Here is a 57671-nt window from a genome sequence, read left to right on the forward strand (position 1 = left end):
AAGGCCGCCGCGCTGCCGCCGGCGGCCACTGGATCGCGCCGCTGATCGATGCGCGGCGCGGCCAGGCCTATTCGGCGCTGTTCGCTGCACCAGCGCCGGGCGGCCTGCCGGAGCGTCTCGAACCCGACGCGATCCGGCTGATGGACGGGTGGGCCGACGAGCTGAAGCGGCAGCTGGAGCAGCTGCCCGCAGAGGAACGGCCGGCCCGCCTCTGGTTCGTGGGCGAGACCGAGAAGCATGAGGCGGCGATCGCGCCGCTGATCGCCGCCTTCGGCGAGCTCGTCCAGCTCGTGCCTTACGAGCTGGAGGGCGCATGGGTTGGCATCGCCGGCGTGGCGCGCACCGCGCTGCCGGCGGACGATGTCCATGCGCTGGAGCCAAACTATACGCAGCTGGCCGAAGCCGAAGCCAAACGGCTGCGGAACGCTTAAGGCGAGGGGGCGGCGAAGCTGGAACAAGATCTGGAACAAGATATCGTATTCCGCAACATGACGCTCGCAGATTTGCCGGACGTCATGGTGATCGAACATGAATCGTTTACGCTTCCGTGGAGTGAGGAAGCGTTTCGTAACGAGTTAACGCATAACCATTTTGCACGGTATCAAATCATGGAATATCGCGGCGAACCGATTGGATATGCCGGGATGTGGACGATCCTCGATGAGGCCCATATCACGAACATTGCTGTTCGTACCGCTTATCGCGGGCATCATCTCGGGGAGAAGCTGCTGCGTCGGATGATGGACTGGGCCATAGAGCTGGGGATGGTCCGGATGACGCTGGAGGTGCGGGTATCCAATGTTGTTGCCCGCTCACTTTATCAGAAAATGGGCTTTACCCCGGCAGGCGTGCGGAAAGGGTATTATTCCGATAATCATGAAGATGCAATCATAATGTGGTGCGAGCTGCCAAGGTCGCAGTCGGAAACCGGGGAAGGAAGCGAAGGTTTGTGGTGAAGCAAGAGCAAGATGTGTATATTTTGGCGGTGGAGACGAGCTGTGACGAAACCTCAGCCGCCGTGGTGAAGAACGGAACGGAGGTGCTGAGCAACCTGATCGCCAGTCAGATTGAAACGCACCGGGCGTTTGGCGGCGTGGTGCCGGAGGTCGCTTCGCGCAAGCATGTCGAGAGCATTACGCGAATGCTGGAGGAAGCGGTACAGGAGGCGGGGATTGCGCCGGAATCGTTGTCGGCGATCGCCGTGACGGAAGGGCCGGGTTTGGTCGGCGCTCTGCTCGTTGGCATCATGGCAGCCAAGAGCCTCGCGTTCGCCTGGGATAAGCCCCTGATTGGCGTTCATCATATTGCTGGTCACATCTACGCCAATCGGTTGAAGGCAGAGATGGTGTATCCGTCCATGGCGCTCGTAGTATCGGGCGGTCATACCGAGCTGGTGCTGATGGAGCGGGAAGGAAGCTTCCGTCTGCTTGGACGGACGCGCGATGATGCCGTCGGTGAAGCTTACGACAAGGTGGCTCGGGCGCTGGGCTTCCCGTATCCCGGCGGTCCCTTCGTGGACAAGCTGGCTGCGGAAGCGGAGGAAGCCGAAGAGCTGCCGCGGGCTTGGCTGGAGCCGGATTCTTACGATTTCAGCTTAAGCGGACTCAAATCGGCCGTACTGAACGCGGTGAATCAGCACAAAATGCGCGGGGAGGACGGCTACCAAGCAGCGATTGCTCGCGGATTCCAAGAGTCGGTCATCGAAGTGCTGGTGGAAAAAGCGATCCGCGCGGTCAAGGCAACCGGCTCCCGCCAACTGCTGCTCTGCGGGGGCGTCGCTGCGAATCGCGGGCTGCGTGCGGCACTGACCGAGCGCTGTGAGCGCGAAGGCATCGCTTTGTTGATCCCACCGCTGAAGTATTGTACCGACAACGCCGCGATGATTGGCGCTGCCGCCTATTTGAAATGGCGCAGCGCTGAATTTTCCGATCTGGAGCTGAAAGCGGAGCCTTCCCTTTCGCTGGAGGGCTGGTCTGTCAGCCAGGGGTAGGTTCAACCGAGCCATCGCAAAACAAAAGGCCGGACAGTTTGTCCAGCCTTTTTCTTATTTGATTCCTGGGATCACCAGGTTTTATAAACGTTGTCGTTTTCCTGTTTGGTGTTATTTTTGGCAGAAGGGGTTGTTTCGGGATTCGCCGTCGCCGTTGTTGCCGCAGTTTCTTTCAATGCGGCGTTGTCGACCTTGTCCGCTCCGCCCATTTTGCTGGTTCCTTCAAACACGCTGCCTTCTTCAATGGAGAGGGAGGAGGCGACCATGTTCCCGAACAGCTTGCCTTTCGATGTGATGGACAGCTTGTTCTTCGCATGGACGTTGCCGTTGACGGTACCGGCGATGATGATATTGCGGGCTAAAATATTGGAATGGACCACGCCCTTCTCCCCAACCGTCACATCTCCTTCGCACTCGATATCGCCGGTGATTTGTCCTTCGATGCGCACGCCGGCATCCGAGCGGATTTTTCCTTCAAAAATACTGCCTTCCCCGATCAGCGTATCTGTCGTGTTTGGGTCCAGCTTCACGGATTTGGTATTATTCCTTAACTTCATGAATTAATCTTCCTCTCCGGGTTTTCTAAGGTAATCGGCCGGGTCGACCGTACTGCCGTTCTTAACGACCTCAATATGCAGATGGGGGCCGGTGCTGCGGCCAGTGGAGCCCAGCTCCGCAATGATGTCGCCTTGTTTGACGGTGTCGCCCACTTTGGTCAATATTTTGCTCAAATGCATATAGTTGGTTTTTAAGCCCGAGGGATGCGAAATCGTAATATAGTTGCCGCGAGCACTGGTGCGTCCGGTTTCAATGACTTTGCCGTTGGCTGCAGCATAAATGGGATCGCCGATACTTCCCCCGATGTCCATACCGGCATGCTTCGTTAACCTCCCGGTAAACGGATCTTCCCGTTCCCCATATTCGGAGGTAATTCGAGTGGATACCGTAGGCCAATAGGTTGGCAAGATCGCCATCAGCGCCTTGTATTCCTCGACGGCTACCTTGGTCTGCTCCAGCCGCTGCTGTAAGCCGGGCATCTCATTTAAGGAGGTCATAATGCTCTCCTTCGTCTCCTGAACGAGATTCGCGATGTCCTGATCGGTCAGCGGAATTGATTCTCCGCCAACTCCGCCTTCGGCAGTGAGAGAGGTCTTCGCTGGAGCGTTGGCAGCGGCTGCGGTTTTGTCCTTCTTTTTGCCGGTGCCGCCGTTCGTAAGCGATTGAAGCTCGGCTTCCAATTGCTCAAGCTCGCTCATCTTCGACTCGATCGATTTCGATTTTTCCGACAGCTCCATCAGTTCGTTTAACAGCCGGTCAATCTCCTGTTCCTTGTTCACGACGGTGTTCCTGAACTGGTTCGACGAATCTGACAACTGGGCTTCTAGCGTCCCGATCCGGTTCGTATGGGTGCGGTTCATCGCATAGAGAACCAGTACCGAAGTGAGCAGCACCGCTGTGGCGGCCAAAACGGCCAGTAAGTAGAACAAGCGAAATTTGAAACGGAACACGGGGCTGGTACCTTCCGGTACAACGAGCAGCGTGTAACGCCGGTTCACGTTCTTTTTGAATCGAAACTTCATTTCTTCCTCCTGATCTTCTTGAGTTGAGCCTGTTATGATGTAGGACCAAGATCATACCTAATTAATGCCAATACAACTATTTCGGCAAATTGTGGCAAATCCCTTTTTCATTTTAAAAAAAATTGTAACTATTTTCACGGGGGAAGCAGGATTTTGTCGAAGGGAAGCGAAAAGAGAAATGATTGGAAATGACTTGTTTCCTATAGGTGAGGAGGTAATTATGATCAGAATTGCCGGAATCGACGTTGGCAATGACAGCGTTAAGGTAGTAGTTGACGGTTCGCAACAACCGATCATTATTCCGAGTATCGTTTCTCCCGGATATGATAGACATGTGCTGCAAGAAGAGGACTCTCCGCTGAAAGCGCTGGATGTTCGAGTCTATAGCCCTAAATTAAAGCGAAACAACCAGCGGTATTTTGTAGGCCTGTTGGCGATGGAGGACCAGGACAACTCGGAGCTGGAGGAAACGGACAACAAGGCGACCAGCGACCAGTCTCTGGTCGTAGCGCTGACCGCGCTAGCCTATGCGGCCCTTGCCGGGCAGACCTATCCGACTACGGGCGCCGGAATCGAAGAGGTGGAATACATCCTGGGCACGGGATTGCCGGTCCGCACGTATGTAGCCTTCCATCAAGCGTTCGAAGAGCGGTTAACCGGGGAGCATGAAGTGACGTTCTTGTCCACGCCGGAGCTGCGGGGGCGCACGGTACGTATTAACATCCGTCGTACGATCGTTTCGGTCGAAGGTGCGGCCGCTTTGTTCCATTTGGCTACCAATGATACGCTTCAAATGCGGAATGAAGAGCTGCAAAACGGCTGCATCGGGATTTGTGAAATCGGCGCTTTGACCACGGACTTCCCGGTGGTGAAGCGGATGAATATCGATAATCAGTTCAGTACTGGCGAACAGTTTGGCCTCGCTACCTATCTGGATTCGATTATTCGCGATGTGGAGGACCAGTTCGGTTATCGCTTCCCGAGCCGTACGAAGCTGATCGGGCGCATTCGCAACCGTGAGTTCGTCATTCAAAGAGTAGGGGAAGGACAAGCGGATATTCGTCCGATCGTGGATATGTATTTCAGCCGGGCGGCGCAGAAGTTGGTGGATCTGATCCGCAAGCGGTGGAAGAAATACCCGGATATCGAGTGCTTCTACGTCCTGGGCGGCGGCGCAGCAGCGTTGAAATCGTACCTGATCGAAGCGGCTGGCCCGATGCGTCTGCGGTTTGAAGAGAACAGTGAGATTCTGAACGTAATGGGTTACTTGAAGCTGGCTAAGAACAAGGCTGGCCAACAACCTAACCCGGCGTAAGCAACGGAGTTTTGTTCCGGCGGTGAAAGGACCGCCGGATTTTTTATGCGAAAAATCGAGCACAATAGGGCGGAGTAGAGGGCATATTCTTTAAATTTCATCCTTCAGGTATAATAAGGAAAAACCGAAGGAGGCTGGGAGCTTTGAGCTACAAAAATGCCTTTATTCGCGTATCAGCCGATTGTCCCGTCGACCGCGGGATTGTCCCGGTGTCGACAAGAGCTGCAAAACCAGCCCATCTGATTCAATATGAGCTGCTCTCCCAAGCTCCGTACCGGTACAATCATGAGGAACTGCTGTTCGAGGTCCATATCCGTCACAAGCAGATTCCGGAGACGATCGTTCGGGAACGCCGAGAAGAGATCTGGGAGGAGCTGTTCAGCAAGTCTCACCCCTGCCTGCGGGCTTCGATGCTCCCTAAGAAATATGGCTGGGGTGTTCATTACGATGAGCAAGGGAAGATTGCGATCTATGGCATGGAATCGCCGGAGTACCAACGGTTTGCTGCCTCAACCGAGCTTCAGCAGCTGAATGCAATGAGGTCGAGCCGGAAGTAAACTAGCTATAGTCGGCAAACATTAGAGCCGTTGTGGAGGGATTGGAATGGGGAAAATGTTTGATTCGCTGCTGCCGGAACATGAAGCTTTTATTCACCGGCAGCATCTCTTTTTTGTGGGCTCCGCACCGCTAAGTGCCGAGGGGCATGTGAACCTGTCGCCCAAAGGGTATGATGCGTTGCGGATTCTTTCGCCTAACGAGGTTGCTTATTTGGATTTGACGGGCAGTGGGAACGAGACGGCAGCCCATCTGATGGAGAATGGCCGGATAACGATCATGTTTGCCGCCTTTGAAGGCCAACCGCTGATTTTGCGTTTATATGGTAAAGGCCGGGTGTCTCTACCGGGATCGGAGGAGTGGGATCGGCTTGAGGGACTTTTTCCTAAATTGAATGGAGCACGTCAAATCATTCTGGTGTCCGTCTACGGCGTTCAAACCTCCTGCGGCTTTGGCGTTCCGCTGTTCAGCTATGAAGGGGATCGCGAAACCTTAATCAAATGGGCAGATAACAAAGGCGACACCGGGCTAGCGGATTACCGCCGCCAGAAGAACGCGGTCAGCTTGGACGGCTTGCCGTCGTCTTTTGCGGAATAAAGTATATAGGAGAGATAAAACATGGTGGAGGAAATTCAAGGGGAATTGTACACAGTGGAGACGCTGCGGGCGGATTTGAAGGCGCTGGGCGTAAAGGAAGGCACCACGTTGCTTGTTCATTCCTCGTTTAAATCGTTAGGAAAATGGGTGTGCGGTGGTCCGACGGCGGTTGTGCTCGCTTTGGAGGCAGCGCTTGGGGAGCAAGGCACCTTGGTGATGCCTACCCATTCCAACGACCTTGGCGATCCGTCCCGCTGGCAGAATCCGCCGGTACCTCAGGCATGGTGGGATACGATCCGTGAGCAGATGCCGGCATACGATCCCGATCTGACTCCGCTGTGGTACATGGGCGTCATTCCGGACACCTTTCGTCGGCAGCAAGGTACAATACGCAGCGGTCATCCGCAGGTGTCGTTTGCGGCAAGAGGCCGCGAGGCGCTGAAGATCACCGCCGATCACGGTTTGGAGTATGGGCTCGGTGAGCGCTCGCCGCTGGCGCGAATTTACGAGCTGGGTGGAGAAGTTTTGCTGCTTGGTGTAGGGCACGAAAACAATACGTCGATCCATTTGGCGGAATGTCGGGCGAACTATCCAGGCAAACAGATCTACACGGCTAAGGCCCCGATGCGGGTTCATGGGGAAAGACGCTGGGTAGAGTTTACCGAGCTGGAGTACAATTCGGATGATTTTGAGCGGTTGGGCGCCGACTTTGCGCGGGACACCGGGTTGGTGAAGCAGGGACAAGTTGCCGGGGCTACTGCGCTCCTGATGCCTCAACGGGAGCTGGTGGATTATGCAGTAGGATGGCTGGAGCGCCATCGGACTTCATAAATTACGGGTTATTCCGTGGTGAAGTAGAAAAAGAACAACGGATACTGCTCCAATACGATCGAATTGTGTTCCAGTTCCCGTTTTATTGGTACAGCTGTCCGCCTCTGCTGAAGAAGTGGTTTGACGATGTCCTGACTTTCGGCTGGGCTTATGGCCCTGGGGGAGAGAACCTGCTTGGCAAAGAGTTTATGCTCGCCATTATGACTGGCGGAACGGAAGTCAGCTACAGGTCAGGCGGCGATAACTCGTCTACGATCAGCGAGTTCTTGCGACCGATCGAAAAAACGTTAGCCCGATGCAACGGAACCCTGCTTCCGGCATTCGTGGCTTATGGTGTCAAGCGTGCGAGTGCGGCGGAGTTGGCCGAAACGGCCGCAAAGTACATGGAATTCATCCGGTCCCCCCGAGCCGTGCTCGTCCATTGATTTTAAAAAAGGGACCGTCCTGAAGAGGTCAGAAGCGCTCTTCGGGACGGTCCCTCTAATTTAGCTTGAGGATCATGTTCTGCTGGGTATAACGATAATTAATGTGATGAATCCTCGTCGATTCCGTATTCGACCTCAAGGTCCCAACCCAGCATCCCGCCTAGAAAATTGTGAACCCGTTCAAAGCCCTGCGCCTGCAAGAAACTGGCAACTTCATAGCTGCGTGAACCGCTGCGGCACACAAACACATATTCCTGCTTCGGATCGAGCTCATCCATCCGCTCCGGAATGTCCCCCATCGGGATCAGGGGAATCCCGGGAATATGGCCGGCTTCATACTCGAATGGTTCACGCACATCGATTACGATCGTCTCGTTGGCGGGATCCTGAAGCAAGGCGTGCAATTCGTCCTTATCGATATGGGAGATGCCTCCGATCATTTGGGGCATGGTATCAGTCCTCTTTTCCATGAGTAGGATAGTTTCTTCTTTCGTTTAACCTCCGGCACCTGTCGGCTCGTCAAATATCCCCATGCTCAAGTATCTCTCTCCGGTATCCGGTGCGATGCATAATACGCGTTTGCCTGGGCCTAAACGTCTGGCCAATTGGATCCCCGCCCAGACCGATGCCCCGGACGACGGTCCAACTAGGATGCCTTCGCGAGCGGCCAAGCGCCGGGTCGTTTCCAGGGCATCCTCATCGCTGACTTGGACGATCTCGTCATAGATGGCGGTATTCAGCACCGGCGGGATAAACCCGGGGCTGGTTCCCACCAGCTTGTGCGGGCCCGGTTCTCCGCCGGAGAGCACTGGAGATCCTTGCGGCTCAACGACGGTGATATGAAGGTTTGGGATCTTACTCCGCAAATATTCCCCGGTTCCGGTAATCGTGCCGCCTGTCCCAGCCGTGGCGACAAACCCGTCGAGCCGGCCTTCCATTTGCTGCACGATCTCCGGCCCGGTTGTCAGCCGGTGGATGTCTGGATTTGCCGGGTTCTGGAACTGCTGCGGCATAAAGCTGCCGGGGATCTGGGCCAGCAGCTCTTTGGCTCTGGCAATCGCCCCGGGCATCCGCTGGGCTGCAGGCGTGAGCACGACCTCAGCTCCGTATGCCTCCAGCAAGCGAATCCGTTCCTTTGTCATGTTGTCCGGCATGACCAGAATGATCCGGTACCCCTTGGCTGCGGCGTTCATCGCCAGCCCAATCCCCGTATTCCCGCTGGTCGGCTCAATAATCGTAGCGCCGGGGGCGAGCCGGCCTGCTTGTTCAGCCGTCCGCAGCATATGGGCAGCCGCCCGGTCTTTGACGCTTCCGCTCGGATTGGCAAACTCCAGCTTGACGTAGACGTCTGCTTCCTGCGGTGAGACGAGCCGGTTTAATTTGACGACCGGAGTCTCGCCGATCAGCTCGGTGACGTTTTGGACTGTTTTACGAGTCATGGCGGTTTGGCCCCTATCTCTAAAATTTAAAGTTATTTTATTATTCTACCCGGGAACCTCCTATGGTTTCAAGCAAGCGCCTTTTAAGAGCAGAATAAAGCCGGGTAACCCAACGTATGGGGCCCGGCAGATTCGGATTGAGTTAGATTGAAGTGTTCGCTTTACCAAGTGGATAAAGCGGTCCGTTTCCAAGTGTCTTTGGCCACGCAGATGTATATATAGTTCTCATCCCAAGCGATATCTCCAGGATTCCCCGGAGCCTTGGAGGAAGCCGGAGTGTGGGATTCGCGAATACGGATGCGATCCCCTTGGATATCCAAGGCGCTTTGTGGGTCGTCTGTGCCGATGCCAACTTGGCCGTTCTCCCGTTTGACCGTAAGCACGCTGTCGATCGCTTCTCCTTCGTCTGAATAACGGATCAGGTTAAAATCCGCTCCAGCGTTATTGCCGCTAAGCTCAGCGCTGTTGGCGCGCAGGCTCCAAAGCGGAGTCGTGGCATTATCCTTACCGGTGACGGCGAATTGCACGTCCCGATTGCCTTCGCCAGCTACCCGCAAAATGCCGTCCATGACGTTGAAGTTGGACGAATGGGTACGAATCTCCGCAACGTCGGTATCATAAGGAATCTCCAGGCGGGTAAACAGCTGATCTTTATATTCCCCAGTCGGCGACATCGTGGTTTCAATCGAAATATGCTTATGATCATGTTGTTCCGGATTGTTCGCTTTATCATGCGAGATAATCGCGGTTTTGTCTTTGCCTTGCTCATCGGCCCAGGCGATAGCCGGTTTGGCGCGGTCTCCTGTCCATTGAAGACGAATCAGGTCGGACAGATGACCTTCACTTTCGATCCATTGCTTATTCGTTGACAGATGAAGCCGTTCATTTTCCGGAAGGGCCAGCCCTCCGCCAGGCAGCTTGGATTCCGTAAAAGGGGAAGTCGTGGAAGAAGCGCCTTTGGATGTGCCAAGCATTTGGCATCCTCCCACAAAGATGAGGCTGACGCCTAGTGCGGCGATTGAAGCGCATTTGACAAATTTCATTCCATTCTCTCCTTTTCGGTGAATATTTGACGGCGTATGTGTTTTTTCGGCCGCAACTCTATTAGAGATCATAAAGATTTTAAAATGGGCAGGGCAATAGGCATTTCGAATGGTTTCAAAGGGCGTGAAGCCGAGATGATAGCGAAATGGAAGAAAAATGGGAGGGAAGCATCAGAAGCTTGGGATGGTTGGGAAGCAAAGCATGAGCTTGGAGAAAGTTGAGGAGATAGACCTAAGACGAAAGTTTTGTCAAGTTGTGGACAAGGTTATCCACAGCTTGTTAGCTTTCTTTGCGAAAATTGGATGAAAGCGCGGTGTGTCGGTCGATGAATCTGGTTTCAGAAAACGATAAGTTATATTTTCAGAAAACTGTGGATAATGTGAATAATTTAGTGGATAAAACTAGCATGCGACAAAAAACGACGATATCCCTGCAAAAAAACGGCCCAGCGGGCCGTTTTGAAGTATCAACGATTCTGCATAATGGGGATAAAGTTGTGAATAACTTGAACGAGAAAAAATGAACATTTGCTAAAAATTTGTGAGCCTACCCCTCGGCCAGCGCTTCCCATTCCTCATATGCGGAGGAAAGCTGCTCTTTCCGACGGTCAATCTCGTCTTGTCGCTCTTGAACTGCGGTATAGTCCTGATACACCTCAGGAAGGGCCAGTTCGCTTTCGAGTTGGGCGATTTCATCCTCCAACTTGGAGATCAACGCCTCCAGCTGCTCGATGCGGCGTTGGCGGTTTCGTTCCTCCCGTTTGGCCTGCTTATCGGCTTCATAGGAAGCAGCACCGGACTTGGCGGCAGGTGCCTCCGGCTCGGCCTGCTTCTGAGCGGAATTTACGGACACCTTCGCAGTTCCATTTATCGCCTGATCGGCGGCGAGTTCAGCCAGCTCCTGTTTTTTCGCCAAATAATCATCATAATTACCCAGGAAATGTTCTGCCCCGTTCGGATGCAATTCGACAATCCGCTCGGCCATCTTGTTCAGGAAGTAACGGTCATGGGAGATGAACAGGAGCGTTCCATCGTATTCCATTAATGCGGACTCCAGCACTTCCTTGCTGAATAGGTCTAAATGGTTGGTCGGTTCGTCCAGAATCAGGACGTTGGCTTTTAGCAGCATCAGCTTGGCCAGCGCCACCCGAGCTTTCTCACCGCCGCTTAACGCCGCTACTTTCTTAAGCACGTCGTCACCGCTGAACAGGAAATTGCCCAGTACGCTGCGAATTCGGGCTTCTTCGATATGTGGAAATGCGCTCCACACTTCCTCCAATACGGTGTTGGCCGGGTTCAGATGCGTTTGCTCCTGGTCGTAATAGCCAATCTTGACCTTAGCTCCCCAGGTAATGGTCCCATCGGTTGGCTTCAGCTCACCAGTCAGAATTTTTAATAAGGTAGATTTCCCGATCCCGTTTGGTCCGATCAAAGCAACGGTTTCGCCGCGGTACAGGTCGAAGTTGACGTCTTGGAACAGCGGTTTGGACTTGTCCGCAAACGCGTAGGACAGGCCGTTGACGTGCAGTACTTCTTTCCCCGTCATCACTTCGGCTTCGAAGGAGAAGCTTGCGCGTTTTGGGTCGCCGAGCGGACGATCGAGAACTTCCATCTTCTCTAACGCTTTACGTCGGCTTTGCGCCCGTTTCGTTGTGGAAGCTCGAACGATGTTCTTCTGAATAAATGCTTCCATCCGGGCGATTTCATCCTGTTGTTTCTCATATTGCTTCAGCTGGCTTTCGTACTCCGCCGCCTTCAACTCGATATACCGGCTGTAGTTGCCTGTGTAGCGGCGCGATTGATGGCGTTCAATCTCCACGATGGCTGTGACGAGCCGATCTAAGAAATACCGGTCATGCGAGACGACCAGCAGGGCGCCGGAATAATTGCGCAAGTAGTCTTCAAGCCAGGTTAACGTTGCGATATCAAGGTGGTTGGTTGGTTCGTCCAACATCAGCAGGTCAGGGGCCTGAAGCAGGATTCGGGCAAGGGCGAGCCGGGTTTTCTGTCCGCCGCTTAATGTTGCGATAGGTGTGTCCGGTGGAAAATCGCCAAATCCCATGCCGTGCAGTACCATACGGATGCGAGTTTCCATTTCATAGCCGCCGTGGTCTTTGAACCAGTCGGATTTCAGCGCATAGCGGTCAAGCAATTCCTGATGCGCTTTCTCATCCCGGGCCAGTTCCGGATCAGCAATCTGTTCTTCCATTCGGCGCAGCTCACGTTCCGTTTCGATGAGCGGGGCGAACACCGCCAGCATCTCTTCCCAGATGGTGCGATCCGATTGCAATCCGCTGTTTTGCGCTAAGTATCCGATCGTCGTTTCTTTGGCTTTGAAAATTTGTCCCCCATCATAAGAGAGTTCGCCGGCTAAAATTTGCAGAAACGTCGATTTGCCCGCACCGTTGACGCCTACAAGACCGATCCGGTCCCGTTCAAGCACCTGAAGGTTTATGCCTTCCAGCACGGGGGTCACGCCGTATAATTTTGTAATGTTCGAAGCTTGAAGCAGCATAACGGTTTCGATCCTCCAAAAAAAGATTTGCAGTCCGTGCATGATAAATGTGATAGATTTGGTGAAACACGTACCTTCAGTGTACATGAAACCAACGCGAAATGCATCGCTGATTGCTTGAAAGTTCAGCTTTTGCAAAGCGGATGCATTAGTTTTCATTTTGATATAACAATGATACACTAAGGAAGAGATCAGCCGGGTTCGTCCAAGCCACTTGAACGAAGGCCGGCTAATGGAAGGCAGGAGCGGAAAGGGAGGTTTCATATGGAGCCAACGGATGCCAAAAAAGAGCTGCGCCAGCGGATGTTGGCGGTTCGCGCCGAAATCCCGGAAGCTTCCCGTACGGAACAATCCTTGGCCGCCAGCCGAATGGCGGAGCTGGAGGTACTAAGCCCCTTGCGGGCGCAGAGCGGCGGGAAATTAAACGTATTCTGCTACGTTTCTTTCCGGGATGAGCCGAATACGCTGGCCTTCATGGACAGCTGCCAGGCCCAAGGAGACCGGTTGCTTGTGCCGAAGATTGGTGCGCAGCGCAGCCTAACGTTGCATGAGGTGACCGGAATGGCTGACTTAGTGCCAGGTACCTGGGGGATTCTGGAGCCGGCTGCGCATACGGTCATCTGGCCTCCCGAGCTCTATCCCGAGATCGATGTGATTGTGGTTCCGGGGCTGGCTTTTGATCTGAAGGGAGGGCGCATCGGATTTGGCGGCGGGTATTACGATCGCCTGATCGACGAATTGGCTCGCCGCAGCGGCGGCTTAAACCAGGTTGTCCTCGGCGCCCTCGCCCTGGAAGAGCTGATCCTGCCGGAGGCGATCCCGATGGAATCGCATGACTTCCGCTTGGATCTGCTGTTTACGGCAAAAGGAACGATATATATGAAGGAAAGTAGTGATAAGCTTGGCAAACTCGGAATCAGGGCAAGGCATGACGCATTTTAATGAACAAGGACGCGCCCGGATGGTGGACATTTCCGGGAAATCAGCAACCGTTCGCGTCGCCGTGGCAGAGACGAAAATCACCATGCTCCCATCCACCCTCGAGGCGATTAAGGAAGGTCGGATTGGCAAAGGGGATGTGCTCGCCGTCGCCCAGGTCGCTGGGATTCAAGGGGCCAAACGGACGTCCGATTGGATTCCGATGTGTCACCCGCTGGCGCTCACCGGCGTCAACATTACGTTTGGCGACAATGGACGGGACGAGCTGTATATTGAAGCCACGGTGAAGACGGAAGGCAAGACCGGCGTGGAGATGGAGGCGCTCACCGCGGTGTCGGCTGCGGCGCTGACCGTGTATGACATGTGCAAAGCGCTGCAAAAGGACATGGTTATCGGTCCGACGCTGCTGCGTTCGAAATCCGGCGGCAAAAGCGGAGATTATGTGCGTTCGTAATATTTGCGGCGGCTGTTAGATTTTGATATAGATAAAGAAGATAAGCTTGCAGTTGAAAATCAGCATGAATCGACATGATCCGGCATTACGTTGGACTTCAAAGGGAGTTCCTATATGGATGAGGAGGGTGACTTCATGGTTTGGAAAACAGCGATCCTTACCGCCAGCGACAAAGGAGCAAGGGGAGAACGTGAAGATACGAGCGCCCAAGTAATCCGTGAGCTGGTGGAGGAAGAATTGGGCGGCGAGATCGTGGAATACCGGATTGTCCCCGATGAACCGGATGAAATTATCGCCGCATTGATTGAAATGACCGATTATTTTCACGCTGATTTGGTGCTGACAACAGGGGGGACGGAGCTGGCGATTCGGGACGTGACGCCGGAAGCCACCCGCCGGGTAATCGAACGTGAAGTGCCCGGGATGGCAGAGGCCATGCGGTACCGATTAATGCAGAAGAACCCTGCGGCGATGTTGTTCCGGGGAATCGTGGGCATTCGCGGACGGACGCTGATTGTGAACTTGCCGGGAACGCCTAAAGGAGTGCATGAAAATTTGGCAGCGATCATGGATCAACTGCCGGAAGCGCTGCTGATGGTAACGGGACAATTCCGTTTATAGTTCGATGTTCTGTTCGTTACACAATTACGGGACTTATTTTTCTACTACTTCGCGAAGTTGTTAAAGAAATAGACTGTAACTGTGATATTCGTTATGGTATGATGTGGGCGAGTGATTTTTATTGGAAGACCTTGTCGATTTCAATGCTGTAACGAAAGGAGATTTCCCATGGGCGCAGGCGGATTTTTGTTGATTGTGATCGCGGCGTTGCTGTTATTTGGTCCAAATAAATTACCTGATCTGGGGCGGGCGGTTGGACGCACGTTCCGTGAATTCAAGGAGGCTACCCGGGATATCGTTGATGATCAGCCGGAAGCCAGAAGAGCGGAGCCCGCACCGCAACCACAGGTAGAGGGTCCCAAACCGGACGACCGCCGTCTTCCCGAATAATCGGGAGCAGCCAATCAGTTGCATAGACGTAACCTTGATCCCTTCCTTAGCGGAGGGATTTTGCTTGAGATGGGAAGGGAAGCCCGGCGGGGAAAGGAGAACCTGAGATGTCGGAGAAAGACAAAGCGCAAAGTCTCGTAGATCATTTAACCGAATTGCGGCGGCGATTGGTAGCGGTTTGCATCGTGTTTGTCGTGGTGCTGGTGGCGGCTTTTTTCGTCGTTGATCCGATCTATCACTTCTTGACGAGAAACGCCCTATCCGGCGTGACCATCGAATTGAACGCGTTTTCGTTCTGGGACGGCGTTGGCGTGTATATGAAAATTGCGATGTTGGTTGCCTTTGGGATCACGCTGCCCTTTACGTTGTACCAGGTATGGGCGTTTGTCAGCCCCGGCTTGAAGCCCCAGGAACGCCGAGCGACCGCGAGGTATATCCCGTATGTGTTCGTCTTTTTTCTGGCAGGTCTGGCCTTTGGTTACTATGTGGTATTCCCGCTGGCGATGACGTTCACCGGTTCATTAAATAAAGAGCTGGGACTCGTCGAGACCTACGGAATGGCGGACTATTTCAAATTTCTGACCAATATCGTGCTGCCGATTTCGTTGTTGTTCGAGCTGCCGTTGATTATTTTGTTTCTGACGCAGCTGCGAATCTTAACGCCGATGCGGCTGAAGAAGATGCGCCGGGTCGCGTATTTCGCACTTGTGGTCATCTCGGTGATGATCACGCCGGCGGATTTGTTCTCTGCCTTCCTGGTGCTGATCCCGCTGATTCTGCTTTATGAGCTGAGCGTGCTCTTGTCCAAACGGGTATATGCGAAGCAGCAGGCGGCGGATGCGGCACGAGCGGAAATGTATAAATGAAAGAACGCGCCTTTGCGTAAGTGGGGCGCGTTTTTCTTTTGGCCGGGCAGGGCTTGGCTTGGTTGGCGAGTGCTGTGTGGGCGGCAGTAGTGGAGGAGGAGTCGCCGTCCAGCGCGCGAGAAAGCCCTGTAGCCTGAGCGAGCCGCTGCCATGTAAGCGAGTCGATCTCGCGGTGAGGGGGCCGCTGACTCGGTGAGGGAACTTGTGTGCGTTGATGGGCTCCGGCGAACACCGTTGAGGCGAACCTGTGCGCTAACGCTTGCCAGCAACGCTATTGGGCCCAAAACGGGGGCGATGAGAATCTAACGCTGATGAGAGAGCTTATTTGCCCGTTTCGCCCTCGAAACGGGGCTATTTGGAGTAAATAAGCTCGCTGGCAAGCGTTAGAAAAGAAATTCCCCTCATTTGGCCGAAATAAGCGCTGTGGTAAGCGTTAGCCGGAACAGATCACGGCGCCCGGCGGGCTAGGAGCAGGTAAGCGAAGTCAGGCGCAGAGGTGAACCTGCGCGCTAACGCTTGTCAGCAACGCTATTGGGCCCAAAACGGGGGCGATGAGAATCTAACGCTGATGAGAGAGCTTAATTGCCGGTTTCGCCCTCGAAACGGGGCCCTTTGGAGTAAATAAGCTCGCTGGCAAGCGTTAGAAAAGAAATTCCCCTCATTTGGCCGAAATAAGCGCTGTGGCAAGCGTTAGCCGGCACAGATCACGGCGCCCGGCGGGCTAGGAGCAGGTAAGCGCAGTCAGGCGCAACTAGAACAGTAAAAGTAACTTGCGCGGCGGTAGCGTAATGAGTTGGCAATTGGGAACTCGCGGAGTAACTAAAATTAGCGGCATCAGAGTCACTTGCGGATCAACAACAGAAGAACTGCAGGAATAGTGACAGAAGTGACTGTGGCAGTGACAGTGACTATTGGCAGTGACTGTGACTGTGGCAACAACAGCAACAACAGCCGAGAAACCTGCAGCCACAGCGAACCTGCGCTCCAACGCTTGCCAGCTACGCTATTTCGTCTAAAACAGGGGGTGTTGTGCATCCTTAACCCTGAAGAGGGCTGCAAACTAGCCCTTTTCGCCGCCCTAAACTCCCCAAGATGGACGTGAACTTTGTACGGTGATCTCCCCTCTTTTTTGCGGCCCAATCCCCCGGCACCAAGCCCGCAGACCATGCTCGTCCATTCCTTCGGAATATTTATCCAAGTGCAAGGATACAATGGGAAGGGCACGCTATTAATCCTATGAAACAAAGAAAAAAATTTGTACAAAGGAACTTGAAATCTATTCGCAACTTGAGTAATATAAAAGTGGTTGTTAGCACTTGGGATGATCGAGTGCTAATATTAATGACAACATCTACACATAACACCACATATTTAAAGGAGGCTGTTTTTTCATGATCAAACCTTTAGGTGAACGCGTTCTCGTGCAACCGATCGAGCAAGAGGAGACAACGGCATTTGGCATCGTGCTTCCAGACACAGCCAAAGAAAAACCACAGGAAGGTAAAGTCATCGCCGTTGGCAGCGGAACTTTGAAAGATGGCGTCCGCGTTCCGTTGGAAGTGAAAGAAGGAGACCGCGTTATTTTCTCCAAATATGCTGGCACTGAAGTGAAATACGAAGGCAAAGAATATTTGATTATGAAAGAAAGCGACATCCACGCGATCATCGGCTAATCCGCCGATTCGTATCTGAACGAATATCTACACAACTATATGGGAGGTAATTGAACAATGGCAAAAGAGATTAAATTCAGTGAAGACGCCCGCCACGCGATGCTTCGTGGGGTTGACGCTTTGGCAAACGCAGTAAAAGTAACGCTCGGTCCTAAAGGCCGCAACGTTGTACTGGAGAAGAAATTCGGCAGCCCGCTCATCACGAATGACGGCGTAACGATCGCAAAGGAAATCGAACTGGAAAACGCCTTTGAAAACATGGGTGCTCAGCTCGTTAAAGAAGTTGCGACGAAAACCAATGATGTAGCCGGTGACGGTACGACAACGGCAACGGTTCTGGCACAAGCCCTGATCCGTGAAGGTCTGAAGAACGTTACTGCCGGCGCTAGCCCAATCGGCCTGCGTAAAGGGATCGACAAAGCGGTTCGCGCTGCAGTCGAAGAACTGAAGAAGATCTCCAAAACGATCGAAGGCAAACAATCGATCGCTCAAGTTGCTGCAATCTCCGCGGCTGACGAAGAAGTTGGCGAACTGATCGCTGAAGCGATGGAGAAAGTAGGTAAAGACGGCGTAATCACGGTTGAAGAATCCCGTGGCTTTGCAACGGAGCTTGAAGTGGTTGAAGGGATGCAATTCGACCGCGGTTATGTATCTCCTTACATGATTACAGATACGGACAAAATGGAAGCCGTACTTGAAAATCCATACATCCTGATCACCGACAAGAAGATCAGCAGCACGCAAGAAATCCTGCCAATTCTGGAGAAAATCGTACAACAATCCAGACCGCTGCTTATCATTGCTGAGGACATCGAAGGCGAAGCTCAAGCCATGCTGATCGTGAACAAACTGCGTGGTACGTTCAGCGCGGTAGCTGTTAAGGCTCCTGGCTTCGGCGACCGTCGTGAAGCGATGCTGCAAGATATCGCTGCTCTGACTGGCGGCCAAGTGATCACAGAGAAACTTGGTCTGGATCTGAAGAGCACGACGATCGAGCAATTGGGTAACGCTCGTCAAGTTATCGTTACGAAAGAAAATACGACCATCGTGGACGGCAGCGGTGACAAAGCCGACATCGATGCTCGCGTAAACCAAATCCGTGCGCAACTGGAAGAAACGACTTCCGAGTTCGACAAAGAAAAACTGCAAGAACGTCTGGCTAAACTGGCTGGCGGCGTAGCCGTTATCAAAGTTGGTGCAGCTACGGAAACTGAACTGAAAGAACGCAAACTGCGTATCGAAGACGCACTGAACGCTACGCGTGCAGCTGTTGAAGAAGGTATCGTTTCCGGCGGTGGCGTAGCCCTCGTGAACGTATACAATGCAGTAGCTGCGGTTGAAGCAACTGGCGACGAAAAAACGGGCGTTAACATCGTGCTTCGCGCTCTGGAAGAGCCAGTTCGTACGATCGCTGCAAACGCTGGCGAAGAAGGCTCCGTTATCGTGGATCGCCTGAAGAAAGAACCAGTTGGCATCGGCTACAATGCGGCTACTGGCGAATGGGTGAACATGATCGAAGCAGGTATCGTTGACCCTGCGAAAGTAACTCGTTCCGCATTGCAACACGCAGCTTCCGTTGCAGGCCTGTTCCTGACAACTGAAGCCGTGATCGCGGACAAACCAGAACCAGAAAAACCAGCTGCTCCAGACATGGGCGGTATGGGCGGCATGATGTAAGATAGGCTATAAAGTCTAGCCTAAAGAGGTCTCTCTTTTGAGAGGCCTCTTTTTTGTCTTCTTATAATATGCAAATGGACGCTCCGTGTAGATTACAGCGGGATCCAATCCACGATTATCACCATGTCGTCAATTTATAGTTCAAATGGCACGAAAACTCATTATAATGGCTATAAAAGTTGTGTAATCTGTCTATGTTGTCGTATATTTTAAGTCAAATGCCAAGGAGGCTTACTAACAAATGATTCGCATTGGCAAAATCAGCTATTGGCACGTTCATGCAGAAGATTACACGAAGCAGGCACTAGAGCATCCTGAGACGAAGCTGGCTGCGATTTGGGATGAACTTCCCGAACGCGGGCAGGCCAAAGCGGCGCAGTATGGAGTACCGTACTATGCTTCACTGGATGAGATGCTTGCGCAGGACGACATCGACGCGGTTATTGTGGATGCACCAACGAATATGCACCGCGACGTCATGGTGAAGGCGGCGGAGGCAGGTAAACATATTTTCACGGAGAAAGTTATTGCCCCTACGGCTAAGGAAGTTTCGGATATTCTCGCTGCGGTTCGAAAAGCGGGCGTGAGGCTGATGGTTTCCCTGCCGCGCCTGTATGACGGTTACACGCAGACGATTGATCGGGTGCTCCAAGGCGGTAAGCTCGGCAAGCTGACGATGGCACGGGTGCGGCTGTCGCATAACGGCGCGACGGCGAACTGGCTGCCTGAACATTTCTTCTCGAAGGAGCAGTGTGGCGGCGGTGCCCTTATCGATTTGGGCTGCCATCCGATGTACCTGGTGCGGCGTTTCTTGGGGATGCCAGAGAGTGTAAGTGCGAATTTCGGCTATGTGACAGGGAAGGAAGTCGAAGACAACGCCGTAGCCATTCTGCGTTATGCGGAAGGGGCGATTGGCATCGTTGAAGCGGGCTTTGTGAACAGCCACTCGCCGTTCTCCATCGAGCTTCACGGAACGGAAGGCACGCTGTTGTACGGATTCCCGGATGAAGTTCCAGTCGTTCGTTACAACGGCGGCAGCGAACAGTGGGAGAAGCTGGAACTGGATGACCGATTACCTTATGCCTTCAGCCAATGGGTGGAACATATCAAGCTAGGCACCGAGGCGACGGACAATATCGCAGCAGCTGTGGATCTGACTAAACTCATGGAAGCATCGAATCGTTCGGTAGCGGAAGGCCGGCCGATCCGGATCGACGAACTGGCTGAATAAACATAACAGATGACCATTGAAGGAAAAGAGGGATCAAGATGCGGGCAGATCATCGCGAATCGACAGGGAAGAAGCCAACTGACCGTAAAACGGCGGGGAGCGCGAGTCCTTTTCCGTACGCCAGAATGGCGGAAAGACAGGATGCACTCGACCGACTGGAGCTGCAATTCCGCTGGGGCGGTTACGGCATTCGCGTGCTGCGCTGCCATCTGGCCTCGTTTCCTCCTGGACATATCATTCAGTTTCATAAGCACTCGGGCTATGAATTTCATTATATTCCGAAAGGCAAAGGCAAAGTCATTCTCGTCGACCAGACCTATGATCTCCACGAGGGCATGTTCTATTTGACCGGACCGGACCTGGTGCATTATCAGGAGTCGGACCCGGAAGATCCAATGTATGAACTATGCCTTCATTTGGAGATCGAGCCGCTGGAGGCGGGTGGCCAACCTGGCGGCTGGGGAGACGAGTTGGAGGCAGCGGAGGCGGAGGAGTGCATCACCTCGTTGGATCGTTTGCCCGTCGCACCGGTCGTTGACCGGTTCCATGCGATGAGTGGTTTTTTGGAAGCGTATCGTATATTGGAGGAACAACCGATCGGCTTCTACACGCTGCTGAAGCAGGAAATCGTGCAGATATTGCTGCGCACCGTTCGCGTGCTGGACCGGGCCGATGACAGAACGGGAATTCCTGAGAGAGATATGAGCTTCCATCGATACAAGTTGGCCACGCAATACATTCAGGACAACGAAAGCATGCCGATCTCGCTGGAACAGGTTGCAGAAGCCATCGGGATCAGCCCGCGGCAGCTTCAGCGGATCTTCCGAAGTGAAGGGCGGACGACGTTCCGCGATTATTTGGAGCATACGCGGCTGACCGCGATCTGTTCGGACCTGCTCCTGACGGACAAAGCGATTGAGGAGATCGCCATTGCCCACGGTTTCGCGAATCCAAACTATCTGTACCCGGTGTTCAAGAGCAAGTATGAAGTAACGCCAAGCGCGTACCGCAAAATGCACGCGGGCGAGCATTCGGCGCCCCATTCCAAACGAGAGAAGGAAGCGAGCATATGAGTAAACATGTACGTATCGGCATTATCGGAAGCGGCGGAATTGCCAAAGCCCACGTATCGGCTTACCGGAAGCTTCCGTTCGTAGAGATCGTGGCAGTCGCCGACGTGATTCCCGGCAAAGCCGCGGATTTCGTGGAGGCGCTGCAATTGGACGGAGCGGCAGCCTATGACGGCCATCGCAAGCTGCTCGAGCAAGAGCTGGACGCCGTCAGCATCTGTACGCCAAACGTCTCACATCACGAGACAACGGTGGATTCGCTGAAGGCAGGCAAGCAAGTGTTGTTGGAAAAACCGATGTCCGTCACGTTAGCGGAGGCGCTGGAGATGACGCAAGTGGCCCGCGACACCGGCAACATGTTAACGATCGGGTTCCAGCCCCGCTATGACCCGAATATGAAGCTGTTGCAGGAAATTGTGCAATCCGGTCGGTTAGGCAAGGTCTATTACGCCGAGACGGGCGGCGGCCGCCGGCGTGGTATGCCGGGAGGCACGTTTATCAGCAAGAAGCTGGCTGGAGCCGGGGCGATGGCGGATATCGGCTGCTACTCGCTGGATATGGCGTTAAATACGCTGGGTTATCCTCGTCCGCTCACGGTATCTGCCTTTACGTCGAACCATTTCGGCCGCAATCCGCTTTACCATCCCGAAGCATCCAAGTTTGAAGTGGAGGATTTCGGTGTGGCGATGGTTCGCTTCGAGAACGATCTGGTGTTGCAGTTCAAAATCTCCTGGGCCATGCACATGGACACGTTAGGCGCAACGATGTTCCTCGGTACCGATGCGGGACTCAAGGTTACACCGGCAGGCAGCGGTCCTTGGTCTGGTGTATGGGACGGTGCGGTAGGTTCGGTTACGCTGTACCACGACGAATACGGTCGGAATACCCAGACGCCGATTCCACTCATCGAGCACAAACTGAACTTGTTCGATGAGAAGGTCCGGGACTTTGCTGAAGCGGTGCGCGACGGTCGTCCTGCACCGATCCCCGGCGAGCAAATTTTGATCCAACAAGCGATCATTGACGGCGTGCTGCGTTCCGCTGAAGCGGGGCGCGAGGTGTCTGTAGAACTCCCGCGGAATGATTAATCTTTCATCTATATTCGTTTTATCTCAACAGCCCCTGCGCTTCTTGGCAGGGGCTGTTTATGCGATGTCGCAAAAATGAGGGGGAATGCAGGATTCAACCGACTTCATGTTGAACAATATAAGGAATCTCATGGAAAAGGTGGGATATTTAAGATAACACAGCCATTCTAACTATGGGAAGTATTCTGACATAATCGTGATGGAGTTGTGAAGAGAAAAAGGCGCAGTGAGGCAATGTAAATAACCTATTCAATCAACAAAATTTTGCATTAGGGCTGGTTTTACATTGTCTTAGGAATTCTCTCTCATCTAACATATTATGAAAATTTTGAATATTTAACACTCGATTTACAAAAATAAATGCCATATTTCAAATGATCTATGTTAGAATAAGTGACAAATTGGGGTTCGGGAGGATGCAAATGTGGACTTATCTGATTCGTCGAGCTATTCAATCGGTGTTTGTGTTATTTATCGTTATGAGCGTTTGTTTTTGTGCGATGCGCCTGATGCCAGGGAATATGTGGACCCTTAGCATTGGGATGACCGAAGAGCAAATTCAATTTGCGAACGAACAGAAGCACCTCTTTGGTCTGGACTTGCCGATCTACCAGCAATATTTCCGGTGGATCAATGACCTTCTGCATGGAAACTTTGGTCTGGATTATTATCACACACCGATTAGTAGTTATATCTGGGGATATTTCTGGAATAGCTTTTACTTATTGGGTACGTCATTTCTCATTGCTTTGCTGATTGCTATACCGTGGGGCATTTATAACAGTAAACGACAGGACGGGCTATCGGATAAACTAGGTTTGATCCTGAGCCTGGTTGGTTACAGCATTCCCGTGTTTGTGTTGGGGCACTGGCTGCAGGACATCTTTGCCTTCAAATTGTTCTGGTTCCCGCCAAGCAGCATGCATGCTCCAAACAAAAAGGGGGACTGGATTGATCTTATCTACCACATGGTTCTTCCCGTGGCCACAGTTACGATCGGACTGATTGCTTATTATATGAAAATGGTTCGCACCAGCATGATTGAGGTGCTGCCTTCCGAATTTCTGAGTCTGGCCCGCGCGAAAGGGGTCTCGGAACGAAGAGTCACCTATCGACATGCATTAAGAGTCGCTGTAGTCCCCGTCATTACCATCATCATGCTGGATTTGCCGACCCTGATATCGGGTGCCGCGGTGGTCGAGAATGTTTTTAACTGGGGAGGTATAGGAAGCTTGGCGGTATTTTCCGCGCAATCCCGGAACTATCCCGTGTTGCTCATGATCATCTTAATCATCTCTGCATTTGTGGTGGTTGCCAACTTTCTGGCTGACCTGCTCTATACAATCGTCGATCCTCGGGTGAAGATTCATCGAAAAAGCGTTCTGCGGCGTTGATCAGCTGGAAGGCAGCGAGCTGTTCATGCGCTGAATAAATTCCCGCGGCGATATGCCTTCTACTTTTTTGAACACTTTGCTGAAATAAAACGCACTTTCATACCCCAGCTTCTGCGAGATTTCATAAATGCGCCCTTCACCGCGAACCATCATTTCCTTAGCGGCTGCGATTTTAGTCTCCGTGACGTATTCCACGAAATTGATTTTGGCCGTTTTGGAGAAGAGATGGCTTAAGTAATTGGGGCTGAAGTTAAAAACATCCGCCACCTGATTTAAGGACAGCTTACTGTTCAAGTTCCGTTTCACATAGTCCTGCACGTTCCGCACGATTTGCTCCTTGTAACTTTGTTTGCGGGAAGACAGGATTTCGCAGCAACCGTCCCGAAATTGCACGAGCCAATCGATCACGCCTTGGGTTGTTTGCTTTTTATAGATCGCGCGGTACCCCTCCGGCTCATTCTCGAAAATTTGCTCAACCACGTTCTCGCCGTCTGCCAGCAAAGAGGTGGCCATATATAAAATATTGCAAGCCGCATCGGTAGCGGGTACAAGTAACTCCGGCCGGCCATTAAACCGATCAATGAGATTCGTGATCATGGTGTGCAATGCGTGGGTATCCAGTTCTTCAAAGGCGCGGCGGATCTCCGAACGGGAGACGATGGCATCGACTCCTGGGGAAGCGAGATTCTCCGCTTCGCTCTGGGTGAAGAAGACAAACGATTGCTGATCGAGGGCAAACGGCAACGCCCGCCGGGCAGCCAGGTAGCTTACATGCAGCAGGTACGGGTCCTCCACGGCATTCCCAACCGCGCCGATGATTTTTACATTGAAATAGGAATGGAGCACCTCTGCCATATGGTGCAGGAGCTCCTCCACTTCCGGCATCCAGTGGTTCGGATCTGGATCTGACAGGGGCAGCACAATTGCAAAGTTCCGCAAATCCAGGCTGGTTACGAAGCAGGGCCGCGACGAGGCGAGTGTATCCTTAGCCATCTGCACCGTGCTGGAGCACAAAGCGACCAGCTTATCCCCGCGCGGAGGGACGCTCTCCGGTCCCTGAATCCGGCAGGAGCAGACGAGGTGGGCAGGAGCGGATAAATCCAGCTCAAGATCGTCTCGTTGCAGCAGGAACTGATTTTTGTTCTCGAACAGCTGATTAAACAGTCGGATAAAAAATTTATCGCGCAGCGCATGCAAATTGCTGCGGTACAGCATACTCGGGTAACTCTCCACGGTTTGGTATTCCCCCAACATGGCAACGGCCTTCTGAACGGATTCGGCCAGGATCTGCGGGGTTAGCTCCAGCTTGACTAAATAATCCGCTGCCTGAAGATGAATGGCGCGACGTGCGTATTCAAATTCCTCATAGCTCGTTAAGAAGATGAAGAGCGGTATCCGGCCATATTTGTCGCGTACGGATTCAGCGACCTGCAGACCGGTTTTGACCGGCATCTTAATGTCGGAAATGACCAGGTCAGGACGCAACGATTCGATCATTTCCTCTGCCTGAGCACCGTTGTGGGCAATGCCCACGATTTCGATCTGATAATCTTCCCATTTGAGCATGGACTGCAGGCCGATACAGACGAGTGCCTCATCATCGGCAATCAGCATTTTAATCATACGATCACTTCCTCCCGTGGTTTACGATAGCGACAAGTTGTCAAAGTTGGAGGTCAAGACTTCCGGCAGGGCAACAGCAAATGCATTCTCGTAAATTCGTTCAACTTGCTTTCGATCGAGAGGCCGTATCGATCCCCAAAGGTCAGACGCAGCCGATCGTGTACGCTGCGGAGCCCGATATTTTCGAACAGGCCTTTGGAGCCGGGTTCTTCTTGCTTGGACAAAATCGCCTCAATTTGGGCTTCACTCATTCCCACGCCGTTATCCTCAATCGTAATCCGCATGTCATACCCGCTCTTGGCCACAGACACCGTGATGTTGCCGCGCCCCTTCGGTTCGATTCCATGAAAAATCGCATTCTCCACCAGCGGCTGCAGTGTAAAGCGGGGAACCAGACTGGAAAGGAGCTCCTCGTTATCAATGATTTGTTCCATTGTAATCGTGCCGCCGTAGCGATATTTCTGAATGAGGAAATAGTCATTCATCAGGCTAAGCTCTTCCTGCAGCGGAACCAACTTGCGTTGATCTTTGGCGATGCTGCGCAGCAGCCGCGATAAGGAGGTGACCATATCTGCGATACCCGTAGCGTTCTGAATCGTAGCCATCCATCTTATCGAGTTCAGGGTATTATAGAGAAAATGAGGACTGATCTGGCTTTGCAGCATGCGATATTCCAGTTCCTGCTTCTGCTTCTCGTCCGCGACACGAGATTCCATCAGCGTCAAAATATCCTGGGACAACCGATTGATGCCGCGTCCCACATCCCCGAGCTCGCTGTTCCATTCAATATTCCGGTCGATAAAGAAATTGCCTTGCGCGATCTTATCAATCCGTTTGCGCAGCTTCTCCACGGGCAGGCTGATGGTGCGGGTTAAATACAACATAATAAATCCGCTTAATGCCAGCACCAGCACAGAAACGCCAATCATCAGCAGTAGCCAAGCGTTGAGCTGTGGAGCAAATTGCTTCTTGTCCAGCGTTTGGGCGAGTCTGACGCCTTCCCGCACCGGATAGGACACCGAGATGAGGCGTTCCCCGTCCTGCTCCATCCACTCGAGCTTGGTGAGCGCCCCGGTGGCTTCACTTTGATCATACGGCAACAATGTGTAAGGGCTTTCGATTTCCTGCACTTTGTCCCCTTCGATCCGGTACGTTTGGCTGCCAAGGGAGAGCAGCAATTCCGAGCCCTCCGGCAGACTGTAGCCTTTAAGCTTATCGGTGATCACGGAGGTGTTCGCCAGAAGATAGACCGTCCCAATGCGTGCAGCCCGTTCACCGTAAATTGGCAGAACGATGGGGATGCCGCTGGAGCGGGAGAACGGGTCCTGGATCACGCGCTCCCAAGCTTCCTTCGCATCTGGAACCAGACCGGGAAGCTGGGTTATATTATGAATATTCAACGGAACTGAAGCGCTTCCAGAATTGTCGACCTGAATGAACTTATCTTGGTGATCCGTGATGATCAGGCGGCGCACGTAGCTGTTGGACCGATTCACTCGGAAATCCTCCTGCATCGATAAGAAGGCGTTCAGCCCGTCTCTGGCGCTGGCGTCCGGTGAGATAAAATAGTCCTGAATCAGCTGATTGGTAGGCGAGTTCGTACTGCTGGTCAAAGCCAAAGTATACAAGTTATTTAAATCTTGATCGATGATATGAGAGACGAGTTGCAGGTTAAATTCTGTCGCCTGAATGGTGGTTTTCCGTTGAAAATACGAGATCAGCTCGTAGCTGAAAAAAGACAGAATTCCTGCGATCAGCAAGGCAAACACGGTCATGATCAGGATGATCCGGCTTTTGATAGTGGCTTTTCTTGCGCGCGTGTCGATCACCTCATCCGGAGTAAGATCAATGCGAGTTTTAACCGATATAGATAACAATAACATGAGTTGACATCGTCGGTAGCGGTAAGGTTCATAAACAACCATTTTTACATCTTTTGAGTATGATTTTACAGCTTTTCATCCATTTCTTGAAGAACCAAATAGAAAAGTGTAGGAAAAGAACGTAAAAATGTATGCCCTTTCATTTTAGATTTCGATACCATGAACCTAAGGATTCGGCGCTGCCGATCTGGAAGTTCAAAACAGGAGGAAAAGGGGTTTGAAGATGAGACGAAAGAAAGTATTCGGTATTACCTTGGCGGCCGTTCTTCTTATAGGTCTGCTGGCAGGTTGTTCCGGCAACAACGGAAACTCAGGCAAAGCGAATACCACAGAGCCTCAAACGAACAATTCTGCAAGCGTTTCCAATGAGACAAGCGATAAGCCGGTCACACTGAAATGGGCGCTGTGGGATTGGGAAGCCACTGCTTACTACCAGCCTTTGATCGATGCTTATAAGAAAGACCATCCGAACGTAACGATCGAATATGTTGACCTTGGCTCTACCGACTACATGACGATGCTCAGTACGCAGCTCTCCGGTGGGGCTGACCTGGATATTCTGACCATCAAGGACATCCCGGGCTACGTCAACCTGGTGAAGCAGAACCATCTGGAACCGCTGAAGAGCTTCATTGACACTCAAGGCATTGATACTTCCCTCTATGGCGGAACGGTAGAACAAATTCAAATGAACGGCGATGTGTTCGCACTGCCTTTCCGCAGTGACTTCTGGGTCGTTTACTATAACAAGGACCTGTTTGACAAAGCCGGAGTTCCTTATCCTACCAACGATATGACACTGGATCAATACGACGAGTTGGCCCGGAAAATGACGTCCGGCAGCGGCTCGGAAAAAGTATACGGCGCGCACTACCACACTTGGCGCAGTGCAGTACAGTTGTTCGGCATCCTGGACGGCAAGAACACCATCGTGGATGGAAATTATCAATTTTTGAAACCAATTTACGAACGAATTCTGAAACAGCAAGACGACGGCATCGTGATGGACTACGCTACGTTAAAAACCTCCAGCACTCACTATTCCGGCGTATTCTACAATAACTCCGTTGCGATGATGAACATGGGCAGCTGGTTTATCGCTACGCAAATTGAGAAAGTGAAGAGCGGCGAATCCCAGGCTACCAACTGGGGGATCGTGAAATATCCGCATCCGGACGGCGTACCTGCCGGAACAACGCTGGGGACCATTACTTCCCTGGCTGTAAACCAAAAGTCCGCTAACAAAGATGCCGCTTTAGATTTCTTGAAATTCGTTACCGGTGAAGAAGGTGCAGCAGTGATCGCATCCACAGGTACGATTCCGGCGATCAAGAACGATGAAGTGGTTAGCTCCATCGCTTCCATGGACGGCTTCCCGACGGACGAGAACAGCAAAGCAGCTCTCACGACCGAGAGAACTTATCTGGAAATGCCGCTGCATGAGAAGAGTGCGGACATCGAGGTCGTTCTGAACGAAGCACACGACAACATCATGACGAAAAATGCGACCATCGACGAAGGATTGGCAGATATGGAGAAACGGGTGCAAGAGGTACTTAATAACTAATCTGATCTCGCATGAGATTTCGATGCTGCCAGGGGCGGGCCTTATGAGCCCGCCTTTTTTTCCCAATGCTCTAGCACAAGTAGGTTTGGAGGAGAAATCATGCAGAATGAACCCGTGTTAGGAACGAAAGCAGTTAAAAGAAGCGCGTTGTCTAAGAACGTCAAAGATCATTTGGTGGCGTACAGCTTCATTGCCCCCAACTTCATTGGCTTTGCCGTGTTTACGCTGGTGCCGATGGTTTATGCGTTTGTACTCGCTTTTGTGAAATGGGACGGGGCTAACCCGATGGAGTACGTGGGATTGCGTAACTTCTCCCGGCTGTTGCAGGACAGCACCTTTCACAAGGCGTTCTGGAACACCATTATTTATACGATTGGCGTGGTGCCGTTAACGATGGTGTGTGCGCTGGCACTGGCGATCCTGCTTAATCAGAAGCTGTTTGGCCGCAACTTTATGCGGACCGTGTTCTTCTTCCCCTATGTCGCTTCACTGGTTGCCGTGGCAGCCGTTTGGAATTTCGTGTTCAGCCCCACGATGGGGCCGGTGAACAATCTGCTGCACTCGATTACCGGCATCCCCATTGAGGATTTGCCCCGTTGGGCGGCAGATAAAGATTGGGCGATGTTTACGGTCATTCTTTTTACAGTGTGGAAAAATATGGGTTACTACATGGTCATTTATTTGGCAGGTTTGCAGGGAGTAAATCCTGAGCTGTATGAAGCTGCCGAGCTGGACGGGGCGGGACCATGGAAAAGATTTGTCAACGTGACAATCCCGCAGCTGGCACCTACTACGTTCTTTGTCCTGATGATTCTGATCATCAACTCGTTTAAAGTGTACGACATCTTTATCAACTTGTTTGCCGGTGCCGATAATCAACTGAACAATTCGACCCGGGTACTTGTTTATCAAATCTACAATACCGCGTTCCGCTCGCTGGATTACGGGTACGCCAGCGCCATGGCGATCGTGCTGTTCCTGCTCGTTCTGGGGATTACACTGATTCAGTTCCAGGGCGAGAAGAAGTACGGACAATAGGAGGATGCAAAAATGACAGGAGCTAACAAACAAGTCAAAACCGTTGCCAAGATTTTTGCGTACCTGGTGCTCGCGGTCGTTGTGCTATGCATGCTTGTTCCTTACGCGTGGATGCTGTCGTCCTCGCTGAAATTAAATAAGGATGTATTCTCGTTCCCGATGCAGTGGATCCCGGATGCTCCAAGATGGCAGAACTACGTGGAGATCTGGACGCGGATCCCGCTCGGCCGGTTTATATACAACACCGCGAAGCTCTCGGTGATCGTTACTTTGCTGCAACTGCTGACTTCCAGCTTTGCGGCATATGCGTTCTCGAAGCTGCGGTTCAAAGGGAGACATGCGTTGTTTCTCGGCTATATTGCGACTATTGCCATTCCGTGGCAAGCCTACATGGTTCCGCAGTTTATCATGATGCGTTCCATGGGGTTAAACAACACTCATCTTGCGATTATTTTTCTACAGGCGTTTTCGGCGTTTGGCGTGTTTTTGATGCGTCAGTTCTATCAAGGCATTCCGGATGAGCTCTGCGAAGCGGCACGGATTGACGGACTTAATGAATATGGGATCTGGGCCAAAATCATGCTTCCGCTCTCAAAGCCGGCGCTGTCCACGCTGACGATCTTCACGTTCGTCAATACGTGGAACGATTTCCTTGGGCCGATGATTTACTTGACCAAGACGGAGCTCAAAACGATCCAAATCGGCTTGCGGATGTTCATTACGCAATATTCCGCTGAATATGGGTTAATTATGGCCGCCAGCGTCATTTCGATCATTCCGGTGCTGATCGTCTTCCTCGCGCTGCAAAAATATTTTGTCCAAGGTGTGGCCTCGTCCGGCATCAAGGGGTAATAAATGGTAGTCTCGGATGAAAGGAGCTGAAGTAATGAATAGTTTGACCGTTAATGCCCCGCTCCAAACGCGCAGCGACATGGTGAACGTGTTGGAAGAGCTGGTGCATCCCCTACGGCCGTTCTATAGTGAAGGCGGCGCCCGGCTTGGTCTTGGCAAGAGCGGGGTATCCTACCCGGCGGCTGTAGCGGAGATGGAAGGGTTCTCTCGGGTGCTGTGGGGATTAGTACCGTTGCTTGCGGGCGGCGGCAGCAGTGAGTTATGGGACGTTGTTCTGGACGGAATCCGCTGCGGCACGAACCCGGATCATCCGGAGTATTGGGGCGAGGTCGGCGATTATGATCAACGGCTCGTGGAGATGGCGGTTTTTGGCTACGCGCTGGCATTGATCCCGGAACACATTTGGGAACCGCTTCACCCGGAGGAACGTGATCGGCTGTACCGCTGGCTGAATCAGATCAACCAGCACCCCTGTCACGATTGCAATTGGTTGTTCTTTAACGTGCTGGTGAATGTGGGCTTCCGTAAAGTTGGCTTGCCTTACGATGCGGAGCAGCTGGAGCGAAATCTAAACCGGCTGGACGTATTCTATCTGGAAGATGGCTGGTACAGCGACGGCGTTGGGGGACACAGCGATTATTACGTCCCGTTCGCATTTCACTATTACGGGCTGCTCTACGCACGGATCATGGAACAGGAAGATCCGCGGCGTGCGCAAGTGTATAAAGAGCGGGCCGCGATGTTCGCAGGCGAGTTTCTTGCTTGGTTCGCCCCGGACGGTGCCGCGCTGCCGTACGGGCGCAGCTTAACCTACCGCTTCGCCCAATCCGCCTTTTGGAGCGCACTGGCCTATGCCGGTGTAGACGTGCTTCCGATGGGGGTAATCAAAGGTCTGGTGCTGCGCAATCTGCGCTGGTGGTTAAGTCAGCCCATGCGCAGTTCCGAGGGGCTGCTCACCGTGGGCTATGCCTATCCGAACCTGGTGATGGCGGAGAACTACAATGCGCCGGGTTCGCCATATTGGTCGCTGAAAGCGTTCCTGCCGCTGGCCTTGCCGGAGGACCATCCGTTCTGGACGGCGGAGGAGCTGCCGCTGCCGGAGCTGCCGGCGCTGAAGGTCCAGCGACCGGCACATCTCGTGCTGGCTCGTGATCCTGCGTCCGGCCACGTAGCAGCCTTCAACACCGGTCATCGCGGCACGAACGAGCACACCCATACCTCGGCAAAATACGAGAAGTTCGTGTATTCCACCGGGTTTGGGTTCAGCGTACCGCGCGCGGAGTGGGGCTTGTCCCAAGGTGCGTTTGATTCCATGCTGGCACTCAGCGAACGCGGGGAGAACCTGTACCGGGTAAGACGCCGCAATCAGAAGACATCGATCCAGGATAACGTGCTGTATGCGGTATGGAAGCCTTGGTCGAACGTGGAGGTGCACACCTGGATCGTTGCCGGACTCCCCTGGCATGTGCGGATTCATCGCATCGAGACGAAGCGAGCGCTGGACATCGCGGAAGGAGGATTCGCGCTGGGAGTGGAGACGGAGTTGACGGAGTGGATCGAGGGGGAACGGACAGGGGGGGCGGAAGCTGGTCGGATCGCTGCCGGAGCCGCCAGTCCCGTTGGAGCCAGCGGAGTGCAAAGTCTGCTTGGCTTCGAATCGGCCGAGCTGATTCGCCCGAACGCCAATACGAACGTTCTATACCCTCGCACTGTTCTTCCCACGCTGCTTGCTTCCCTGGAACCGGGGGTTCATCTGCTTGCTTCGGCGGTTTACGGCGATCCGTCGCCGGGAGCCTCATGGCAGCCGGTGGCGCCTGAAGCGTTAAACCTTACGATTGGGGAGCGGGCGATTGTGATCACAACCTGCTCCGGCAATGACATCCGGATTGGATTGGTTTAGCTTAGTCAACGCCGCCGTTTTGGGCTGCGGTGGAAGGAGGAACACGGATGACCGTTCGCGAGGGCTGGGAGCAGCTGGCCGAAAGTCTCATCCCTTTGAAGGCAGAGGATTATTATCCGCCCGGCGGCGGACAGGCGTTTTGGACATCGTTGCGTGAAGCGTCGGAGGCTCAGGCCGAGCTTGAAGTAATCCGCAGCGAGGGGGAACGGCTGCTAAAGTGCCCGGCGGAAGAGCTGACTTATTCGCTGTTTTCATTATTTGCCGTTCAGGGCTCGCGGCTGGAGTATGAGCGGGTGTATTTTGAGAAGCGACGGCGGTTGAACACCTTCGCCTTTCTGTCGCTGCTTGAACCGGAGTCGGCGGTGTACGAAGCAGCGCTGCGGGATGCCGTCTGGGCGATCTGCAGCGAACTTACCTGGTGCTTGCCCGCACATGTGGAGGCGAAGCGTCCGGTCTCCGAGACCATCGACCTGTTCTCGGCGGAGACGGGCTTTGCGTTGGCGGAGTTATCTTTGCTGCTGGGCTCGCGTCTGCCGGAGCTGTTGCGGGTACGGATCGCCGAACTGGTGGATGAACGACTGTTCCAGCCTTTTCTGGAGAATGGCCCTTATCACTGGGAGGAACTGACGAACAACTGGTCGGCGGTTTGCGCCGGATCGATTGGTTCGGCTGCGCTGCTGCTGATGACCGAACCGCAGGATTTCGCCCGGCTGGCTCGGATCTTAGAGAAAACCGAGCGCAGCATGGGCTTCTATCTGCAGGGATTCGGCGAGGATGGCGGTTGTCCGGAAGGGCTGGGCTACTGGAACTATGGGTTTGGCTACTTTGTGTATTATGCTGACCTGCTGTTAAAGCGAAGCCGGGGGCAGCGGGATTGGTTCAGCGAGGATAAAGTGCGGCGAATTGCCGAGTTCCAGCAGAAGTGTTTTCTAGGCGGCCGGCTAGTCGCCAACTTCTCTGACGCGCTGCCGTACGGGAGCGTCCAGCCCGGGCTGTCGCATTACCTTGCGGAGCGGTATGAGGAAGTCGAGGCTCCGCCTGTCTTGCTCTATGCGGATTACCGCGAGGATCACTGCAGCCGCTGGGCGCCGGCGCTGCGCAACCTGATCTGGCGGGACCGCACTGCGGCAGGCCCGGCGGAGTGGAGAGACGGCGACTTTTGGTTTGAAGACGCCGGCTGGCTGATCTCGCGAATTACTGCCGCGGGGGATACGTTTGGTTTTGCCGCAAAAGGCGGGCACAACGGCGAATCGCATAACCACAACGACCTGGGCCATTTCATGCTGGCGGGCGGAGGCGCGTTTTTCCTGTCCGATCTCGGGTGCGGGGAGTATACGCGGGATTACTTTGGCGAGGGCAGGTATCGTTATGACTGTAACGGCTCACAAGGGCATTCCGTGCCGATCATCAACGGCTGCGTGCAGCGGGAGGGACAGGAAAGGGCAGCGTCGAAGCTTCGCTGCGACATGACTGCGGAGGCATGCGAGTTTGCCTTGGAGTTGTCCAGCGCCTATGAGGATGATAATCTGCAGTCTTTTAACCGAAGTTGGATTTGGAACAAGACGGAGCTGCCCAGCTTAACGCTTCGAGACGACTTTCGCTTTGCAGAAGCGCCGGAAAGTCTGGTTGAGCGGTTCGTTAGCCCAATTCAGCCGGAGATGACCCGCCCGGGGCAGCTTCGCCTTGTCCGCGGTCAGTTCGCGCTGGAACTGAACTATGACCCGTATCAGCTGGAGGCGGAGATGGAGGAACGGACCTACCGGGATCATTACGGGAAGGACGCGGTTTGGTACGCGTTAGATTTTCGGGTCAAGCAGCCGGAAGCGGGTTTTGGCGTGGAGCTTCTGTTTAAATTCGCTCGGCAATAAGGAGAATGGAGGAACGAGGTCATATGCATATCGGAAACGAAAGGGCATGGGTGGAAGCAGCCTGGACGAAGTCGCTGGACAAAACGTTGCGAAACACGGCGAGAATTGGCTCGGGATTCCCCCACGCCAGTAAGGGTGGAGTCTATGATCTGGCTGAGCCGGCCTGGTGGACGGCGGGGTTCTGGCCAGGGCTGCTGTGGCTGCTGTATGAAGGAAGCGGCCGGGAGGAATTGAAAGCGCTGGCACAAGCATGTGAAGCCAAGCTGGATGAGGTGCTGGACGGTTACGTGCGGCTGGATCACGATTTGGGGTTCATGTGGACGCTGACCAGCATCGCTTCCTATAAGCTGACGGGGAATGAAACCTCACGGCTGCGGGCACTGAAGGCGGCGAACTATTTGGCGGCGCGCTTTAACCTGAAGGGGCGTTACATTCGAGCCTGGAATCCGTGGACGGAAGGGGAGCGGAACGAAGGCTGGGCAATCATCGATTGTTGCATGAACCTGCCGCTGTTGTTCTGGGCATCCCGGGAGAGCGGCGATCCCCGGTTCGCGCATGTTGCCGAAGCGCATTTGGACACCGTGCTCCATCATTTTGTCCGCCATGACGGCTCGGTCTATCATATCGTGGTCTTTGATCCGGTCACGGGCGAGCGGGTTGGCCCGCAAGGCGGTCAAGGTTACGCTCCGGAGTCGGCCTGGTCGCGCGGGGCTGCCTGGGCGATTTACGGCTTGACGCTGGGCTTCCACCATACCGGCAAGCCGGAGTATCTGTCCGCTGCGCAGCGGGTCGCGGATTTCTTCCTTGATCAACTGCCGGATGATCAGGTGCCGGCTTGGGATTTCCGCGCACCGGAAGAGCTGCGCGAGCTGCGGGATTCGTCCGCCGGTGCCTGCGCAGCTAGTGGGCTGTTGCTGCTGGCAGAGAAGCTTAGCGGTGAAGGAACAGCTGCCGCAAAGTATCGTGAAGCCGGTGAACGCATCCTGAAGTCGCTGTACGAAAATTACGGCGCATGGGACGACCCGGGGGAAGAAGGGTTGATCCTGCACGGGACGAGCAACTATCCGCAAGGGACAAACATCGATGTTCCGCTGATCTACGGCGATTATTTCTTTGTGGAAGGGCTCGCCCGGCTGAAGAGCGGCGGGTCGACGTATTGGGAATAGAGGAAGTACCGGGTTCAAGTGAAGCTAGAATGATGCTAAGCTCTGATCAAAGGATAGGATCAGAGCTTTTGTCATGATCAGGAAACTAGTGATAAGTGAACACTATAATCCGGATGCATAGGAAGCTTTGTATTCAGAAGGTGTCATATTCATATAAAACTTGAACCATTTCGAAAAGTAGCTTACATGCTGGTATCCTGACTCCAAGGCAGCCTCAAGCACGTTATATCTCCCTGTGCGCAGCAATTCTGCAGCTTTATTGATACGGATAAAATTGACGTACTCCATCGGTCTCATCCCCGTTTGCGTCTTAAAAAAGGTGCAAAAGTGAGAACGGCTGAGGGAGACGGCAGCCGCAAGCTGATCCAAGTCGAGTTTTTCGTGGGAATGCTCTTCGATATAAGTCAATACTTTCTTAATTTGCTCGTTGTCTTTACGTCTATGGGGATATCCGAGAGCATCATTTTTCTCTATGAGTCCGTACCGGCGAAGATCGGCAATCAGCAGCAGGAGAATGCCTTTCACAGCCAACTCGTAGGCAGGCAGCGGATGCTCAAAGCGAAGTATGAGTTGCCGGATATACTCCAGCAATTCAGACGGTGTCCCTCTAGAAGAGGACAACAAGAGGGGGAGTTTCTCGGTTCCTTGAAGGATAGGCCCGAGAAATAGCTGCTGAATCCGATCATTTTGATAGGAGGACAGCCAGGACAATTTGAAAACAATTGAATAATAGCATACAGCCTCATGATCGTTCACTCCCGAATGCAGCTCGCCCGGATGAACAATGAGCGCTTCCCCCTGACAAAGGGCTAACTCGTGGTTTTCAATGCGAAACGTGGCGGAACCTTGAGCCAAATAAATGATTTCCATTTCATTATGCCAATGAACGGGGAGAATGGAATGGGCTCCTGCGGGATGCTCTACCCTGTAAATGTGCATTGGAAATTCGGGAACCCCATGCAGTTTATCTTCCCGGTAACGATGCTCGTACATCGATACCCTCCTTAGGATCGTAATATTGTGATATAAAAACCGGATTATCTGCTAGATGATCCAAGAAAATCAATAATATCATTATATTAAATCAAATCTATAAGGAAAGGTAGCGATGATTCTGAAGCTGACTCGATGGCAGGCCGAAGCAAATGGAATTCGATTGGATACCACGAACGGAATCATGCAAATCGTCTTTTGTACACCGAGAATTGCTCGAATTCGTTATACCTTGGATTCGGATTTTAGCAGGAAACCGAGCTTCATGACGGTGGAGCGCTCGCAGAGTAGCAATGTGCAATTTAAGATCATAGACCACTCAGACGATCTGGAAATCTCCACCGAGCTGCTCATGATCCGAGTAAACAAAACAACTTGTGCATTTAGCTATTGGGAGGCCAGCGGCAGACTGCTGACGAAGGAGCCGCCCCGAGGTGGAAAAACGCTTGAACGTACTGATGTCTACCGCACGATTTTTGATGTCTCAGCCGGTGAAGTTGCAACGGACCGCGGCGCAGACGGGTTCCGTGCACGTGCAGAGGGGAGCAACCAAATATTTGACAGGACCGCCTACCATACGAAACTTGAGTTCGAATGGCAGGAGGACGAAGCGCTGTACGGACTTGGTTCACATGAAGAGGGAATGATGAATCTTCGAGGCCAACATCAATATTTGTACCAACAAAATATGAAAGCGGTTGTTCCAGCCCTAATCTCTACCCGAGGGTATGGTGTCCTGGTGGACAGCTATTCTTTAATGAGTTTTCACGACGATTCCTTTGGGTCGTACATATGGACTGATGTGGACGATGAAATGGATTTCTATTTTATCTACGGTCCGGAATTTGATCAAATCATCGAGGGGATTCGTCATTTGACAGGAGACGCACCTATGCTGCCCAAATGGGCATATGGTTACATCCAATCGAAGGAGCGCTACATTTCCCAAGAAGAGTTGATCGATATCGCACGGGAATATCGAGAGAGAGAGCTGCCGATTGATGGGATCGTCCTAGATTGGCAGTCCTGGACAGGAGAGCTATGGGGGCAAAAAACATTGGATCCGCAGCGCTTTCCAGACCCTTCGGAAATGATGCGGCAGTTGCATGCGTTACACGTCAAGCTGATGGTATCGATCTGGCCGATTATGAAAGAAGGGGGCGATAACCATCGAGAGATGAGCGAGCATGGATATCTGCTGGGAAATCAGGCCACCTATGATGCGTTCACAGATGGAGCCCGACGATTATATTGGGAGCAGGTTCATGCTGGGCTATTCTCCCATGGAGTCGATGCATGGTGGTGTGACTGCACTGAACCGTTTGAAGCGGATTGGACCGGACAGGTCAAGCCGGAGCCTGAACAGCGAATGCTAATCAATACGGCTGAAGCGAAGCGTTATCTTGATCCGGAATATATCAATGCTTACTCATTGCTGCATTCCAAAGGAATCTATGAAGGTCAACGCTCTGTAACCGATCATAAACGCGTAGTGAATTTAACGCGTTCTGCCTATGCAGGCCAGCATCGCTACGGCACGATCACTTGGTCAGGAGATATATCCGCCAATTGGGAGACCTTGAGGAAGCAGATTGCAGATGGACTTAACTTTTGTGTGACCGGGTCACCCTACTGGACGATGGATATTGGTGCATTTTTCGTTCGGAACCAAGAGAATCTCTGGTTCTGGAACGGTGATTACAACGAGGGAGTTGCGGATTTGGGATACCGCGAGCTGTATGTCCGTTGGTTCCAATTTGGAGCTTTTCTCCCGATCTTCCGCTCCCATGGGACGGACACGCCTAGAGAGATCTGGAGATTTGGTGAACCAGGGGATCTCTTCTACGAAGCATTGGTCAAATATTTGAAGCTTCGTTATAGGCTGATGCCTTATATTTATTCGCTTGCGGGGGCGGTGGCACACCGTTGCTATACGATGTATCGAGTACTCGCTTTTGATTATCGGGAAGATCCGAGAGTACATGATATTGATGACCAGTTCTTGTTTGGACCTGCCTTTCTTGTTGCGCCCGTGACAACCGCGATGTATTATGGACCCAATTCCCGTAAGCTTCACGATGTGAGGAAGATGCGACAAGTCTACCTGCCGAGTGGGGGTTGGTATGATTTTTGGACCGATGAACATCTTGAGGGCGGGAAGACGATCGATGCGAAAGCGGATTTGGATGCGCTTCCACTCTTCGTGCGCGCCGGCTCCATCGTTCCTATGGGGTCGGATGTCCAACACACGGGGGAACAACCGGCGATGCTTCTGCTGAAAGTATATCCCGGCCAAGATGGAAGTTTTACGCTCTACGAAGATGAGGGGGACACCTATCATTACGAGAATGGCGCTTATTCGATGATCGAGATGAGCTGGGACGATACGAACCACAGATTGACGATAGGGCCGCGCATCGGCAGCTTTCCAGGGATGCCGGAGCACAGACAGTTCATGGTGGAAATTGCCGGGAGAGCGGGTCAAATTGTCGTTTCTTATCAAGGAACCCCAGTCGTCGTTCAGTCGACCGAATTCAAAGTTCAAGGGAGAGATGAAGTGTTATGAAAAAACAAGGATTAAACCCCTACCTCCCATCCTGGGAGTATATCCCGGACGGAGAACCGTATGTCTTTGGCGACCGAGTTTACGTTTATGGATCGCATGATCGTTTTAACGGCCATGTGTTTTGTTTAAACGATTATGTATGTTGGTCCGCCCCCGTGGATGACTTGAGCGACTGGCGCTATGAAGGCGTGATTTACAAGAAAACCGATGACCCTTTAAATCCGGATGGGCGGATGAACCTGTTTGCGCCGGACGTCACGCGTGGACCGGATGGGCGTTATTATCTTTATTATGTTCTCGACAAGGTTTCCGTCGTTTCCGTTGCCGTCTGTGACACCCCTGCCGGAAAGTATGAGTTTTACGGGTATGTCCATTATGCCGACGGCCAACGGTTAGGGGAAAGAGAAGGCGATGAACCACAGTTTGATCCAGGTGTGTTGACGGAAGGCGATCGGACTTATCTGTACACCGGTTTCTGCGCTATTGGTGATCGATCGAGACATGGAGCCATGGCGACGGTACTTGGGCCGGACATGCTGACGATTGTGGAAGAGCCGGTATTTGTGGCGCCAAGCGAGCCTTACAGCAAGGGTACCGGATTTGAAGGTCATGAATTTTTTGAAGCACCTTCGATCCGCAAAAGAGGAGACACTTATTACTTTGTGTACTCTTCAATCGTTATGCACGAGTTGTGTTATGCAACCAGCAAATCCCCGACCAGCGGCTTTGTCTACCAAGGCGTGATCATCAGCAATAACGATCTGCATATCGATACCTACAAACCGGCGGAGAAGCCGATGTATTACGGCGGAAATAACCACGGCAGCATCGAGAAAATTGGCGATCAGTGGTACATCTTTTATCATCGTCATACCAATGGTACAGCGTACTGCCGACAAGGCTGTATCGAACCGATTGTCTTCCGGGAGGATGGTACAATCCCGCAGGTGGAAATGACATCCTGCGGCCCCAATGGAGGGCCGTTGGTCGGACAAGGAGAATACCCTGCTTATCTAGCATGCAACCTGTTCTGTAAGGATGAATCGCTGTATACTGGCGGTTTTGGTTCGGGGGCATGGTTGGACAGCCGATTCCCCAAGATTACTCAGGATGGGAAAGATGGGGATGAAGAGGTCGGTTATATCGCCAATATGACGGATTCTGCCACGGCTGGCTTCAAGTACTTTCATTGCCAAGGGATCAAGAAGGTGAAAATCAAAGTACGGGGATACTCCAGGGGGGTCTTTGAAATCAAGACGGCTTGGGACGGCCCTGTTCTCGGAGAAATTCCGATTCAATTTGCAAATATTTGGACGGAGTACTCCGCTGACATCCGTATTCCTGACGGTGTGCAGGCGTTGTATTTCACCTATAAAGGTGAAGGAAGTGCAAGCTTCGCCTCCTTTACCCTTGAGTAATGAGCTAAATACTCCTTTCTGCAAGCAGAAAGGAGTATTTTTTATCATCGGATAAGAGGTAGATATTAAAAAATGACAACGCTTTCTTAAAAATGTTGGCTTACTCTGTCCCTTCGCCAGGGAGTAACCTATTAACAAGGGAGGGACACAAATGGATGTAGATACACAATTGGCAGGACCGACCGGAATAAACAAGAAGGCATCACAATTTTGGAAGCGGTTTAAAAAGCAAAAGGTCCTGCATCTTTTCGTTGGGCTGGGCATGATTTTTTTGCTGATCTTCTCGTATACCCCGATGTTTGGCATCATCATGGCATTCAAGAATTATTCGATCTCCACAGGCATCAAAGGAATATTTACAAGTGAGTGGATTGGTCTTCAGCATTTTAGCGAATTCGTCAACGATTATCAGTTTGGCAACATTGTAAGGAATACGCTGGTCTTGAGTTTCTTGAAGGTCATATTTGCCTTTCCGGCTCCGATCCTCTTGGCTATCTTGTTAAACGAAGCAAAAAATCTTGGATTTAAGCGGGTTGTCCAAACCGTTAGTTACTTGCCGCACTTCATCTCTTGGGTCGTTGTTGTCGGAATTTCCTTTGCTTTGTTATCTACAGATGTTGGAATGGTCAACAAGGTGCTGTTGTCCCTCGGATTGATTGACAAGCCATTAGATATACTTACCAATCCCAATTATTTCTGGGGCTTGGCGGTGACGACGGCCGTGTGGAAAGAAATGGGGTGGTGGACGATCATTTTCTTGGCAGCCATCGCAGGCATTAATCCCGCTTTGTATGAAGCCGCGCAAATTGATGGCGCCGGAAGGCTGGCGCGTATTCGCCATATTACCTTCCCGGGGATGAAAGGAACGATCGTTGTCGTACTCATTCTTACCATCGGAAGTATTCTAGGCGGGGGATTAGTTGGATCCAACTTCGAGCAAGCTTATCTGTTCGGAAATAGTATTAACAATCCCACATCCGAAATCGTACAAACCTACGCATTTAAAGTCGGGTTAAAAGATGGACGGTTTTCCTACGCCGCAGCTATTGATTTGATCCAATCCGTTATCTCGGTCGTTCTGATCTTCTCTAGTAACTTCATCGCGAAGCGAACGTCCGGATCAAGTCTATTCTAGAAGGGAGAGGAAGACATTGACGCTAAGTCAACGACAAAAAGACCGGATAATGGATACCGTAGTAAACCTCATCTTATTCATCATCATGCTATGCATGCTTTATCCGTTCTATTACGTTCTGATCCTCTCATTCAACAAGGGGACCGATTCGCTTCTGGGAGGGGTGTATCTTTGGCCTCGAACGTTCACTTTGGAGAACTACTCCCAATTCTTGAGCGATCCTCATTGGTACCAGGCTTTTCTAGTGACGATTGCAAGAACGTTATCAGGCACCATATTGGGCGTTCTATTCACTTGTCTAGTTGCTTATGGTCTCTCTCATCGAGATTTGCTTCTCCATAAATTCTATTTCACCGTGATCATCTTCGCGATGTACTTCTCGGGCGGCCTTATTCCTTATTATGTGGTTCTTCGCTCGGTTGGATTGTTGAATTCCTTTGGCGTGTACATTATTCCGTCCATGTTAAGTACCTTTTTTCTTCTCATCGCGATCTCGTTTTTTCGTGAAATTCCTGGAGAACTCAAAGAATCGGCTCATATTGATGGTGCGAACGAATTCGTGATCTATTATCGCATCGTTCTTCCCGTATCGAAGCCGCTGATCGCCACTATGGCGTTGTTTATGGGGGTGGGCCAATGGAATTCCTGGCTTGACTCCGCGTACTTCGTTCAATCGGAAGAGTTACGGACCCTTGCCTTCCGCATGATGGAAGTCATCAACAGAAGTAATGCACCGATGGACGCAATCGCCGTGGCTAACAGCGCGTCGGCGGGTGTCACGAGTTACTCCCTACAGGTTGCCGCCATGGTCATCTCTATCGCACCTATTGTTTGCGTTTATCCATTCCTGCAAAAGTTTTTTATTCAAGGTATCATGCTTGGTTCTGTGAAGGGTTGATTAATCCAATTGATATTAAAGCTTTGGCTTTAATATAAACTACAAGCTTGGAGGGGTGTTTAGATGAAAAAGAACAGGGGCAAGAGACTTACACTATTATCGCTGACCTTTGTGTTGGTCATCGCTTTGCTGTCTGCATGCGGTGGTGGTAAAGAGAATAGCAGCAGTCAGCAAGAAGGTGGTTCTACCAATACATCGTCATCTGCGAAGTCTGATGAAGTCACAGAGCTTTCATTATTTATTGATGCATCATGGTATCCAGTCAAAGAATGGAAGGGACCGATAGCTGAGAAAATCACGGAAAAAACAGGAGTCAAACTGAAAGTAACCGTTGCTACGGACGATAAGCAACTTCCGCTGATGATTTCTTCCGGCGACCTTCCGGATCTCGTCTTTACTTATGCCAATATTGACCGGATGTCAGATTCGAAGCTCTCCTATCCGTGGAACGAGCTGATCGAGAAATACGCGCCGGATTTCCAAATTGATAAAACTCGTATTGCCATCCATACCATGGATGATGGCAATTTCTATACTGTGCGCAACTCCTTTGCGACACAGGAAGAAATGGAACAGAACAAATACGCCATCGGCAGCGACGGAAACCCTGGTATTGCTGTTCGCGAGGATATCCTGCAAGAGCTTGGCAATCCGCCGATTAACTCGTTGGATGATTTCGTCAAAGTACTAGGTATGGTTAAAGAGAAGTACCCTGACATGGTTCCTCTCATTATGGATAAGGACTGGCTCGAGCAATATTTCCTGCAACAGTTTGGCGTCGAGGCGCTGTTGGATGGATGGTATGAACGTGACGGCAAAGTGGATTATGCCATCAGACAACCGGAGATGCTGGAATTCTTCAAATTTATGAACAGTCTTTATCGAAATGGGTATATTCTCGCTGAAAACTATACCTATACGAATGATCAGCTTGATGATGAATACGCCCTAAACGGAAAGGCATTTGCTCATAGTCATACCGTTAGTGTAGCGGACGCGGATAATATTAAAGCGCAAAATAATGGGAAACCGTACAAGTTCAAAATGTTGCCTAGCGCTTTGTCAGAAAATGCGAAAATCGTCAGTACGGGACTTGGCTTTGCGGGTACCTTTATTACCAAGAAAAACAAAGATCCAGAAAAATCGATTAAATTCCTTCAATATTTAGCCAGCGACGAAGGCAAGAAATTAACGATGTTTGGTATCGAAGGTGAGCATTGGACTTGGAATGAAGAAGGATACCCGGACTTGAAGTATGACCCATCGGACGCAGATTTCATTAATAGCAACGGTATCAAGTGGTGGTACTTGTACAACGATGGCGTTATGGAGGGATTGCAAAGCTATGTTCCAGGTACCCAAAAGACGCAAGCCTTAATGGAACGAAAAGAGATTACGATCTACAAACCTCAAATTGGATTGATCCAGACGCAACCGGATTCCAAGGAGAAGACAACGAAAACCAAAATAGACGAGATGATCAAGAACGAAAAAGTGAAGATTTACCTCGCCAATTCCGAAGAGGAAGCCGTGGCTAATTATCAGAACATGATAAAAACAGCTGAATCGATGGGACTTCAGGAACTGGTTGATTGGGCGAATGAAATCTATCAGAAGAAAAAGGATTTGTTCTAATAATGTGAGCTTTCGGTAGGGACTTTACGTCCCTACCGCACTTTTATCTGCTGCAGGCTTCTTCCTGAAATGAAATGCTCATGGTAAGGTAACATTACAGTGCAGTTTCATTGCGTGAGGGGAGAATGGGGCCATGAGCATCATGCGTAAGATGATCTTCGGTTATGTGATTCTGATCTTTATTCCGGTCATTGTCTTTGGTTACCTATACTATTCTCAAATCTATAACAACTTGACGAAGCAATTTGTTGAAAGCCGACAGAAAATACTAGAGCAGGCTTATGCCAATCTCAAAACGGATTTTACCCGTATTCAATCCGTGCAACGAATGCTCCAATACAACCCGTATGTCACAGATTACCTGGATGGGATATACCAGACAGATGCTGAAAACGTTTATGTGTTTCTTCGTTATATCCGTCCGTTATATACCCAGTTGTTTTTTGCCCATCCGGAAATCAAATCGATTGAGATCTACAATATGAAGGACGATGTGTTCCCCATTCCGGATCATTTTTTGGACCGATCCCAACTCGACCCGCAGAGGGAGGAGATTGTCCGCGATTTGAAGGCGGGGAGCGGGATATGGGTCTTTGCTGATTCGAATACGTCGGAGTTGATCTATTATCAATATTTATACAATACTCAATACACGGAGAGGATCGGACTTCTGGAGATGCGGGTCAGCAGCCGCCTCATTGCTGATTTTTATAAAGGGGCAGGTGTTGAAGGGAACTGGGCAGCCGTACTCCTCCCCAAGGAAGGCGAACCGCGGATTGCGAACATAGGCGGAATCAATTTCAACGAGAAGACACTGCGGCAATTACAAGCAGAGGAGAGTCCGTTCTCGATTGATCGGAAGACGATTATCAACCAACTTGAAATAGATGAGCTCGGGGTTCGCCTGTTTGTCATTGGGGAAGTTCACAGCGTATTTCAATCCATCAAGCAGAGAGAGCAAGTCATGGTGATGATCATTGTACTGCTGCTGCTTGTGTTGTCAGTAACTTATTATATGCTGGCTACCAACATTACCAAGCGCATTTTAAGATTGGCTCGACATATGCGCAACTTAGATGATGAAAATCTGAAGCAGCGTATGATCAAGCATGATCGGCTTAACTCCAATGATGAGATTGGTTTCTTGACGGAAACGTACAATACGATGCTCCAGCGGATGGATGAACTGATTAACAATGTTCATCGTGCTGAGCTACGAAATAAAGAAGCCGCTTACAAAGTTCTGCAAGCTCAAATTAAACCGCATTTTCTCTACAATACGCTGGAAACGATTCGAATGATTGCTGAGTCCAACAATGACAAAGAAGTAGCCGATATTTCCTTTTGGTTCGGGCGGTTGATGCGTTATAGTCTCACGCCCGAGCAAGATGTAACCGTTCTCGAGAAGGAAATTGAAATGGTCACCTTCTATCTCAACATTCACCAAATGCGGCTACAAAGCAGGCTAACTTACGAGATTGATGTCGCTGTCAACGCGGATTCCATCGCTTGCCCCCGGTTTATTTTACAGCCGTTAATCGAGAATAGCGTCATCCATGGGGCTTCCGCTATTATACGCCCAGTACACATCCGTCTTCATGCCAGCGAGGACGAACGAGAGATACGGATCGTTCTTCAGGATAACGGGAATGGAATTTCTGCGGAGAAGTTAGCTGTCATACAGTCTCGGCTATCAGGTCATCACGTGGCAACAGAAGCCCAGTCCGAAGGAGGGGTGGGGCTTATGAACGTGAATGAGAGAATCAAGTCTTTCTTTGGCGGTGATTCAAGGATCGAGATCTCGAGTGAACCGGGAAAAGGGACGAGTCTCTGGATCTTCATCACGAAAAGGATGGAGGCTAACGATGAGAATATTGACGGTTGATGATGAACCATTGATTCTAAACGGATTAGTCAAGATCATTCGGGAAGCTGCGCCTTCAGGGACTGAAGTGCGAGAAGCGCTAAATGCGTATGAAGCGCTTGCGTTAATGAAGGACTTTATGCCGGATGTTACGATAACCGATCTCAATATGCCTGAGAAGAATGGATTTCAGCTTATTGAGGAAGCCAAACAGTGCGGATGGTGCGATCGTTTCATTATCCTAACGGGCTACGATGAATTTGAATACGTACGAAAAGCGCTGCGTGCCGGAGTGGTTGATTACTTGCTTAAACCGATTGACAAGGTTGAAATCGCTTCTTTACTGGAGCGTGTTCAGGGAGAACTTCCAAGTGAATTTGATGCGGAATACACTTGCCATGCCCAACGTATTCTGGCGTACATGAAGACGCATTTCAGGAAGGATCTTTCACTTGACCATCTGGCGGATATGATGAATCTTCACCCGAACTATATCAGCAGTTTATTCAAAAAAGAAACCGGCCACACCTTCGTGAATTATCTGAATATGCTCCGGATTAAAGAGGCCCAGAAGCTGCTATTGGCAAAACGTGACCTTCCGGTTAGTGCCATTGGGCAACAGGTCGGATATGATAACAAGCATTACTTTACGAAGGTGTTCAAGAAGTATACAGGCACGACGCCGGGCGCCTATCGAAATAGCGAGCACTTAGGTCTTATTGAAGGGGGGATGGAATCATGATCTTGAAAGATCATACTTTCGGCGATATGATTGCGCGCTATGTGAAAGATGAACATACGGAGCAAGTCGGGTTAATGTTATTACCGCAAACGACAGTATCGCAGGTACGCCCAAAGAAGTTTAAGATCGATCCGTTAGTGCAACTCAAATTTGTCGGAGATGCGTATCCTGGTGCTTTTGCTCACGGTCATTCCATGCGAGGCAGCGGAACGATCGACGGGCTGAAGTTTGAAGAGTTCCGTGAAATTGGGCGCGACGACGGCATAGCCGTCGTTACTGAATGGAGCAGCTCCAATTCATGCAGAATCGAACATCATTTACTCCATTATGAGGGATATCACGCGTTGGAATCTTACACGGTCATCCGGAACGACAGCGAGGTGCCCGTGACCTTAGAAATGCTCTCCTCCTTTTCGATCACAGGACTCACTCCGTTTGCAGAAGATGATGCTCCTGAAACTCTCTTCTTTCACCGTTTATTAAGCTTATGGTCTGCGGAAGGACGTCTCGTGTCCAGCGCCATTGAAGATTTGAATCTTGAACCGGCTTGGGCACCGTTTGGAACACGATGCTTGCGATTCGGCCAAGTAGGTTCCATGCCAGTACGCGGATATTTCCCGGTTGCATTTATGGAAGATACCGGTTCCGGCGTAACCTGGGGCGTTCAAATCGCTCATCCTGCCTCTTGGCAGATCGAAGTCGGAAGAACAGATCAGGCTTTATCGATGTCGGGTGGATTGGCGGACAGAGAATTTGGCCATTGGACCAAGACGCTGGAACCAGGTGAGACCTTCCAAACCCCCAGTGCTTATCTTACAACCGTAGCAGGCGGTGTGGACCGTGCTGCCGCGCGATTAACCGGGATTCAAGCCCGTTCTCTATTCTCTTGTCCGGCTGTGGAAGAAGATTTACCGATTATCTTTAACGAGTATTGCACAACCTGGGGTTCCCCGACAGCCGAAAATCTTTATCAAATAGCCGAACAACTCAAAGATAAAGGGATTCGTTATCTTGTGATCGACAGCGGCTGGTATAAGAAAGAAGGAACGAACTGGTACAACAGTATGGGGGATTGGGATATCAGCCCCATCGCATTTCCCGAAGGATTCAAGCCCACTGTCGAACATATTCGAAAATGCGGGATGATTCCCGGGATCTGGTTCGAGATCGAGGTATGTGGTGCGGAGTCCACGGCATTCCATTGGGTGGATCATCTTCTTAAACGTGATGGCTTGCCGATTACGACGGGGGGGCGGCGGTTCTGGGACTTCCGAGATCCCTTTGTCTTTGCCTATTTGAAAGAGAAAGTGATTGGTCTCATCAAACATCATGGCTTCGGATATCTGAAAATCGACTATAACGATAGCCTCGGGATCGGTTGTGACGGTGCAGAATCGCTTGGTGAAGGATTGCGTCAGCAGATGCAGGCAGTCCAGGACTTCTTCCGGTTAATCAAACAGGAAGTGCCGGATCTTGTCATTGAAAATTGTGCCTCTGGTGGACACCGTCTGGAGCCTACCATGGTTGGATTAACAAGCATGTCGTCCTTCTCGGATGCACACGAATGTGAGGAAATCCCGATCATTGCGGCAAATATGCATAGAGTGATTTTACCGAGACAAAGTCAGATCTGGGCTGTGCTCAGGAAAAATGACAGTTTGCAGAGATTGGTATACTCGCTCGCCAGTACAATGCTTGGCAGAATGTGCTTATCCGGCGACATTCATGAGTTGAATCCGGAACAGTGGAGTAAGGTAGATGAGGCGATTTCCTTCTATAAGCTCGTATCTCCAATCATTAAGGAAGGGACGACGAATCGTTTCGGACCTCGGGTGCCCAGCTATCGCCATCCTCGAGGATGGCAAGGGATCACACGCACCTCTGCAGACGGATCTCAATTGATGGCAGTCATTCATACCTTTGGAGGCGACAATCCGGAATTGATCAGACTTCCGCTTCCTGGAGCTGGGCACTACCAAATCAAGCAGGTCTTTTCGGATGGAAACGCAGATGTCAACGTGGAGGGCAGCGAGCTCATTTGTCGATTAAGTCAACCCTTTTCTGCCGTCTGTTTGCTTCTTACAGAAATGTAATCCGACGTGGAATGAAAGGAATGAGGTGATGAAATGCGTATTGATGCGCACCAGCATTTCTGGAAGATCGATCGCGGCGATTATGGCTGGATCACACCAGAACTGCCGATCCTTTACCGTGATTTTTTGCCCACCGATCTTGAACCGTCTTTGCATAAGCATCAAATCGATAAGACTATTTTGGTCCAGGCGGCCCCGACTGTGGAGGAAACTGAATTTATTCTTCAATTAAGTGAAACCGCTGATTTTATTGCTGGCGTCGTAGGCTGGCTGGATCTTGAGGCGCCGTCTTACAGGGAGCAATATGAGCGCTTTGCTCAACATCCTAAATTTATAGGATTTCGCGTGATGATACAGGACATGGAGGACCCGAACATCATATTATCACCCGCTTATATTGAAGCACTCTCTTATTTTGCGGATCGGGATGTACCGATTGATTTGCTAGTCCTTTCTCACCAATTGCCGCAGCTTGTTCAATTGCTGGAGCGGGTTCCGCATCTTCGAGGAGTTGTGGATCATATGGCGAAGCCGCTCATCGCTTCAGGGGAAATCGAGCCGTGGAGAAGCCAAATGGCTGAAATTGCGAAGCATACAAGCATCTACTGCAAGCTCTCTGGTATGGTGACGGAGGCGAACCGAGAATTCTGGAAGAAAGAAGATTTTACCGCATATGTCAATGAAGTTCTCGATTTATTCGGCCCAGAACGTATCATGTTCGGCAGCGATTGGCCGGTCTGTCTCCTGGCAGCGACCTATGATGAGGTGGTGGACTTGTTCCGGTATACCGTGCGGGATCGGCTGACACCGGAAGAGACTGAAGCGGTCTTTGGCGGCAACGCTGCGAAATTTTACAAGTTGTTATCCATGGGAGGGTGACGCGATGCAATACCGGAAGTTGGGAAAGACTGGGTTGGACGTATCGGCGTTAAGTTTTGGAGCTTCTTCGCTTGGGGGAGTATTTCGAGACATTCAGAAGGAGGAGGGGATCCGCACAGTTCATACCGCTATCGATATGGGAATCAACTTGATTGACGTTTCTCCCTATTACGGCTTGACTCAAGCGGAAACGGTGCTGGGGGAAGCGCTGAGATCGGTTCCTCGGGACCGTTATGTGTTGTCCACCAAAGCAGGGCGTTATGGACAAGACGAGTTTGATTTTTCGGCGAATCGGGTGATTCAAAGTGCGGAGGAAAGCATGCGGCGCCTTGGGACGGACTATCTCGACATCCTGTTGCTGCATGACATCGAATTTGGTTCGGTGAAGCAAGTGCTGGAGGAAGGGATTCCCGCACTCGAACAGCTGAAGCAATCCGGGAAAATTCGCTTCTTTGGCGTATCAGGGCTGCCGTTGAATATATTTAATATGGTGTTGTCCCATACGACGCTGGACGTGATTTTATCGTACTGTCATTATTCCTTGAACGACTCTACGTTGCTAGAACTGCTTCCGCTGCTGGAACAGCAAGACGTTGGTTTGATCAATGCTTCGCCGTTATCTATGGGATTGCTGAGCAATCGGGAGGTGCCGGAATGGCATCCTGCGAGCGAGGAGATCAAAGCGGTATGCCGACGTGCTGCTGAGTTTTGCCGAAGCCAAGGTACGGATATCGCCAAGCTGGCCATTCAGTATTCGACGGCCAATGAACGCATCACGACGACGCTGGTCAGTACGGCAAATCCGGAAAATATTCGCAACAACATTATGTGGACAGAAGAACCCCTGGATGAATCCTTGCTGAAGGAAGTTCTGGAGATCCTGAAGCCAATTGACGGTAAAACTTGGTCAAGCGGGAGCCCGGAATGGGGCGGAGCGCCTGCACATCAGAACGGGGGGCGAACTTCATGAAGGGGATCATCTGCGAAAATATCGGACGGTTCGTTTTTCGAGAAGACCTGCCGGAGCCGGAAATCGGGGAAGGGGAGGCGATTGTGAAGATCCGTAGAGTGGGGATTTGCGGAACCGATCTGCATGCGTACCGGGGGAATCAGCCTTATTTTACGTATCCGCGGATACTAGGGCATGAGTTGTCAGGAACGATTGAGCACATTGGGGAGAATCGGGAAGGTTTTCGAGCCGGAGATCAGGTAAGTGTAATTCCGTATCTTCATTGCGGTCAATGTCGTGCTTGTCGCAGCGGCAAAACGAACTGCTGCCAACAAATGAAGGTGCTTGGCGTTCATCTTGACGGCGGAATGCGGGAAAGAGTGGCAGTCCCGATATCACATCTGATTCGAACGGAAGGACTAACGCTGGATCAGTCCGCGATGTTGGAACCGCTTGCAATTGGGGCTCACGCCGTCAGACGTTCAGGATTAAAGGCAGGCGATGAAGTGCTGGTCATCGGTGCCGGTCCGATCGGGTTGGGCGTTATGGCCATGGCTGGTTATGCCGGTGCGAAGGTGATTGCGATGGATGTGAACGAAGAACGTCTTGAGTTTTGCAAGGTGTGGGCAAAAGCTGAACATACCGTAAATGCGCTGCAGGCACCAAAGGAATGGTTAGCTAACCATACGGACGGCAATTTTCCAGCCTTTGTGATCGATGCCACCGGGAATGCTTCGTCCATGGAGAGCGCCTTTGGACTTGTCGGCCATGGTGGAACCTTAACATTTGTCGGATTGGTAAAAAACACGATCACCTTCAACGATTCCGATTTTCACGCGCGCGAAATGACCGTACAGGGCAGTCGAAACGCGACGAGAGAGGACTTTGTGCGCGTGCTTGCGGCGGTGTCAGAAGGCAGCATTGACATCGGCTCTTATATCACCCACCGTTGTGCATTTGAAGAGATGATCGATCATTTCGAGAAATGGCTCCAGCCTGAATCCGGGGTGATTAAAGCACTGGTGGAGCTGGAATAACCGAATGAAGCACTTTCGCACATTCTGCGGACAGGAGGAAGAGCATGACGAGCATGGCTAGTACGGAACAGAAGCACCGATTGTGGTACGGTAAGCCCGCCTCAGAATGGAACGAGGCTTTACCTATCGGCAACGGCAGACTAGGTGCAATGATTTTTGGAGGTATAGCGGAGGAGAAGCTGCAGCTTAACGAGGATTCCGTATGGTACGGTGGGCCTCGCAATCGAAATAATGAGGATGCTTTGCCTCATTTGCCTGAAGTTCGCAGGTTGATTCTGGAAGGGCAACTTCAGAAGGCTGAAGAACTGGCGGCGATGACGATGGCCGGAACGCCGGAAGCGCAGCGACACTATTTGCCGCTTGGGGATTTACTCCTTTCTTTCGGTCATCATGGGGAGCATGCCGAGGACTATGTACGGGAGCTGGATTTGGAGCACGGGGTAGCCCGGGTCAGCTATCGAATTGGCGGGGTGCGATATACCCGTGAGATGTTTGCCAGTTATCCGGATCAGGCGATCATCATTCGGGTGTCCGCGGACAAGGAGGCGGCTGTATCACTCAAAGCCCGATTTAATCGCCGGGAATGGCGATATTTGGAGCAGACAGCCAAATGGGAGAAAAACGGGTTAGTGATGCGAGGGGAGTGCGGTGGTAAAGGAGGCAGCTCTTTTTGCGCTGTATTGAAGGCGCTTCCCGAAGGTGGGACTTGCCGGACTTTGGGAGAATATTTGTTAGTGGAAGGGGCCGACGCGATCACTCTGCTGCTCGCGGCGGGTACAACGTTCCGCCAGCCCGATCCGGAGCTTTCCTGCAAACAACAGTTGACTGAACTGAGTCGGTTCACTTATCCGGAGTTGCGAGTCCGGCATATCGCAAATTATCAGGAACTGTATGGGCGAGTAAATTTGGAGCTTCCGGAGAGCCCGGAACTTCAAGCACTGCCTACCGATGAGAGGCTGGACCGTCTCCGGAAGGGGGGAGAGGACCATGGACTGATCGCTACCTATTTCCAATTTGGACGTTATCTGCTGATCTCCTCCAGTCGGCCCGGATCATTGCCAGCTAACCTTCAGGGCATCTGGAACGACAGCTTCACCCCGCCTTGGGACAGCAAGTTCACGATTAATATCAACACCCAAATGAACTACTGGCTGGCTGAAAATTGCAACTTGGCTGAATGTCATGAACCGCTGTTCGATTTGATTGAACGGATGAGAGAGCCCGGACGGGTGACAGCCCGCACGATGTATGGCTGTAGCGGATTCACGGCGCATCACAATACAGATATTTGGGCTGACACCGCTCCGCAGGACACGTACCTTCCAGCTTCTTTCTGGCCAATGGGCGCCGCATGGTTGTGCCTGCATTTATGGGAGCATTACCGGTTCAGCCAGGATGCCTCCTTTCTGGAGCGTTCCTATGAGACGATGAAGGAAGCGGCACTGTTTCTGCTCGATTATTTGATCGAGGACGAAGAAGGGCGCCTGATCACCTGTCCTTCGGTCTCGCCGGAGAACAGCTATAAGCTGCCGAACGGGGAAACGGGCGTGCTCTGCTCCGGGGCTTCAATGGACTTTCAGATTATTGAAGCGCTGTTTGAAGCTTGCATCCGCAGTTCGGAAATCCTTGGACGGGACGAGGCGTTTCGCGAGGAACTTGTTACTACACTGAAGCGGCTGCCTGAGCCGCAAATTGGCAAATATGGACAAATTCAAGAGTGGATGGAGGATTACGAGGAACTGGAGCCAGGGCATCGTCATATTTCCCATCTATTCGCCCTTTATCCGGGTGAAGGCTTTAGCGTGGATCGGACACCGGAACTTGCTGCGGCTGCAAGAAAAACGCTGGAACGCAGATTAGCTCATGGCGGAGGACACACGGGTTGGAGTCGGGCGTGGATCATTAACTTCTGGGCCAGACTGCGAGATGGCTCGAAGGCCTTTGAAAATGTAAAAGAGTTGCTTAAACACTCCACTTTACCTAATCTGTTCGACAATCATCCTCCGTTTCAGATTGATGGGAACTTCGGTGGAACCGCAGGGATTGCCGAGATGCTGTTGCAAAGTCATGAAGGAGTTATTCAGTTATTACCTGCGTTGCCTGAGGCTTGGAATGAGGGGAAGGTAAGCGGACTTCGGGCCCGGGGAGGATTTACAGTTGATTTCACTTGGGCAGCGGGCAAAGTGACGGAAGCACAGGTCACGTGTTCTGTAACAGGGACATGTCGTTTGGTTGCCCCTGGTCTTGAACCTGTGACATTTGCAGGGGAGGCAGGGCGAACTTACGTATTTCGGCAATAAGGCGAAGGGCGAATAAGGTGATGCTCCGGCGGGTGGATAACGAGCTGCCGGAGCATCAACATCCATGAGGGGGATATATGGGATATGATGTTATTCCACATAAAACACTTCCGCGCTTGGATGCTCACCATAGTTCCCGAAGCCCTTGCCGAATAACGTCAAACCGCCTGGATAACGGGCGTCCGGCTCCACGGATAGACGCAGCGTCCATTGCTTCTGCCGAATGTCAATGTCGTGAAGGGTGACGTCGGACATCTTCAAGCCGTCCATATACGTCCCGTCCAACGTAATTCGTAGACGTTTCAGCAGGCCATATTGATTCGCCTGTCTTGGCCACCACTCAGGGGTATATTTTCCAGGCAGCTCTCCGTAATCGCCAGGGCTCGTCCAGATGCCCAAAACCTTGCCATTCAAGGTAAACGTAATATCCGAAGGATAATCGTCCTTGGTTCCGGGAGCTTCGGACGCGATTTCCATCGTAAAGACCAGCTCCTCGGGCTTCTGGGAAGACAGCAAGTAATTAGGGGTTTTGTATTCGATATACCCCGTGCCAAACCAGAGAATCGCAGCATGAATCCGCTCCGGGTCCCAGAAATACCGAGGATCGTCAAAGCTGCCGATGATTTTGTCAGTTGTTGCAATGCCGCAGGTTGGCTCGATGTGAAAATCGGAGTAATGGCCAACCGGGATTTCAACCCGGTGGCTTTTGCGCTCGACTGCCGTTTGGGCAGGAAACTGAATTTCTGCGCCGGAGACAGCGAGTGAACAAATCTTCTGCAAACCGCTCTTGCCAGGCGCCATATGGGTGGCGACGAGACCGCATTCTGACAGCTTGCGCACATGCATGGTCATAATCGCGCTGGATAGCCCTACGGCTGCGGCTAACTCCTTAATGTTCATCGGGCGGTTGGCTAACAGACGCAGAATATGCAGACGAACTGGACTTGCCAGTGCCTCATACACGGGCAGCGATTGTTCAGATAAATCAAGCTTCAAGATGCCTTCACCTCACCCGAATTTTAGTTAATCATTATATTAACGAGAAATGTATTGTTTGACAAGCATCTTCCATGTAGTTGTAAAATTTGGTAGAATAATTGACGGGGTTATGGTCGTTTGCCTATAATATTAAGTGAGTAGTTATTTAATTAATATTTATATTAACTAAGGAGTGAAATGACAGATGCCACTGCATGGAGTGTTAAATGCCGATTCCGGCAAAGGAACGATTAATCGCAATATTTACGGTCATTTCTCTGAGCATTTAGGTCGCTGTATTTACGAGGGATTTTGGGTTGGAGAGGATTCCCCGATTCCAAATACCAATGGCATTCGCAACGATGTTGTGAAAGCGCTTAAACAAATTCGAATTCCGGTGCTGCGCTGGCCGGGCGGCTGTTTTGCCGATGAATATCATTGGAAAGACGGCATCGGGCCGAAGGAAGCCCGTAAGCGGATGGTCAATACCCATTGGGGCGGCGTGGTGGAAAATAACCATTTCGGGACCCACGAGTTTATGGAGCTTTGCCGGCAGCTGGGCTGCGAGCCTTACATTAACGGCAACCTGGGCAGCGGAACCGTTCAGGAAATGTCGGAGTGGGTGGAATATCTGACTTTTGACGGCGTATCGCCGATGGCTGAGCTGCGGGCGCAAAACGGACGCAAGGAGCCTTGGAAGGTGACCTACTTCGGTGTTGGCAATGAGAACTGGGGCTGCGGCGGCAACATGCGCCCGGAATATTATGCTGACGAGTATCGCCGGTATCAGACGTACGTCCGTAACTATGGGGATAATCGAATTCACCGGATCGCCTGTGGTCCAAATTCGGACGACTATAATTGGATGGATGTGTTGATGCGGGAAGCCGGACGCTTTATGGACTCCATCACGCTGCACTACTATACGCTGCCCAACGATAATTGGCAGGATAAAGGGGCGGCGACCGGGTTCGACGAGTCTGCCTGGTTTGCCACGTTGCGAAAAGCCCTTCGCATGGATGAGCTCATCACTCGCCACCGCACGATCATGGATAAATACGATCCGGAGGGCCGAGTCGGTTTGATTGTGGATGAATGGGGAACCTGGTACAACGTGGAGCCGGGGACCAATCCTGGATTTTTGTATCAGCAAAATACGATGCGCGATGCGCTTGTCGCCGGACTTACACTGAACATCTTCCACAAACATAACGAGCGCGTACGGATGGCGAACATCGCTCAAACCGTCAACGTGCTTCAGGCCGTCATCCTCACGGAAGGCGAGAAAATGATCTTGACGCCAACGTACCATGTGTTCGATATGTATAAGGTTCACCAGGACGCTGAGCTGCTGGATCTGTCACTGGAAACAGGCAGCTACAAGCTGGAAGACAACGAGATTCCGGCGGTGACAGCTACCGCATCGCGGGATGCAGAAGGCAAAATCCATCTCAGCTTCTGTAACCTGCAGCCTCATGCGAATACACAGGTAACGATCGACATCCGGGGCTTGGCCGGCAACAGCTTGGCGGTGACTGGCACCACATTAACCGGCGATTCGATTGACGCCCATAATACGTTTGCGCAGCCGGAAGTTGTGAAGCCGCAGCCGTTTGAAGCATTTAAACTGGATGGCGGTAAGCTGACGGTTGATTTGCCGGCGAAATCGGTGACGACGCTGGATTTGGCTGCGAGGGGATAACGTTACATGGCGGATACCTCATGCAAAGCGTGCCGGGACGATTACCGGGTGACGGAGGAGCAGATCCAACGTTTGCTGAAAACGACGGCGTTTGCGCCCGAACGCAGGGTGAGTGAGGAGCAGTATCAGGACAGACTTCGCGCATGCGAAGCGTGTCCGAAGCTGATGGACGGGATGACTTGCACAGTCTGCGGTTGTATCATTCCGGTAATCGCCTGGCTCAAGGAACGGCATTGTCCGCTGCCGGGCGGAGGATTGTGGGCGAGCATTGAGGCGTAATAGGAAAGGCTTCGACTTTATGGCAGCAGGGTGATTCCTTGCTTGTGCATAAAGGCGGAGCCTTTTTTTTAGAACTATTTCGCTTCCTCCAACAATTCCTTTGTATTGTTGCGCACGTTCCCGACGGCAGACGAGACCGGGTACGCTCGCATTTTCGCGGCATCGTAAGGTTGCAGCAGCTTTAGCAGCGAGCCCGTATCCGTGTTGTCCCGGGCCAGCCATTCGGCTTCATGCGCAGGTTGCAGGATCACGGGCATCCGGTTGTGGATCTCGGCCATCAGGGAGTTGGGCTCCGTGGTGATGATCGTACAGGTCGCCAGCTTGTTGCCTTGCGGATCGGTCCAAATGTCATACAGACCGGCGAAGGCGAAGGGGCTGCCGTCTTTCATGACGATCCGATACGGCTGCTTGCCTCCGGCCCGCTGCTGCCATTCGTAGAATCCGTCGGCAGGGATGAGGCAGCGCCGGGTCGTCAGCAGCTTTCGAAACGCCGGTTTGTCTGGAAGCGACTCAGCGCGGGCGTTGATCATGCTGGCACCGATCTTGTCCTCCTTCGCCCAGGAAGGCACCAGGCCCCAGCGCAGCTCACCCAGCCGGTTGCCCTGCTTGCCTT

Annotated in this window: 49 protein-coding genes and 1 pseudogene (1 of these 50 running past the window's edge); 39 read left to right on the forward strand and 11 right to left on the reverse strand. The window is 51.8% G+C overall.

Annotated features, from left to right (window positions below):
* From PBA01S_RS22760 to tsaD, 3 genes and pseudogenes are all read left to right on the forward strand, one after another.
* Positions 1–431: pseudogene (locus tag PBA01S_RS22760) on the forward strand (tRNA (adenosine(37)-N6)-threonylcarbamoyltransferase complex dimerization subunit type 1 TsaB); the annotation flags it as partial.
* A gap of 18 nt (positions 432–449) precedes the next feature.
* Positions 450–956 (forward strand): ribosomal protein S18-alanine N-acetyltransferase, encoded by a 507-nt coding sequence (gene rimI, locus PBA01S_RS09880; RefSeq protein ID WP_036625180.1) that lies wholly within the window; start codon positions 450–452, stop codon positions 954–956.
* The gene (gene tsaD, locus PBA01S_RS09885) at positions 950–1990 is read left to right on the forward strand and encodes a tRNA (adenosine(37)-N6)-threonylcarbamoyltransferase complex transferase subunit TsaD (RefSeq protein ID WP_127575893.1); all 1041 of its coding nucleotides are present in this window, start codon (positions 950–952) and stop codon (positions 1988–1990) included. Before rimI ends, tsaD begins: the two co-directional genes overlap by 7 nt.
* Before the next feature lie 71 nt (positions 1991–2061).
* Here the strand turns inward: tsaD and PBA01S_RS09890 are convergent, their stop codons facing one another.
* Entirely contained in the window at positions 2062–2547 is a 486-nt protein-coding gene (locus PBA01S_RS09890; RefSeq protein WP_016313187.1) for a bactofilin family protein, read from the reverse strand.
* 3 nt (positions 2548–2550) lie between these two features.
* Complete coding sequence (locus tag PBA01S_RS09895; protein ID WP_016313186.1) at positions 2551–3570, reverse strand: M23 family metallopeptidase; 1020 nt, start codon at positions 3568–3570, stop codon at positions 2551–2553.
* Positions 3571–3790: 220 nt separating this feature from the next.
* Between PBA01S_RS09895 and PBA01S_RS09900 the strand changes: the two genes are divergently transcribed.
* The 5 genes from PBA01S_RS09900 to PBA01S_RS09920 all read left to right on the forward strand — a co-directional run bounded on the left by PBA01S_RS09900 (position 3791) and on the right by PBA01S_RS09920 (position 7293).
* The gene (locus tag PBA01S_RS09900) at positions 3791–4885 is read left to right on the forward strand and encodes a ParM/StbA family protein (RefSeq protein WP_016313185.1); all 1095 of its coding nucleotides are present in this window, start codon (positions 3791–3793) and stop codon (positions 4883–4885) included.
* 143 nt (positions 4886–5028) lie between these two features.
* Positions 5029–5442: a DUF6157 family protein gene (locus tag PBA01S_RS09905; protein ID WP_016313184.1), complete on the forward strand. Its 414-nt coding sequence runs from the start codon at positions 5029–5031 to the stop codon at positions 5440–5442.
* A gap of 46 nt (positions 5443–5488) precedes the next feature.
* Entirely contained in the window at positions 5489–6037 is a 549-nt protein-coding gene (locus tag PBA01S_RS09910) for a pyridoxamine 5'-phosphate oxidase family protein (protein WP_016313183.1), read from the forward strand.
* Positions 6038–6058: 21 nt separating this feature from the next.
* On the forward strand, positions 6059–6868 hold the full coding sequence (locus PBA01S_RS09915) for an AAC(3) family N-acetyltransferase (RefSeq protein ID WP_127575894.1): 810 nt from the start codon (positions 6059–6061) through the stop codon (positions 6866–6868).
* Complete coding sequence (locus PBA01S_RS09920; protein WP_127575895.1) at positions 6841–7293, forward strand: NAD(P)H-dependent oxidoreductase; 453 nt, start codon at positions 6841–6843, stop codon at positions 7291–7293. Before PBA01S_RS09915 ends, PBA01S_RS09920 begins: the two co-directional genes overlap by 28 nt.
* Positions 7294–7391: 98 nt before the next feature.
* On the opposite strand, the gene PBA01S_RS09925 is transcribed toward PBA01S_RS09920, so the two are convergent.
* The 4 genes from PBA01S_RS09925 to PBA01S_RS09940 all read right to left on the reverse strand — a co-directional run bounded on the left by PBA01S_RS09925 (position 7392) and on the right by PBA01S_RS09940 (position 12290).
* Positions 7392–7742, reverse strand: coding sequence for a rhodanese-like domain-containing protein (locus PBA01S_RS09925; RefSeq protein ID WP_255315328.1), 351 nt, complete (start codon positions 7740–7742; stop codon positions 7392–7394).
* Positions 7743–7787: 45 nt separating this feature from the next.
* Positions 7788–8732: a cysteine synthase A gene (gene cysK / locus PBA01S_RS09930; RefSeq protein WP_085169890.1), complete on the reverse strand. Its 945-nt coding sequence runs from the start codon at positions 8730–8732 to the stop codon at positions 7788–7790.
* A gap of 161 nt (positions 8733–8893) precedes the next feature.
* Positions 8894–9775 (reverse strand): hypothetical protein, encoded by an 882-nt coding sequence (locus PBA01S_RS09935; RefSeq protein WP_127575897.1) that lies wholly within the window; start codon positions 9773–9775, stop codon positions 8894–8896.
* Positions 9776–10322: 547 nt separating this feature from the next.
* Positions 10323–12290 (reverse strand): ABC-F family ATP-binding cassette domain-containing protein, encoded by a 1968-nt coding sequence (locus PBA01S_RS09940; RefSeq protein ID WP_085169909.1) that lies wholly within the window; start codon positions 12288–12290, stop codon positions 10323–10325.
* Positions 12291–12554: 264 nt separating this feature from the next.
* Between PBA01S_RS09940 and PBA01S_RS09945 the strand changes: the two genes are divergently transcribed.
* The 11 genes from PBA01S_RS09945 to PBA01S_RS09995 all read left to right on the forward strand — a co-directional run bounded on the left by PBA01S_RS09945 (position 12555) and on the right by PBA01S_RS09995 (position 23693).
* Positions 12555–13232 (forward strand): 5-formyltetrahydrofolate cyclo-ligase, encoded by a 678-nt coding sequence (locus PBA01S_RS09945; RefSeq protein WP_127575898.1) that lies wholly within the window; start codon positions 12555–12557, stop codon positions 13230–13232.
* Positions 13219–13683, forward strand: coding sequence for a cyclic pyranopterin monophosphate synthase MoaC (gene moaC / locus PBA01S_RS09950; protein WP_036701359.1), 465 nt, complete (start codon positions 13219–13221; stop codon positions 13681–13683). The genes PBA01S_RS09945 and moaC overlap by 14 nt, the downstream gene beginning before the upstream one ends.
* A gap of 135 nt (positions 13684–13818) precedes the next feature.
* Positions 13819–14304, forward strand: coding sequence for a MogA/MoaB family molybdenum cofactor biosynthesis protein (locus PBA01S_RS09955; RefSeq protein ID WP_009226288.1), 486 nt, complete (start codon positions 13819–13821; stop codon positions 14302–14304).
* 168 nt (positions 14305–14472) lie between these two features.
* A complete protein-coding gene (locus tag PBA01S_RS09960; RefSeq protein ID WP_016313173.1) occupies positions 14473–14694 on the forward strand; it encodes a twin-arginine translocase TatA/TatE family subunit in 222 nt (73 codons plus the stop codon).
* A 107-nt stretch (positions 14695–14801) separates the two neighbouring features.
* The gene (gene tatC / locus PBA01S_RS09965; protein WP_016313172.1) at positions 14802–15560 is read left to right on the forward strand and encodes a twin-arginine translocase subunit TatC; all 759 of its coding nucleotides are present in this window, start codon (positions 14802–14804) and stop codon (positions 15558–15560) included.
* 1391 nt (positions 15561–16951) lie between these two features.
* Complete coding sequence (groES, locus tag PBA01S_RS09970; protein WP_016313170.1) at positions 16952–17233, forward strand: co-chaperone GroES; 282 nt, start codon at positions 16952–16954, stop codon at positions 17231–17233.
* Positions 17234–17290: 57 nt separating this feature from the next.
* A complete protein-coding gene (gene groL / locus PBA01S_RS09975) occupies positions 17291–18910 on the forward strand; it encodes a chaperonin GroEL (RefSeq protein ID WP_016313169.1) in 1620 nt (539 codons plus the stop codon).
* A gap of 241 nt (positions 18911–19151) precedes the next feature.
* Entirely contained in the window at positions 19152–20141 is a 990-nt protein-coding gene (locus tag PBA01S_RS09980) for a Gfo/Idh/MocA family protein (protein ID WP_028539586.1), read from the forward strand.
* A 38-nt stretch (positions 20142–20179) separates the two neighbouring features.
* Positions 20180–21214, forward strand: a complete 1035-nt coding sequence (locus PBA01S_RS09985; RefSeq protein WP_127575899.1) for a helix-turn-helix domain-containing protein — start codon at positions 20180–20182, stop codon at positions 21212–21214.
* Positions 21211–22299 (forward strand): Gfo/Idh/MocA family protein, encoded by a 1089-nt coding sequence (locus tag PBA01S_RS09990; RefSeq protein ID WP_016313166.1) that lies wholly within the window; start codon positions 21211–21213, stop codon positions 22297–22299. The genes PBA01S_RS09985 and PBA01S_RS09990 overlap by 4 nt, the downstream gene beginning before the upstream one ends.
* A gap of 422 nt (positions 22300–22721) precedes the next feature.
* On the forward strand, positions 22722–23693 hold the full coding sequence (locus PBA01S_RS09995) for an ABC transporter permease (RefSeq protein ID WP_164744137.1): 972 nt from the start codon (positions 22722–22724) through the stop codon (positions 23691–23693).
* Here the strand turns inward: PBA01S_RS09995 and PBA01S_RS10000 are convergent, their stop codons facing one another.
* Both PBA01S_RS10000 and PBA01S_RS10005 read right to left on the reverse strand, forming a co-directional pair.
* Entirely contained in the window at positions 23694–25316 is a 1623-nt protein-coding gene (locus tag PBA01S_RS10000; RefSeq protein WP_127575901.1) for a response regulator, read from the reverse strand. It lies immediately after the preceding gene.
* A gap of 53 nt (positions 25317–25369) precedes the next feature.
* Positions 25370–27199, reverse strand: coding sequence for a cache domain-containing sensor histidine kinase (locus tag PBA01S_RS10005; protein ID WP_255315329.1), 1830 nt, complete (start codon positions 27197–27199; stop codon positions 25370–25372).
* Between the two features lie 223 nt (positions 27200–27422).
* On the opposite strand from PBA01S_RS10005, the gene PBA01S_RS10010 reads away from it, so the two are divergent.
* The 6 genes from PBA01S_RS10010 to PBA01S_RS10035 all read left to right on the forward strand — a co-directional run bounded on the left by PBA01S_RS10010 (position 27423) and on the right by PBA01S_RS10035 (position 35590).
* Positions 27423–28766 (forward strand): ABC transporter substrate-binding protein, encoded by a 1344-nt coding sequence (locus PBA01S_RS10010; protein WP_127575918.1) that lies wholly within the window; start codon positions 27423–27425, stop codon positions 28764–28766.
* A gap of 99 nt (positions 28767–28865) precedes the next feature.
* Positions 28866–29804, forward strand: coding sequence for a carbohydrate ABC transporter permease (locus PBA01S_RS10015; protein WP_009226434.1), 939 nt, complete (start codon positions 28866–28868; stop codon positions 29802–29804).
* Positions 29805–29816: 12 nt separating this feature from the next.
* A complete protein-coding gene (locus tag PBA01S_RS10020) occupies positions 29817–30656 on the forward strand; it encodes a carbohydrate ABC transporter permease (protein ID WP_016313161.1) in 840 nt (279 codons plus the stop codon).
* Positions 30657–30690: 34 nt separating this feature from the next.
* Positions 30691–32556 (forward strand): DUF2264 domain-containing protein, encoded by a 1866-nt coding sequence (locus PBA01S_RS10025; RefSeq protein ID WP_255315330.1) that lies wholly within the window; start codon positions 30691–30693, stop codon positions 32554–32556.
* A 47-nt stretch (positions 32557–32603) separates the two neighbouring features.
* Positions 32604–34424, forward strand: coding sequence for a heparinase II/III domain-containing protein (locus tag PBA01S_RS10030; protein ID WP_255315331.1), 1821 nt, complete (start codon positions 32604–32606; stop codon positions 34422–34424).
* A gap of 23 nt (positions 34425–34447) precedes the next feature.
* Positions 34448–35590, forward strand: coding sequence for a glycoside hydrolase family protein (locus PBA01S_RS10035; protein ID WP_127575904.1), 1143 nt, complete (start codon positions 34448–34450; stop codon positions 35588–35590).
* A 102-nt stretch (positions 35591–35692) separates the two neighbouring features.
* Here PBA01S_RS10035 and PBA01S_RS10040 read toward each other — a convergent pair whose 3' ends face one another.
* Positions 35693–36583, reverse strand: a complete 891-nt coding sequence (locus PBA01S_RS10040) for a helix-turn-helix transcriptional regulator (protein ID WP_127575905.1) — start codon at positions 36581–36583, stop codon at positions 35693–35695.
* A gap of 115 nt (positions 36584–36698) precedes the next feature.
* Here PBA01S_RS10040 and PBA01S_RS10045 point away from each other — a divergent pair, with 115 nt between their 5' ends.
* The 12 genes from PBA01S_RS10045 to PBA01S_RS10100 all read left to right on the forward strand — a co-directional run bounded on the left by PBA01S_RS10045 (position 36699) and on the right by PBA01S_RS10100 (position 54099).
* Positions 36699–39149 carry a glycoside hydrolase family 31 protein gene (locus tag PBA01S_RS10045; RefSeq protein WP_127575906.1) on the forward strand — a complete coding sequence of 817 codons (2451 nt, stop codon included), beginning with the start codon at positions 36699–36701 and terminating at the stop codon, positions 39147–39149.
* Positions 39146–40567 (forward strand): family 43 glycosylhydrolase, encoded by a 1422-nt coding sequence (locus PBA01S_RS10050; protein WP_028539579.1) that lies wholly within the window; start codon positions 39146–39148, stop codon positions 40565–40567. The genes PBA01S_RS10045 and PBA01S_RS10050 overlap by 4 nt, the downstream gene beginning before the upstream one ends.
* A 151-nt stretch (positions 40568–40718) precedes the next feature.
* On the forward strand, positions 40719–41702 hold the full coding sequence (locus PBA01S_RS10055; RefSeq protein ID WP_016313154.1) for an ABC transporter permease: 984 nt from the start codon (positions 40719–40721) through the stop codon (positions 41700–41702).
* Between the two features lie 16 nt (positions 41703–41718).
* On the forward strand, positions 41719–42600 hold the full coding sequence (locus PBA01S_RS10060; RefSeq protein ID WP_028539578.1) for a carbohydrate ABC transporter permease: 882 nt from the start codon (positions 41719–41721) through the stop codon (positions 42598–42600).
* 111 nt (positions 42601–42711) lie between these two features.
* Complete coding sequence (locus PBA01S_RS10065; RefSeq protein ID WP_232228359.1) at positions 42712–44235, forward strand: extracellular solute-binding protein; 1524 nt, start codon at positions 42712–42714, stop codon at positions 44233–44235.
* A gap of 133 nt (positions 44236–44368) precedes the next feature.
* Positions 44369–46120, forward strand: coding sequence for a sensor histidine kinase (locus PBA01S_RS10070; RefSeq protein ID WP_127575907.1), 1752 nt, complete (start codon positions 44369–44371; stop codon positions 46118–46120).
* Positions 46101–46841, forward strand: coding sequence for a response regulator transcription factor (locus tag PBA01S_RS10075; protein ID WP_085169901.1), 741 nt, complete (start codon positions 46101–46103; stop codon positions 46839–46841). The genes PBA01S_RS10070 and PBA01S_RS10075 overlap by 20 nt, the downstream gene beginning before the upstream one ends.
* A complete protein-coding gene (locus PBA01S_RS10080) occupies positions 46838–48934 on the forward strand; it encodes a glycoside hydrolase family 36 protein (protein ID WP_127575908.1) in 2097 nt (698 codons plus the stop codon). The genes PBA01S_RS10075 and PBA01S_RS10080 overlap by 4 nt, the downstream gene beginning before the upstream one ends.
* Before the next feature lie 33 nt (positions 48935–48967).
* Positions 48968–49813, forward strand: coding sequence for an amidohydrolase family protein (locus PBA01S_RS10085; protein ID WP_028539573.1), 846 nt, complete (start codon positions 48968–48970; stop codon positions 49811–49813).
* A 4-nt stretch (positions 49814–49817) separates the two neighbouring features.
* A complete protein-coding gene (locus PBA01S_RS10090) occupies positions 49818–50783 on the forward strand; it encodes an aldo/keto reductase (protein WP_127575909.1) in 966 nt (321 codons plus the stop codon).
* Positions 50780–51799, forward strand: coding sequence for a zinc-binding alcohol dehydrogenase family protein (locus tag PBA01S_RS10095; RefSeq protein ID WP_127575910.1), 1020 nt, complete (start codon positions 50780–50782; stop codon positions 51797–51799). Before PBA01S_RS10090 ends, PBA01S_RS10095 begins: the two co-directional genes overlap by 4 nt.
* A gap of 53 nt (positions 51800–51852) precedes the next feature.
* Complete coding sequence (locus PBA01S_RS10100; protein ID WP_371859522.1) at positions 51853–54099, forward strand: glycoside hydrolase family 95 protein; 2247 nt, start codon at positions 51853–51855, stop codon at positions 54097–54099.
* Between the two features lie 90 nt (positions 54100–54189).
* On the opposite strand, the gene PBA01S_RS10105 is transcribed toward PBA01S_RS10100, so the two are convergent.
* Entirely contained in the window at positions 54190–55095 is a 906-nt protein-coding gene (locus PBA01S_RS10105) for an ArsR/SmtB family transcription factor (protein ID WP_028539569.1), read from the reverse strand.
* 187 nt (positions 55096–55282) lie between these two features.
* Here PBA01S_RS10105 and PBA01S_RS10110 point away from each other — a divergent pair, with 187 nt between their 5' ends.
* Positions 55283–56779: an alpha-N-arabinofuranosidase gene (locus tag PBA01S_RS10110; protein ID WP_127575912.1), complete on the forward strand. Its 1497-nt coding sequence runs from the start codon at positions 55283–55285 to the stop codon at positions 56777–56779.
* A gap of 6 nt (positions 56780–56785) precedes the next feature.
* The gene (locus tag PBA01S_RS10115; protein ID WP_009226441.1) at positions 56786–57058 is read left to right on the forward strand and encodes a DUF6171 family protein; all 273 of its coding nucleotides are present in this window, start codon (positions 56786–56788) and stop codon (positions 57056–57058) included.
* A gap of 74 nt (positions 57059–57132) precedes the next feature.
* Here the strand turns inward: PBA01S_RS10115 and PBA01S_RS10120 are convergent, their stop codons facing one another.
* Positions 57133–57671, reverse strand: the 3' portion of a protein-coding gene (locus tag PBA01S_RS10120; protein WP_016313141.1) for an SOS response-associated peptidase. 133 nt of this gene lie beyond the right edge of the window; the window shows 539 of its 672 coding nt (coding positions 134–672); the start codon falls outside the window, past its right edge — the gene reads right to left on this strand; it ends in the stop codon at positions 57133–57135.

It is taken from the genome of Paenibacillus barengoltzii NBRC 101215 (assembly GCF_004000745.1).
GTDB classification, from domain to species: Bacteria; Bacillota; Bacilli; order Paenibacillales; family Paenibacillaceae; genus Fontibacillus; species Fontibacillus barengoltzii.

What these genes read in the sequence shown, in the direction of transcription:
- PBA01S_RS09890 (WP_016313187.1), bottom strand. Translation starts at nt 2,547, where the DNA reads ATGAAGTTAAGGAATAATACCAAATCCGTGAAGCTGGACCCAAACACG.
- PBA01S_RS09895 (WP_016313186.1), bottom strand. Translation starts at nt 3,570, where the DNA reads ATGAAGTTTCGATTCAAAAAGAACGTGAACCGGCGTTACACGCTGCTC.
- PBA01S_RS09900 (WP_016313185.1), top strand. Translation starts at nt 3,791, where the DNA reads ATGATCAGAATTGCCGGAATCGACGTTGGCAATGACAGCGTTAAGGTA.
- PBA01S_RS09910 (WP_016313183.1), top strand. Translation starts at nt 5,489, where the DNA reads ATGGGGAAAATGTTTGATTCGCTGCTGCCGGAACATGAAGCTTTTATT.
- PBA01S_RS09915 (WP_127575894.1), top strand. Translation starts at nt 6,059, where the DNA reads ATGGTGGAGGAAATTCAAGGGGAATTGTACACAGTGGAGACGCTGCGG.
- PBA01S_RS09920 (WP_127575895.1), top strand. Translation starts at nt 6,841, where the DNA reads ATGGCTGGAGCGCCATCGGACTTCATAAATTACGGGTTATTCCGTGGT.
- PBA01S_RS09925 (WP_255315328.1), bottom strand. Translation starts at nt 7,742, where the DNA reads ATGCCCCAAATGATCGGAGGCATCTCCCATATCGATAAGGACGAATTG.
- cysK (WP_085169890.1), bottom strand. Translation starts at nt 8,732, where the DNA reads ATGACTCGTAAAACAGTCCAAAACGTCACCGAGCTGATCGGCGAGACT.
- PBA01S_RS09935 (WP_127575897.1), bottom strand. Translation starts at nt 9,775, where the DNA reads ATGAAATTTGTCAAATGCGCTTCAATCGCCGCACTAGGCGTCAGCCTC.
- PBA01S_RS09940 (WP_085169909.1), bottom strand. Translation starts at nt 12,290, where the DNA reads ATGCTGCTTCAAGCTTCGAACATTACAAAATTATACGGCGTGACCCCC.
- PBA01S_RS09945 (WP_127575898.1), top strand. Translation starts at nt 12,555, where the DNA reads ATGGAGCCAACGGATGCCAAAAAAGAGCTGCGCCAGCGGATGTTGGCG.
- moaC (WP_036701359.1), top strand. Translation starts at nt 13,219, where the DNA reads ATGACGCATTTTAATGAACAAGGACGCGCCCGGATGGTGGACATTTCC.
- PBA01S_RS09955 (WP_009226288.1), top strand. Translation starts at nt 13,819, where the DNA reads ATGGTTTGGAAAACAGCGATCCTTACCGCCAGCGACAAAGGAGCAAGG.
- PBA01S_RS09960 (WP_016313173.1), top strand. Translation starts at nt 14,473, where the DNA reads ATGGGCGCAGGCGGATTTTTGTTGATTGTGATCGCGGCGTTGCTGTTA.
- tatC (WP_016313172.1), top strand. Translation starts at nt 14,802, where the DNA reads ATGTCGGAGAAAGACAAAGCGCAAAGTCTCGTAGATCATTTAACCGAA.
- groES (WP_016313170.1), top strand. Translation starts at nt 16,952, where the DNA reads ATGATCAAACCTTTAGGTGAACGCGTTCTCGTGCAACCGATCGAGCAA.
- groL (WP_016313169.1), top strand. Translation starts at nt 17,291, where the DNA reads ATGGCAAAAGAGATTAAATTCAGTGAAGACGCCCGCCACGCGATGCTT.
- PBA01S_RS09980 (WP_028539586.1), top strand. Translation starts at nt 19,152, where the DNA reads ATGATTCGCATTGGCAAAATCAGCTATTGGCACGTTCATGCAGAAGAT.
- PBA01S_RS09985 (WP_127575899.1), top strand. Translation starts at nt 20,180, where the DNA reads ATGCGGGCAGATCATCGCGAATCGACAGGGAAGAAGCCAACTGACCGT.
- PBA01S_RS09990 (WP_016313166.1), top strand. Translation starts at nt 21,211, where the DNA reads ATGAGTAAACATGTACGTATCGGCATTATCGGAAGCGGCGGAATTGCC.
- PBA01S_RS09995 (WP_164744137.1), top strand. Translation starts at nt 22,722, where the DNA reads ATGTGGACTTATCTGATTCGTCGAGCTATTCAATCGGTGTTTGTGTTA.
- PBA01S_RS10000 (WP_127575901.1), bottom strand. Translation starts at nt 25,316, where the DNA reads ATGATTAAAATGCTGATTGCCGATGATGAGGCACTCGTCTGTATCGGC.
- PBA01S_RS10005 (WP_255315329.1), bottom strand. Translation starts at nt 27,199, where the DNA reads ATGTTATTGTTATCTATATCGGTTAAAACTCGCATTGATCTTACTCCG.
- PBA01S_RS10010 (WP_127575918.1), top strand. Translation starts at nt 27,423, where the DNA reads ATGAGACGAAAGAAAGTATTCGGTATTACCTTGGCGGCCGTTCTTCTT.
- PBA01S_RS10015 (WP_009226434.1), top strand. Translation starts at nt 28,866, where the DNA reads ATGCAGAATGAACCCGTGTTAGGAACGAAAGCAGTTAAAAGAAGCGCG.
- PBA01S_RS10020 (WP_016313161.1), top strand. Translation starts at nt 29,817, where the DNA reads ATGACAGGAGCTAACAAACAAGTCAAAACCGTTGCCAAGATTTTTGCG.
- PBA01S_RS10025 (WP_255315330.1), top strand. Translation starts at nt 30,691, where the DNA reads ATGAATAGTTTGACCGTTAATGCCCCGCTCCAAACGCGCAGCGACATG.
- PBA01S_RS10030 (WP_255315331.1), top strand. Translation starts at nt 32,604, where the DNA reads ATGACCGTTCGCGAGGGCTGGGAGCAGCTGGCCGAAAGTCTCATCCCT.
- PBA01S_RS10035 (WP_127575904.1), top strand. Translation starts at nt 34,448, where the DNA reads ATGCATATCGGAAACGAAAGGGCATGGGTGGAAGCAGCCTGGACGAAG.
- PBA01S_RS10040 (WP_127575905.1), bottom strand. Translation starts at nt 36,583, where the DNA reads ATGTACGAGCATCGTTACCGGGAAGATAAACTGCATGGGGTTCCCGAA.
- PBA01S_RS10045 (WP_127575906.1), top strand. Translation starts at nt 36,699, where the DNA reads ATGATTCTGAAGCTGACTCGATGGCAGGCCGAAGCAAATGGAATTCGA.
- PBA01S_RS10050 (WP_028539579.1), top strand. Translation starts at nt 39,146, where the DNA reads ATGAAAAAACAAGGATTAAACCCCTACCTCCCATCCTGGGAGTATATC.
- PBA01S_RS10055 (WP_016313154.1), top strand. Translation starts at nt 40,719, where the DNA reads ATGGATGTAGATACACAATTGGCAGGACCGACCGGAATAAACAAGAAG.
- PBA01S_RS10070 (WP_127575907.1), top strand. Translation starts at nt 44,369, where the DNA reads ATGAGCATCATGCGTAAGATGATCTTCGGTTATGTGATTCTGATCTTT.
- PBA01S_RS10075 (WP_085169901.1), top strand. Translation starts at nt 46,101, where the DNA reads ATGAGAATATTGACGGTTGATGATGAACCATTGATTCTAAACGGATTA.
- PBA01S_RS10080 (WP_127575908.1), top strand. Translation starts at nt 46,838, where the DNA reads ATGATCTTGAAAGATCATACTTTCGGCGATATGATTGCGCGCTATGTG.
- PBA01S_RS10085 (WP_028539573.1), top strand. Translation starts at nt 48,968, where the DNA reads ATGCGTATTGATGCGCACCAGCATTTCTGGAAGATCGATCGCGGCGAT.
- PBA01S_RS10090 (WP_127575909.1), top strand. Translation starts at nt 49,818, where the DNA reads ATGCAATACCGGAAGTTGGGAAAGACTGGGTTGGACGTATCGGCGTTA.
- PBA01S_RS10095 (WP_127575910.1), top strand. Translation starts at nt 50,780, where the DNA reads ATGAAGGGGATCATCTGCGAAAATATCGGACGGTTCGTTTTTCGAGAA.
- PBA01S_RS10100 (WP_371859522.1), top strand. Translation starts at nt 51,853, where the DNA reads ATGGCTAGTACGGAACAGAAGCACCGATTGTGGTACGGTAAGCCCGCC.
- PBA01S_RS10110 (WP_127575912.1), top strand. Translation starts at nt 55,283, where the DNA reads ATGCCACTGCATGGAGTGTTAAATGCCGATTCCGGCAAAGGAACGATT.
- PBA01S_RS10115 (WP_009226441.1), top strand. Translation starts at nt 56,786, where the DNA reads ATGGCGGATACCTCATGCAAAGCGTGCCGGGACGATTACCGGGTGACG.